Source organism: Mycolicibacterium aichiense (assembly GCF_010726245.1).
In the GTDB taxonomy this organism is placed as follows: Bacteria; Actinomycetota; Actinomycetes; order Mycobacteriales; family Mycobacteriaceae; genus Mycobacterium; species Mycobacterium aichiense.
Genome location: NZ_AP022561.1, coordinates 2508715 through 2566385, shown reverse-complemented (window position 1 = coordinate 2566385; position 57671 = coordinate 2508715). Strand labels below are relative to the sequence as shown.

The window sequence follows — 57671 nt, the reverse complement described above, 5'->3', positions numbered from 1 at the left end:
CGGGCTCTGGCTGACCACGTCGGCAATTCGCTGACCGGCCTCATCGATGTCGGCCGCTGAGATAGGTGGGGTCAGCGGCGTCCTTCGAGAATCCTGGGTCAGTTCAGCGGACACCGATCAATGGTGCCACCACCAGGGCTGAATGCGGGAATTGGGGTGAGCGCGAACCGGCGGGCCAACAACGCCACGAGTTCGGGATGCGCGCCCAGCGGGTCGGTCACTCCGTGCGCACCGCAACCGGCCAGCCTGGTGTGGAAGACGCCCCCCGCGAGCAGGTAGGAGGCGATGAACACCCGGCGCCCGGCCGCTCGGATCCGGGCCACCAGGTCGGCGACCGTCGGTGCGCCGGTGGCGACGAAGCCGAGGTGCACCTCGCCCACCAGACCGCCCAGCAGGGCGGCGGCCCGGACCAGTTCGCGCCGGGCCGCCGGATCGGAGGACCCGGCGGCCGCCATCACGACCGCGTCACCCGGGGTCCAGCCCACCTCGAGCAGCCTGGTGCGCATGATCGCGGCCAGCACCGGATCGGGGCCAAGGGCGGCGGTGATGGTGACGCACGCGTGTCCGCTCTCCGCGACCCGCGCAGGCAGGTCGGTGTTGACGTGGTAGCCCGAGGCCAGGAACGCCGGCACCACGATCGCGGGGCTCGTCGACTCGGCCAGTAGCTCCCGGGGATTGGGGCCGAGGACGTCGACGAACGCGGTACGCACCGGGCCGACATGTTCGGCGACGGCCGCCGCGATCTCGGTGACGGTGGCCAGCCCCTGCGGGCTTCGGGTGCCGTGGGCGACCAGGATCAGCTCGGCTGTCATGTCGCCTCCACATCCACGGCGAGTCGGTAGCCGCGTTTGACGACGGTCTGCACCACCCGCGGGGCGGCCAGTGCCGACCGAAGCCGCGCCATCGCGGTCTCGACCGCGTGGGTGTCGTCGCCACCACCGGGCAGTTCGGCGAGCAGCTCCTCGCGGGACACCACCAGACCCGGTGCCACCAGCAGCCGCCGCAACAACGCCATCCCGGCCGGCGGAAGCACTTTGAGCTCGCCGTCCACCTCGACACTGGCACTGCGAACGCTGATGCGGTGCCCGCCGGCTCTGTATTGCTTTGCCAAGCATGGCAATTCGTCGGTGATGAGGCGGGCCAGCGCGCCGAGGCGATAGCGCTGCGGGGAGCGCGGCTCGATACCGAGCCGGGCCAGTGGGGTCGCCGTCACCGGGCCGACACAGAACACCGCGACGTTGTTGCGCAACGCGGTGATCAGACAGTCCAGTGCGCCAATGGCTTTCGCGCGTTCCAGCAGGGATGCGACGGCGGGCGCGCTGGTGAAGCTCACCGCGTCGACGTCGGAATTGACGATCATGCCGATCAGCTGGTCGATGCGCCGGGTGTCCTCGGGCTGTTCCCAGCGATACACCGGCACCTTCACCACCTGGGCGCCTGCCCGGGTCAGCGCATCGCAGATGTCGGTGTCGGGCTCCCATTCACTTGCCGCACCGTGCAACTGCACCGCAATCCGCAGCTGGTCCACCCCTTCGGAGAGCAACCGCTCCAGCACTTCGACCGACGACTCCGACTCCGGGCTCCACTCCTCACAGAGTCCGGCCTGCCGCACCGCGCCCCGCGCCTTGGGCCCGCGGGCCAGGATGCGCGTCGATCCCAGTGCGGCGAGCAGACCGTCGTGCACATCCCAGCCGTGGCCGGCCTCGACCCAGCCCCGGAAGCCGATCCCGGTGGTAACGACGACCAGATCGGGTGGCTCGGCGATGAGTTGTTCGGTGACCCGGTGCAGTTCGACGTCGTCGACCAGCGGCACGATCCGGATCGTCGGGGCGTGCACGACCGCGGCACCGCGCCGCTCCAGCAGCGTGATGAACTCTTCGGCACGGCGCGCGGCAGTCACCCCCACGGTGAAACCGGCCAGCGGGTCAGCGACTTCTGATCTCGACGAATCCATCGACCACCCTGACGTCGTAGACCGGCAGTGCGTGTGACTCGTCGTCGAGGCAGCGACCGTCGACCAGGGAGAACACCTGTTTGAGTAGCGGTGAGGCGACCGTGGGCTCACCGCGCCGGTCCCCGACCAGGCCGCGCGACATGACCGCGGCACGGCCGAACGGGTCGATGTTGCCGACCGCGGCCAGCGTTCCGTCGGCCAGCAAGAACAACGCCGCCTGCGCGCCGCCGGGCAGCAACACCGCGACCCCGCGTCCGGCCAGCAGCGCGCTGCGCGGGCACGCGGGCGTCCACACGTCGAGGTCGAGCCCCACGCGGGTATCTGCAAGAACTGTCATGGTTTCAGGCCTCCAAGACCTTGATAGAGGGGTCGTGTTTCGCCGCTGTTACGCGCGGCTTTCCGCCGCGTTGACGCTGCCGGGCATGCCGAGCAGCAGCGGCACCTTGCGCGGGCCGCTCTCATCGAACGCGACCGTCGGGTCCGACTCGTCGGGGGCGTTGACGAATGACACGAAGCGCGCCAGTTTCTCCTGATCGTTGAGCACGCCCGCCCACTCGTCGGAGTAGCCATCAACGTGGCGCGCCATCGCGTCGTCGAGATCCGCGGCGATCCCCAACGAGTCCGCGCACACCACGTCCCGGATGTGATCGAGCCCACCGTCGATGGTCTCCTGCCAGACGGCGGTGCGCTGCAAGCGGTCTGCGGTGCGGATGTAGAACATCAGGTATCGGTCGATGTAGCGGACCAGGGAATCGGAATCCAGGTCGCCGGCCAACAGCTGCGCGTGCTTGGGGTTGGCGCCGCCGTTACCGCCGACGTAGAGGTTCCAGCCCTTCTCGGTGGCGATCACCCCGACGTCCTTGCCGCGGGCCTCGGCACATTCGCGTTGGCAGCCCGACACCCCCATCTTGATCTTGTGCGGTGAACGCAAGCCCCGATACCGCAATTCGAGCGCGACGGCCATCGCGACCGAGTCCTGAACACCGTAGCGGCACCAGGACGACCCGACGCAGCTCTTCACCGTGCGCAGCGATTTGCCGTACGCGTGCCCGGATTCCATACCTGCGTCGACCAGCCTCTTCCAGATCTGCGGCAGTTGCTCGACGCGGGCACCGAACAGGTCGATCCGCTGACCGCCGGTGATCTTGGTGTACAGGCCGAAATCCTTTGCCACCTGGGCGATCACCATCAGCTGCTCGGGTGTGACCTCACCGCCGGGCAACCGCGGCACCACCGAATACGTGCCGTTGCGCTGAATGTTGGCCAGGAAATGGTCGTTGGTGTCCTGCAGTGCGGCGGTCTCGCCGTCGAGGATGTGGTCCGACGACGTGGATGCCAGGATCGACGCGACAACCGGCTTGCAGATGTCACAGCCGGTGCCGGTCCCGTACTCGGCGATCAGCGCCGAAAAGGTCCGGATACCGGTCGATGCGATGATCTGGAACAGCTCCGCGCGGGACTGCTGGAAGTGTTCGCACAGCGCCTTCGACATCACGACACCCTGCGACTCCAGGAGCCGCTTGAGCATCGGAATGCAACTGCCACAGGAGGTTCCGGCAGCGGTCGCACACTTGATCGCCGGTACGTCGTGGGCGCCGTCCGCGATCGCGCCGCAGATGCTGTGCTTGGATACCGCGTTGCACGAGCAGATCTGCGCGTCGTCGGGCAGCGCACCCACCCCGACCTCGGCCCCGGTCGGCGAGATCAGTGTCGCCGGGTCGGCCGGAAGCGGCCTGCCGACCAGCGGGCGCAGGGTCGAGTAGGCGCTCGCATCACCGACCAGGATGCCACCCAGCAGGGTCGACACATCGTCGGAGACAACCAGTTTGGCGTAGGTCTGGTTGACGGCGTCGTTGAGCACGACTTCCAGCGCGCCCGGCGTGCTGGCGTGGGCGTCGCCGAAGCTCGCGACGTCGACACCGAGCAGCTTGAGCTTGGTGGACAGATCGGCACCCGGAAATTCGGCGGTACCGCCGACCAGCCGGTCGGCCACCACCTCGGCCATCGTGTAACCGGGCGCGACCAGGCCGTAACAGCGGCCTTCGACCGCCGCCACCTCACCGATCGCGTACACCCGGGGATCGCCGGTGGCGCAACTGATGTCGGTCAGCACTCCGCCGCGCTCGGCGATCGGCAGACCACAGTCCCGGGCCAGCTCGTCACGTGGGCGCACGCCGGCGGAAAAGACCAGCACCGCGGCGTCGAGCTGGTCGCCGTTGGACAGTGCCACCGTGATGCCGTCACCGGTGTCGACGATCTCGGTGGACGCCACATCGGTGTGCACGACGATGCCGAGCTCGGTGATCAGCCGGTTCAGCAGTGCCCCACCGCCCTCGTCGACCTGGATGGGCATCAGCCGCGGGGACCGTTCCAGCACATGCGGAGTCAGCCCCAGCATGCGCAACGCGTTGGCGGCTTCCAGCCCCAGCAGACCGCCGCCGACGACGATGCCGGTCGCCCCTTGCCGGGTCGCCGACACGGCCGTGCGGATCGCGTCGAGGTCTTCCAGGGTCCGGTAGACAAAGCACCGGTCCAGATCGCTGCCGGGGATGGGCGGCACGAAGGGGTACGAGCCGGTGGCCAGCACCACCGCGTCGTAGCCGATGCGCTCCCCCGTCGAGGTGACCACCTCGCGGGCGTCCCGGTCGATCGCGGTGGCCGGTTGCCCGACCCGCAGATCGACCAATCGGTCTCCGGCGTAGTCATTTCCGGACAGCGCCAAGCTGGCGCGATCCCATCCGTCGATGTAGGAGGACAACCCGACCCGATCGTAGGCCGCGGTCGGTTCCTCGCAGAGCACCACCACCCGCCAGCTTCCGTCGCGGTCGCGATCGCGCAGTGCTTCGACGAACCGGTGGCCGACCATGCCGTGACCGATGACCACGACGGTCCGGCTGGGGGCGGTCATGCGGCGGCTGCGGCGCTGCCGACCGCGGGGCTGTCGGTAGTGATGACCTTGGCTCTCTTCGGCGTTCGGACGTAGGCCACCCAGGTGATCGCCGCGCACAGCATGTAGAAGCCGAGGAACACCCAGAAGGCCATGGTGGCGGATTTCGCCGGCGACAGGTAGGACGCCCGCAGTGCGATGTTGACGCCCACCCCGCCGAGACCTCCGATCGCACCTGCGATCCCGATCAGCGCGCCCGACATCCGCAGCGACCAGGCGCTGCGGTCCGCCGTGGTGGAGTCGATGCTCTTCGACTTGGCCTCGAAGATCGACGGGATCATCTTGTAGACCGAGCCGTTTCCCATCCCGGAGAGGATGAACAGCGCGATGAATCCGGCGATGAACGCGGCCATGGTGGCACCTGTCGCCGGTCCCGGGGTCGCGTCGTCGATCTCGCCGGCGGCGACCAGCCAGCCGGCGGCGGCGATCATCGCGAAGAACGTGTAGAGCGTGACCTTGCCACCGCCGAAGCGATCCGACAGCCAGCCACCCAGCGGACGCGACAGGGAGCCGAGCACCGGTCCGATGAAAGCGATCTGGGCCGCGTGCAGCGATGCCTGCGCGGTCATCGCCGGGGTGACGGGGCCGCCGTGCGACAGTCCGGCCAGGAAGTTGATCTGCAGCACCTGACCGAACGCGAAGCCGAAGCCGATGAACGACCCGAAGGTACCGATGTAGAGCAGTGAGATCAGCCACGAATCACGATGTGCCAGAACATCGATGAGCGAACGCGCGTCGCTGCGCTGGTTGGTGAGGTTATTCATGAACAACGATGCGCCGACTGCCGCCATGGCGATCAGGACCAGGTAGGCGGCACAGACCAGATGCGGCGAGCGGTTTCCGACGGTGGCGATGACCAGCAGTCCGACGAGCTGGATGACGGCGACACCGATGTTTCCGCCACCGGCGTTGAGGCCCAGCGCCCAGCCCTTGTATCGCTGCGGATAGAAGGCGTTGATGTTGGTCATCGACGAGGCGAAGTTTCCGCCGCCCAGTCCGGCGAAACCGGCCACGATCAGCAGCGTCGTGTAGGACGTGCCCGGGTGTGCCATGAAGTACAGCGTCAGCGCCGTCGGGACCAGGAGTGCCAGAGCCGAGAAGATCGTCCAGTTGCGACCGCCGAAGTGGGCGGTGGCGAACGTGTACGGGATGCGCAGGACCGCTCCGACCAGGGTGGGCACGGCTACCAGGAAGAACTTGCCTGCGGCATCGATGTGGTAGACGTTCTGCGGCATGAACAACACCATCACCGACCAGATGGACCACACCGAGAATCCGACGTGCTCGGCGAAGATCGACCAAATCAGGTTGCGGCGTGCGATTTTCGAGCCGCCGTCATTCCAGGCCGCGACGTCTTCGGCGTCCCAGTCGTCGATGTCGTGGCGGCTGCGGGTGGAGGAATTCTGCATGCGCTCACGGTAGGAATTCTTTGTTGCGCCTTCACACCTGCGCGGTGATCCCGATGTCACAACTCGCTCACTTTCGGCGCGGGGCCGCGGTGAGGTCAGTACACGTCGCGCAGATAGCGCTTGGTGGCGACTAGTTCGCGCTTGTAGTCGTGGGCGGCTTCGGCATCCAGGCGCCCGTGGGTGGCGATGATCGTGCTCAGCGCGGCGTCCACGCCGGTGGCCATCCCGTCGGCGTCGCCGCACACGTACACATGCGCACCGTCCTGCAGCCAGCCCCACAGCAGCGCCCCGTTGTCAATCATCTTGTTCTGGACATAGATTCGCTTGGGCTGGTCGCGCGAGAACGCGAGGTCGAGCCGGCTCAGCACGCCGTCGGAGACCATCTCGGTGAGGTCGTCGCGGTAGTAGAAGTTCTCGGTGCGGTGCTGATCGCCGAAGAACAACCAGTTGCGCCCGGTGTGCCCCAGTGCGCGGCGCTCCTGTAGAAACCCGCGAAACGGCGCGATGCCGGTGCCGGCACCGATCATCACGATCGGCGCGCACCGGTCCTGCGGCGGGCGGAAATGCGGTGAGCGCTGCAGAAAGATCGGAGTGGCCGCATCACCCGCCCGGTCGGCCAGGTAGGTCGAACACACGCCCCCGCGCCGAGCCCCGTCCGGTCCGGCGTAGCGCACCACCGACACGGTGAGTTGCACCTCGTGCGGGCTGATGAGCGGGCTCGACGAGATCGAGTAGAACCGCGGTGTCAACCGCACCAGCGCGTCCTGCCACTGCTGCGCATCAGCCCGTACGCCGAAGGCGCGGATAGCGTCGATTCCGTTGCGCCCCAACCGCCATGACTCCAGGTCGGCGAGTGCCGACCGCAGATGTTTGACCACGGCCTTGTCGGTGGCGGTGCCGGCGAGGAACGTCACCAGGTTCGGGGTCAGCCGACAGATGTCGTAGCTGGTGGTCAGCGCTTCCCGCAGTGAGCATTCCACACCGTCGACCTCGACGACGTCGTCACCGGACAGGCCGGTGACCGACAGCCATTCCGCCACGTCGTCGTCGTCGTTGATGGGCATCACTCCCAGCGAGTCGCCGACCGAGTAACCGACGTCGTGCTCGGAGATGTCGAAGCCGAACTCCCGCACCTCCTTGGCCGCCGAACGTGGCGTCAGCCGGAGGTTGCGGCTGAGCTTGGCGTGGATGGGATTGGCCCGGGTGAATCGCCTCGGCGTCGAGACCGTCGGGATGGACGGCACCGCAGCCGGATTGACGAGGGCGACGATTCGCCGGATCCAACCATCGACGGTGTCGTCGTCGTGGATCTCGGTGTCGTGGCGGTCGAGAAGCCGGCGGCCACCGAGTTCGGCCAGCCGGGTGTCCAGTGCCCGAGCGTGTCCGCAGAACTGGCCGTACGAGCGGTCGCCGATGCCCAGGACGGCGAATTCCAGCCCGTCCATGGTGGGGGCATCCGGTGCGCCGAGCCGGTCCCAGAAGGCGGCACCGTTGTCCGGTGGGCCGCCGTCACCGAAGGTGCTCGTCACGACGAACACGTTCCTGACGCCGGCCAGCCGGCTCGGGTCGACATCGGCCATTGCCGCCAGTTCGGCGTTGATGCCCTGTGCCGCAAACTCATCCACCAGCCGGGTGGCGAGGTCCTCGGCGTTGCCGGTCTGCGATGCCCACAGCACCACCGGTCCGGTGCCCGCCAGGTGCGTTCGGTCAAGGCGCGCCGGGACCGGGGGCGCACCGACCGGGTGCAGGCGCACCGCGCACACCTTCAGTTCCGGCTGCAACGAGTCCGGATCGACAGCATCGGTGGTCACCGCGTTGACCGTGACCTCGCGGCCGTGTACGTCGTTCCAGTGGAACGGCGCGAAGCAGTTTCCCGGCCGTACCCGGTCGGTGACGACGGCGGGCAGCACCGCGCGTCCGCGCCGCGACGACACCTGCACGGGTTGGCCGTCGAGAATGTCGAGAGCGGCGGCGTCGGCGGGGTGGATCTCGACGAAGGGGCCGTTGTCGAGTCGGGTGAGCGTGTCCACCCGACCGGTCTTGGTCATGGTGTGCCACTGGTGCGGCAGACGGCCGGTGTTGAGCAGCAACGGGAAAGCATCCTCGGGGCACTCGTGCGGTTCCATGTGCGGCCGGGCGTGGAAGACGGCACGGCCGGACGGAGTCGCGAAGGTCAGCACTCCGTCGGCGAGGTAGCGGATCGGGTGCCGGTCATCGGTGTCGCCCGGCGGGCACGGCCATTGCACCGGCGTTTCCCGCAGCCGTTGATAACTCACACCCCGGATGTCGTATCCGGTCCGGGGATTGGCGAAACCGCGGATCTCGTCGAAGATCTGTTCACTGGACTGATAGTCGAAGTGTGCACCGAATCCCATCGCAGCGGCGACCTGGCAGATCAGCTGCCAGTCGGGCCTGGCCTGGCCCACCGGCGAAACACATTGCCGGACAAGGGTGAGGTTGCGTTCGGAGTTGACCATCACGGCGTCGGACTCGGCCCACAACGCCGCGGGCAGAACCACGTCGGCGTAGCGGTTGGTCGCGGTGTCGGCGTAGGCATCCTGGGTGACCACGAGTTCGGCGGCCTGCAGTCCGGCGATCACCGACGCGCGGTTGGGAACGCTGGCCACCGGGTTCGTACAGATGATCCAGCAGGCCTTGATGTCGCCGGCGGCCATCCGCTCGAACATGTCGATGGTTCCGCGGTTCACCTCGGTACGGATCGTCGCGGGTTCGAGGCCCCACATCGCTTCGACGAACGACCGGTCCTCGGCGGAGGCCACTGAGCGCTGACCGGGCAACCCCGGCCCCATGTAGCCCATTTCGCGGCCACCCATCGCGTTGGGCTGACCGGTGAGTGACAGCGGACCGCTGCCGGGCCTGCAGATCGCGCCGGTGGCCAGGTGCAGGTTGCAGATCGCGTTGGTGTTCGAAGTGCCGTGGGTGCTCTGGTTGAGCCCCATGGTCCACAGCGACATCCACTCGCCGGCTTGAGCGATCATCGTTGCCGCACAGCGGATGTCGGACTCGGGCAGGCCGGTGAGCTCGGCCACCGTGGCCGGTGGATAGTCGGCGAGGAATTCGGGCATGCCCGCCCAACCCTCGGTGTGCGTTGCGATGAAATCGTGGTCGATGTCGCCGGATTCCACCAGCAGATGCAGCAGCCCGTTGAGCAGCGCCAGGTCGGTGCCCGGCCGGATCTGGAGGAAGAGGTCGGCCTTGTCGGCCGTGGCGGTGCGCCGTGGGTCGACGACGATCAACTTGGCCCCGGCCCGCAGCCGATCCGCCATTCGGAGAAACAGAATCGGATGGCAATCGGCCATATTCGCGCCGATGACGAAAAACAGCTCCGCACAGTCGATGTCGGTGTAGGAGCCGGGCGGACCGTCGGCTCCGAGCGATTGCTTGTAGCCGGTCGCGGCACTGGCCATGCACAGTCGCGAGTTGGACTCGATGTTGACCGTGCGGATGTAACCTTTGGCGAGTTTGGTGGCGAGGTACTGCGCCTCGAGCGACATCTGGCCGGAGACGTAGAGGGCGACCGAGTCCGGGCCGTGCCGCGCGACGATGTCCGCCAGGCGGGTGCCGACCGTCGCCACTGCCTCGTCGACCGGGGCGGCTTCGAGCTCCTCGCCGCGGGCGCGCCGGATCAGGGCAGTCATCGCGCGACCGTCGGCACTGCCCATCAGCTCGGCATGAGTGGCACCCTTTGTGCACAGGCGACCCGAGTTGGTGGGGTGAAGCCGGTCACCGACAACACTGGCGATGACCGGACCTCCAGGTCCGGGTGTGGTGCGCACCTCGATGCCACACCCGACGCCGCAATACGAGCAGGCGGTGCGGATGTGGTCGGCACACTCTCTCCCGGAATCCACGGCGCAACAGTGCCCGGCGGACATTACGGGAGGCGCCGAGGCGCGTTATCGCGACGATAAAGCGCGCTCACATCGTCGGCGACGCCGGTGTGAGAACTCGCCCGGCAATGTAAGACTTGTCAACATGGCGACCGCCTCCTACCACCACGGAAACCTGCGGCAGGCCCTTCTCGACCACGGCGTCGCGCTGGCCAGGGCGGGTGGGCCGGACGCGGTGGTGTTGCGCGACGTCCAGCGCCTGGCCGGGGTGAGCAACTCGGCTGCCTATCGGCACTACGCCGACCGGCGGGCGTTGCTGGCGGCGGTGAAAGCGACGGTGATGGCTCAGCTCGGTGCGGCGATGGTCGAGGCGATCGACCACGTCGCAGACGACGGTCCCGCCACCGACCGGGCGTTGGCCCGGTTGCGCGCCACCGGCCAGGCTTACGTCGACTTCGCCGTGGCCGAGCCGGGGCTGTTCCGCACCGCGTTCGCCCCGGACGGCACCGAACCCAGCGAAGAGACGGTGCCGCCTGGGTTACATCCGTTCCAGATCCTCCGCGGCTGCGTCGACGACCTGGTGGCCGTTGGCATGCTCGCGCCGACCCGACGCGACGGCTTCGACGAGGCAGCGTGGGCGGCGGTCCACGGTGCTGCGACGTTGTTTCTGGACGGCCCGCTCGGCATGGCGGGAACCGACCGACAGCACCTGATCACCCGACGCCTGCTCGACGCGTTCGGCGACAGCCTGCGGTAGGGCCTTTCGGCCAATGTTGACAGCGTCAACTTCGGCTGGCATGCTCCGAGATGTTATCGCCGTCAACATAAAGGGGCGCTGCCCATGTCCATCGACACTTCGCCCGCCCCGGCTCAGACCGGCGCCCCGCGGCCAGCCCGGCCGGTAGCGATCCTCGTGGTCGTGCTGGTCGCCGCCCTCGCGATCAACGTCGAGACAACGATCGTCAATGTCGCTCTGCCGACGCTGAATTCGGCCCTCGGCGCGTCGACCCGGGCGCTGCAGTGGATTGTCGACGCCTACAACCTCGCCTTCGCGGCACTGGTCCTGGCGGGCGGCACCATTGGCGACCGGTTCGGCAGGCGAGGCACGCTGATCGCGGGCCTGACGTTGTTCGCGGCGAGCAGCGTCGGCGCCGCCCTGTGCACGTCGACGGGACCGTTGATCGGCATGCGGCTGGTCATGGGCGTGGCCTCGGCACTGATCTACCCGACGACGCTGGCCATCATCACCGACACCTTCCGCGATCCCCGGCACCGCGCGGCGGCCATCGGAGTCTGGGGTGCGGTCACCGGGCTCGGCGTGGCCATCGGGCCCATCCTGGGTGGCGCTCTGCTCGAGGTGTTCTGGTGGGGCAGCCTGTTTCTCGCACTGGCGCCGATCGCGGTGGCCGCCGCGGTGGCCGCCCCGATCGTCATCCCGGCCTCGACGCCCGGTGGACAACATCGGCTGGATCGCGGCGGGCTGGTGCTGTCGGTCGTGATGCTCGGCGCGCTGGTCTACACGATCATCGAGGCACCCGACCGCGGGTGGACCAGCGTGCCCACGCTGGCAGGATTCGCCGTCACGCTCGTCGCCGCGGTGAGCTTCGCCTGGTGGGAACGCCGCCAATCCGACCCACTGATCGACGTCAGCCTGTTCACCAACCTGCGATTCAGCGCCGCCAGCGGCGCGGTGACCGTCGCCTTCTTCGCCCTGTTCGGGTTCATCTTCCTGATCACCCAGTTCATGCAGCTGCTGCAGGGCAACAGCCCGCTGGAGACGGGCGTCCGCATCCTGCCCGTCGCCCTGTCCATCGCCGTCGGCTCGATCCTCGGCACCCGGTTGGCGGTCACCAGGATCGGTACCAAAGTCGTTGTCTTCGTCGGGCTTCTACTACTGACCGCGTCGTTCGGGTGGATCGCCGCCAGCGACCTGGCGATTACCTACCCGACGATGGCCGCACAGATGGTGCTCCTCGGCGGCGGGCTGGGATTGACCACCGCGCCGGCCACCGACTCGATCATGGGCGTGGTGCGGCCCGAGCAGGCCGGGGCCGGGTCGGCGGTCAACGACGCCACCCGCCAGGTCGGCGGCACTCTCGGCGTGGCGGTCATCGGCAGCATCTTCTCCACGCTGTACATCCGGCACCTGGCCGACAGCCCGGCGGTGAACGCGGTGCCGCAGGCCGCGCAGGCGACCGCGCGCGAAGGGCTGGCCCAGGGCCTGGCGGTGGCGGGCCAGGCGCCGCCACCGGTCGGCGCCGCCCTGCGCGGGGCCGTGGACACCGCGTTCCTCGCCGGACTGCAGGCCGGGTGTCTGACCGCCGCGGGCGTCTGCCTGGCCGGGGCACTGTTCGTGCTGGCAGTGCTGCCGTCGCACCCGAAAGCCATAGTCTCCGAATCTTAGGTTTCGGGTCACCGAAAATACGGTATAGTCGAGCCATGACGAGCATGGATCTGGTGCAGATCGCGGGTGTTCCGTGGCCGCGCTACAAGCTCGTTGCGCTGGCGCTCGGCATGATCGTCTTCGCCGTGGTCGGCATCGTCACGATGAGCGCCGCCCCGGCCGTGCTGCTGGCCGCCGGCACCTCGACCGCGGTATGGCTGGCATTCGGACTGCGCCGCAGGCGCTAACGCTCCAGAACTCGTTTCAGGGTCGCCAGGTCGGCCGCCACCGCAACCCCGTCGGCCGCGTACTCCTCGTCCGACATCTCCGGCCTGCGCCGCAACGTGAACACCACCTCGCACCACTGCTCGCCGGCAGGCACCACGCGCAACGGATTGAACACCGGCTCACCCGACGGCAGATTCACCACGTGGTCGAGCACGCCGAGATCGTTGGCCGGGGTGAACTCGATCGTGATCTCCCCCATCGGTGACTGCGCGACCCAGGTGTCGCCGACCTTGGTCAGCTCGCTCGTCGCCAGGCCGGCCGCCCACTGCGGCAAATGAGCCGGATCGGATGCGTAGCGATACACCTCGAGCGCCGATCTGTTGATCCAGGCGCTGATGTGCCGGGACTCGTTCGGGATGGCATCGATCATGGTTTCTCCTCGGCGCAGTGAATCCCGCACGTACAGGTGTCGATCGACGGACAGGTGCAGGTCATCGCCCACTCGATGATCCCGCGAGCCCGGGCCAGCGTCGCCAGCTGCGCGTCGATATCGGCCAGCTTCGCCTCGGCCAGTGCGCGGCTGGCCGGCCGCCCAGGGACATCGTCGCGCAACAACACGGCGATCTCGTCGAGGGTGAACCCGGCCGCCTTGCACAACCCGATGACCTCAAGCCTGGTCAGCACGGCGCCGTCGTACCGGCGCTGCCCGCCGGCCCGCGACGGCACGGGCAGCAGCCCGATCTTCTCGTAGTAGCGCAGCGTGGTCGCCGCCACGTCGGAGCGACGGGCGACGTCGCCGATGGTGAGCGCAGTGGTCATGGCACCTTCCCGGACTGCTTGACTTGGAGCCAACTCTAAGTCCTTCACTGGACACCATGGATACTTTGCGCGCCAGCCGCTACGCCCAGCTGCGGACCTTCCGCCGGGACGGCAGCGCCGTCGATACCCCCATCTGGTTCCACCTCGACGGCTCCACCCTGGTGTTCCGCACCAAGGTGGGGCCCAAGACCACGCGGATCGTCAACGACCCCCGGGTGCAGCTGCGGGTGTGCGACTACAAAGGCCGCGTGCCCGGCTCCGCTCCCGCCTTCGACGGGCACGCCAGCCTGCTGTCGGGCGCCGAGGCCGAACGGGCCAACCGGCAGCTGCACGCGCGGTACGGCTGGCAGTACAACCTCATTCCGCTGCTACCGCTGCCCGGGATCACCAACGTCGACGCCGGCCTGCCGTGGCGGGAGAAGTGGCGGCGGGTCCGCACCCGGACCGTGTGGCCGGGCAGCGCGATCGTGCGGGTGGAGCTGCCCGGCCCGCCTCGCTGAGCGACAACGGTCGCGGGCCATTAGGGTGGGCTGATCAACGGCACACGGGTCCAGCGAAGGTGGTGCGCGTAAGTGCTCAAACGCGACGTGGGTGCCGAGCTCGAGGTAGCGGTCACTGCGCCAACGACTTTGGAGTTCCAGATCGCGGTTGTACCGCTTCCCGGCATACAGCTCACCGAGACGCTGGAATACCGATTCAATGGAAAACTGGTCAGCCCTGACGAGATCATCGGCGACCACGGCACCCGCATTCACCGCTTCGATGCCGGCGAGGGGACGGTGACCGCCTCGTACCGGGCCACCGTCGAGGGCCGCGCCGAACCGCCACCCGTGCGCGACATCGATCTCTCGACCTATCTACGGCCCAGCCGGTACGCCGAGGCCGACAAGTTCTTCGGCTATGCCGCCACCGAATTCGGCCAATACGCGAACTCTGCCGCGCTGCTGGAGAAGGTGTCGTCGTGGGTGGGCGCACGCCTGAGTTACGTTCCGGGGTCCAGTGATCCGATCGACGGCGCGGCGGACACCCTGCTCGCGGGTGCCGGTGTCTGCCGTGACTACGCGCATCTGGTGATCGCGGTACTGCGCGCGGTGAACGTCCCGGCGCGACTGGTCGCGGTGTACGCGCCGGGCTGCGACCCGATGGACTTCCACGCCGTCGCCGAGGCGTTCGTCGACGGCGCCTGGCAGGTCGTCGACGCGACATGCCTGGCACCACGTCAATCGATGGTGCGGATCTCCACCGGCCGCGACGCCGCCGACACCGCGTTTCTGGACAACCACAACGGCGCGATCACACTCAACAACATGGACGTCACCGCAGTCGTCGACGGCACGTTGCCGATCGACTCGGTGCACGAGTTGGTGGCGCTGAGCTGACCGGCCGGGCTAGCCGCCGAGGCAGCCGGGCCCGAGCAATGCCTTGAGGTCACCCATCAGCGCCGAGGACGGCGTGACCCGCAGCGACTGGTCGAGTTCCAGCGTCGTGATCCGGTCACCGCTGATCAGCCTCAGGTGCACCTGTGCGGTACCCGGATGGCGAGCCAGCACCTGCTTGAGGGCGCTCACCTTGTCCATCGTGCACTGCCGGGTCGGCAGGCTCACCGCAAGGGGCCGGTTCGCCTGTGCGCCCGAGAAGTCCGGTACCACAAGCTCGTTGGCGATCAGGGAGATTCGGTCGTCCTGGATGCGTACCTTGCCGCCGACGAGCACCACCGCGTCGTCGGCGATCTCGGCACCGAACAGCGAGTAGGTCTGCGGGAAGAACATCACCTCGATACCGCCGGTGAGATCCTCCAACTGTGCTGAGGCCCAGGGCATTCCGTTCTTGTTGACCCGACGGTTGACGCCGGCCAAGATGCCGCCGACCCGAACCTGGGTGTCGTTGGCGACATCACCGCCGAGGATCGCCGGGATCTGAGTATCGACCTGCGCGTTGAGCAGGTGTGCCACCCCGTTGAGCGGATGGCCGGATACGTACAGTCCCAGCATCTCCCGCTCGAGAGCCAGCTTGTGCTTGTCATCCCACTCTTCGTCGGGAACCCGGATGGTGAACGCCGAGTCCCCCATACCGCCGTCATCTGAGCCACCACCGAAGAGATCGAATTGCCCGATCGCCTCGGCTTTCTTGGTGCCCAGCACGGAGTCGACGGCATCGGTGTGGATGAGGAACAAACCCTTGCGGGGATGTTTGAGCGAGTCGAAAGCGCCTGCCTTGATCAGGGATTCGGTGACCTTCTTGTTGCAGGGCGCAATATCGATCTTGTTCAGATAGTCGGAGAAGTCGGTGAACTTCCCCTTCTCGGCGCGGGTGGCGATCAGCGAGCTGACCACGTTGGAGCCAACGTTGCGGATCGCGCCGAGCCCGAACCGGATGTCGTCGTCCACCGACGCGAAGTTCTGCACCGACTCGTTGACGTCGGGCGGCAGCACGGTGATGCCCAGCCGGCGGCAGTCGGCGAGGTAGACCGCAGCCTTGTCCTTGTCGTCACCGACCGAGGTGAGCAGCCCGGCCATGTACTCGGCCGGGTAGTTCGCCTTGAGGTAGGCCGTCCAGTAGGACACCAGCCCGTAGCCGGCGGCGTGCGACTTGTTGAACGCGTACCCGGCGAACGGCAGGATGGTGTCCCACAGCGCCTTGACGGCCTTCTCGGAGAAACCGTTGGCCGTCATCCCCTCCTTGAAGCCCTGATACTCGGCCTCGAGGACCTCGAGCTTCTTCTTGCCCATGGCTTTTCGCAGCGCATCGGCCTTACCCATCGAGTAGGAGGCGACCTTCTGTGCGATGAACATGATCTGCTCTTGGTAGACGATCAGACCGTACGTCTCGGACAGGATCTCCTTGAGCGGCTCCTCGAGCTCAGGGTGGATCGGCTTGATCGCCTGCCGGTTGTTCTTGCGATCGGCGTAGTCGTTGTGCGCGTTCATGCCCATCGGGCCGGGCCGATACAGGGCCAGCACGGCGACGATGTCGTTGAACTCGGTGGGCTGCATGCGCCGCAGCAGGTCCCGCATCGGGCCGCCGTCGAGCTGGAACACGCCCAGGGTGTCGCCCTTGCCCAGCAACTCGTAGGCCTTGGGGTCGTCGAACGGCAGCGAGTCCAGATCCAGGTCGATACCGCGGTTGGCTTTGATGTTCTCGATGCAGTCGCCGATGATCGTCAGGTTCCTCAGACCGAGGAAGTCCATCTTCAGCAGGCCGATGGCCTCGCACGACGGATAATCCCAGCCGGTGATGATCGCGCCGTCCTGCGGCCGCTTCCACAGCGGAATCGCGTCGATCAGCGGCTGCGAGCTCATGATCACCGCGCATGCGTGCACCCCGGCGTTGCGGACCAGGCCCTCCAGTCCGCGGGCGGTCTCGTAGATGGTGCGCACGTCGGGATCGGTGTCGATCAGCGCACGGACTTCGGCGGCCTCTTTGTACCGCTCGTGGGTCGGGTCGGTGATACCCGACACCGAGATGTCCTTGGCCATGATCGGCGGCGGCAGCGCCTTGGTGATCCGGTCGGCGATCGCAAAACCCGGCTGGCCGTAGTGGACGCGGGCCGAATCCTTCAGTGCGGCCTTGGTTTTGATGGTTCCGAAGGTGATGACCTGGGCGACCCGGTCACTGCCCCATTTCTCGGCGGCGTAGCGCACCATCTCACCGCGGCGGCGGTCGTCGAAGTCGATATCGATATCGGGTGCCGACGGGCGTTCCGGGTTGAGAAACCGCTCGAACAGCAGGCCGTGCGGGATCGGGTCGATATTGGTGATGCCCAGCGCGTAGGCAACCAGTGACCCGGCCGCCGAACCACGGCCCGGGCCGACCCGGATGTCGATCGACTTCGCGTAGTTGATCAGGTCGGCCACGATCAGGAAGTACGACGGGAAGCCCTTGCCGCAGATGACGTCGATCTCGTAGCTGGCCCGCTCGGTGTACTCCGGTGGCACCGCATCCGGGAAACGCCGCCGCAGACCGGCTTCGACCTCGTGACGCAGCCAGCTGCCCTGGTCGTGGCCGTCCGGGACCGGGAAGATCGGCATGCGGTCGGTGGGTGCCCACACGTCGGCGTAGGACTGGACCCGCTCGGCGATCAGCAGGGTCGAATCGCAGGCCTCGGGCACCTCGGCATCCCACAGCGCGCGCATCTCGGCGGCCGACTTCAGGAAGTAACCGTCACCGTCGAACTTGAAGCGGTTGGGGTCCGACAGCGTCTTACCGGTCTGGATGCACAACAGTGCTTCGTGGTTGTGCGACGCATCCCGGGTGACGTAGTGGCAGTCGTTGGTGGCCAGCGCGGGGATACCGAGCTTGCGGCCAACCTCCAGCAGACCGTCCCGAACACGCCGCTCGATCGACAGCCCGTGGTCCATCAGCTCCAGGAAATAGTTCTCCCGCCCGAAGATCTCCTGCCATTTGGCGGCCGCCGCCAGTGCCTCGTCCACATGCCCCAGCCGCAGCCGCGTCTGCACCTCACCGGACGGGCAGCCGGTGGTGGCGATGATGCCCTCGGCATGCTCGGCGATGATCTCGGCGTCCATCCGGGACCACTTGCCGAGCTGGCCCTCGAAGGAGGCCCGGGTGGACAGCTTGAACAGGTTGCGCAGGCCGGTGGCGTTCTCGGCGACCATCGTCATATGGGTGTAGGAGCCGCTACCCGAAACGTCGTCACTCTTCTGACCCGGGTCACCCCACAGAATGCGGTTCTTGTCGAACCGCGAGCCGGGGGCGATGTAGGCCTCGATACCGATGATCGGCTTGATGCCGACCTTGGTGGCCGCGTTGTAGAACTCGCTGGCCCCGAACATGTTTCCGTGGTCGGTCATGCCGATGGCGGGCATTTCGAGGCGCTGCGCCTCGGCGAGCATGGGCGAGATCTTCGCGGCACCGTCGAGCATCGAGTACTCGGTGTGGTTGTGCAGATGTACGAAGGAGTCGTTCTTACCCATAGGCCCGTCAGTCTAGGGCCGCCGACCGACAGGCTTCGGCGTGTCGCGTACGTGTCTAGGGTGATCTTCATGTTCGCGTCCAAGCCCCCGCTGCGCAGTGTGGGCAGCGACCCCGACTACCGGTTCACCTTGGCCAACGAGCGGACCTTTCTGGCCTGGTTACGGACCGGTCTGGCGCTGCTGGCCGGGGCGGTGGCGCTGGCCAGCCTGGTGCACGATTTCGGGCCGCGCCCGTTCCGGATCGTGATCACGGTGCTGCTGCTGGTGCTGTCGCTGGTGGTCACCACCGGCGCGTATGTCCGGTGGGATCGCGCCGAGCGGGCCATGCGGGAGAAGCGGCCGCTGCCGACCGACCCGCTGCCCCGGATCATCGTCTCCGGGGCGGCGATCATCATCGCGGCCGCCGCGGTGCTGATCTTCCTCGCTGAGTTCGGCCGGTGAGCGAGAACGCGGACGTCACTGCGGTGGCCGAGCGCACAGCTCTGGCGTGGCAGCGTACGACCATCGGAGTACTGGCGATCGGTGCCCTGTTGGTGCGGTGGAGTGTGGTCGAACGGTTTCCGCTATGGCCGGCCATCGTGCTCACCACGGCGGCCGCGCTGGCCAGCCTGGTTCTGGTCCGGCGGCGCTACCAACGGGTCCGCGCCACGGTGTCGGCCGGGCAGACGCCGCTCTCGCGCTACTTCGTCCCCGGGGCCACCGTGGTCATGCTGCTGCTCGTCGCCGGTGTGGGCGCGGCAATGCTCGTGGAGTACAGCCGCCTCTAGGCTTCGTCTTTGAGCATGCGGGCGATCTCGCGCGCCTGCTCCTCGGTCACGTCACCGGAGAGCTGCAGCACCTCGCCGTCGATCCGCTCGGTGATCTTCGGCGCCCACACCACCAGGTTGGACCGTACGAAAGCCACCTGCTGATCGATATGGGACGCGGTGAAATCGGCGAACGCCCGCGCCGACTCCGGAGTCATCGTGACCTGCACCATCTGCTTGGCGGTCAGCGGGTTCAGGAACGAGTCGACGTCGGTGAGCTGAACCGTCAGCGCCTGCGGCCCCAGCTCGTACACCGCGGACTTGACGATGTCGCAGATCCGCAGCGGCGCCTCGGGCGGCGTCGGAGGCGGTGGGTCGCAGTCCCCGGGCCGGATCACAAACGGCCCGCCGGTCACCGGCCGCAGTGACAGCGGCTTGATGGTCAGCGGAGGTGGAGTGGTGGTCGTGGTCGTCATCGACGCGGCGTCCTGCCGCTTGGTCAGGACGCCGGGGGTGAGCAACACCCCGAGGACCGGAACGACGATCGCGGCCGCGGCCAGCGCCGCCACCACGGCGATCATGATCCGCCGGTTGCGGGGGGACTTGTCGGTCATGCGCTCCTCGATCTGAATGTCATTGGTTCACATGGGAACCGGTGCGCCGAAGCCGGGGATGATCCCGATCGGGATCACCGCCAGCAGAACCGCGCCGACAGCGAACACGATCAGCGTGCGCCGAGTCGGTGGCTCATCGATTTCGGGCTGGTCGCGGGTGTACAGCAAAAAGACGACCCCGAGGTCGAAGGCGATGATCACCCACCACCGGACCCAGTCCACCCCGGTCGCGAACACCGGCAGGATCATCACGATCCCGACCAGCATGGCCAGCGGCCTACCCCGCAGGATCGCGGTGTACCGCCGGATCGGAACGCCCGCAACATGACTGATCGCCAGCATGCCGACGATCAGCGTGACCACTCCGTAGACGGTCGAACCCGCCAGTGCGACCACGCCGATGCTGCCGACGAATCGCAGGCCCTCGCTGAAGGTCATGTCGAACAACGGCAGGAAGGCCCGACAGAACCAGTCGTGGTAGTCGACGTAGTAGTGGAATCCGCTCAGCAGCTGGCCGATGGTCGGTTTGCCGGCCAGCGGATGGTTCATCGGCCCGTGCTGCACCAGCTGACACAGCTGCGGGGACACCTTCTGCCTGCCGAATGCGGCCAGCGCCAGCGCCACCAATATGGACGGCCCGAGCGCCGCCACCGCACTGGCCCAGAATGCCTTGGCGTGCAGATGCCGCGCCAGCACCGTGAGCGCCGACAGCACGCCTAGCCCGAACAGGAACGGCGTCGCCTCGTGGATCAGCGTCAACACCGCAAGCGTCAAACCGTAGACAGCACTGGCGATTACGGTCGCACGAGCGGTCGCGATCCTGGTCAGCGCGACCGCGAAGAAGGCCAGCGCCGCGCCACCCAGCAGATCGGTACGTGCGGAGAACAGCGCGAACGCCAACCCGAACGGCAGCACCGGGATCAGCAGGGCGATCAGCCGGCGTCGCTGTGACCGGCCGGACCTGACGGCGACAGCCCAGGCCACCGCCGCGAGGCCGGCGACGAAGGCCGCCGTCGGAATCCAGCGCAGCACAGCCAGACCACCGAAGTAGTGCGCGGGGCCGAACAGCCCCAGCAGCTCGCCGGCGAGACCGCGCCGGATGAAACCCACCGAGTAGTCGATCGCGAAGTAGGAATACCAATAGCCGTCGGGGACCACCGTGATCGCCAGCGTCAAAAGGACCGCGGCCCACAGCACCAGCAGCGCCGTGAACGTGATGAAGAAGCCGCGCCTGCTCCCGGTGTCGACCGCGGTGCTCGGCATCGGATGAGTATAGGGTCGATCCACGTGAGCCAAGACGCGACGGTCGCCTATCTGGGCTTCCACGACAAGGACAATCTCGGCGACGACGCGATCTACGACGCGGTGAAATCCCAGCTCCCCGGGGTCACATTCGCCGACATTCCGCGGTTGGCGCACGAATTCGTCTTTCCCCTCGGCGCGGCCCTGCACCGGGCGCGCACGCCCAGCACGCTGGTGATGGGCGGTGGAACGTTGGTCGGGGTCCGCTACTTCCGGCTGCTGGCCAGGGCGGGCCTCGCGGTGACCAAGAACAACGGCAAGTACGCGATCGGCGTCGGGGTGCAAGACCCTGGCTATGCCGGGCGGGGCAGCGGATCGGGCAACGACGAACTGACCAAGTGGAAACCGATCCTGGCCGGGTTCGACTCGGTGTCGGTGCGCGGGCCGCGCAGTGTCGAACTGCTCGCCGACATCGGGCTGACCGCCCAGGTGACCGGAGATCCGGCGCTGATCCTGCCGCGGCCCGCGGTGCCGGTCGAGGACGGCCTGATCGGGGTCAACCTCGGCTACGGCGACGACCTGTGGGGGCATGACCCGGCCGGCGTCGCCAACCACGTCGCGACCGCGGTACGCGAACTCGCGGGCCGCGGTCATCGATTCGTCGGCATCCTGATGAACCCGAGCGATCGCAAGTGGCTGGAGGTGGCCTTCGAGGGCCTCCAGGCCGACATCGTGCGGCCACCGGACGCCGCCGCGGCCGCACGGGAATTCGCCCGCTGTTCGGCCGCCATCGTCTGCCGCCTGCACGCCGGAATCCTCGCCGCGCTGTCCGACACCCCGGTGGTTTCCCTTGAGTACCAACCGAAGTGCCGCGACTTCGCGATGTCGATCGACGACGAGCGGTCACTGATCCGCACCGATCAGGTCACCGGCACCGCCGTCGTCGACCGGGTTCTGGAGTCGCTGGCCGACTCACGCGCCATCCGGGCCAACAAACGCGCCGCTGTCGACCGGCTACGTACCCAGCTGGACTCCGAGTATGGAGCGTTGCGCCGTCAGCTCGGCGTCGCGGGCGCCTGACGGGCCCGCCGCAGCGCGTCACCGCTGAACACCAGTAGCGCCAGCCAGATCAGCGCGAAACCGGCCCACCGGGCCGGCGGCATCGGCTCGTGCGCCACCAGCACGCCCCACGTCATCTGCATGGCCGGATTCAGGTACATCAGCAGCCCGAGGGTGACCAGCGGCAGGCGTTGGGCGGCGGCGGCGAAGAACAGCAGCGGGATCGCGGTGATCGGCCCGGACAGGACCATCAGCGCGAGGTGTCCCGGCCCGTTGCCGGCGAACTGGCCGTGGCCGCTGAGCTGCAGCACGACGATGTACGCGATGGCGAAGGGGGCCGCGATCGCGGCCTCCACGCCCACGCTGACCCGCGGATCGGTGGGGACCACCTTCTTGACCACACCGTAGAGACCGAAGGTCGAGGCCAGCCCGAGCGCGATGATCGGCGGGCCGCCGACCTCGATGCCGAGCAGGATCACCGCGGCCAGCGCGATCAGCACCGCGACCACCTGGGCCCGGTTGAGCCGTTCCCGGAAGATCAGCACCCCGAGCAGCACGCTGATCAGCGGATTGATGAAGTAACCGAGCGCGGCGTCGACGACATGGCCGTTGCTGACCGCGAAGATGAAGATGACCCAGTTGGCCGACACCAGCGCCGAGGCGCAGAGCAGCAGGAGCCAGGTGCGTCCGGTAATCGACCGCAGGTCGGACAACTTGCGCATGGCGACCACGACACCGGCCATCAGCACCAGCGTCCAGACCACGCGGTGCGCCAGAACCTCCAGTGCCCCAGCCGGTTTCAGCAGCGGAAAGAAAGCCGGGAACAGACCCCAGGACCCGTAGGCGCCGATGCCGTAGAGCAGACCGCTGGTCTTGGTGTCCGGTTTGGGGGCCGTCACGATTCGCCGCGCAGCACATCCAATGCGTGCTGCAGATCGGCCGGGTACGGGGCGGTGACCTCGAAGTGCCTGCCGTCGGCGGGATGGGCGAACGACAGGGACCGCGCGTGCAGCCACTGCCGTTCCAGGCCGAGCCGCTTGGCCAGGACCGGATCGGCGCCGTAGGTCAGATCGCCGGCGCAGGGGTGGTGCAGCGCGGCGAAGTGCACCCTGATCTGGTGCGTGCGACCTGTTTCCAGGTGGATGTCGAGAAGGCTTGCGGCCCGGAACATTTCGACGGTGTCGTAATGGGTGATGCTGTGCCGCCCGGTCTCGGTGACGGCGAACTTCCAGTCGTGGCCGCGGTGCCTGCCGATCGGCGCGTCGATGGTTCCGCTGGACGGGTCCGGATGTCCCTGCACCACAGCGTGATAGCGCTTGTCGACGGTGCGCTGCTTGAACGCCCGCTTGAGCAGCGTGTAGGCGCGCTCGGACAGCGCGACCACCATGACGCCCGAGGTGCCGACGTCGAGCCGGTGCACGATGCCCTGCCGCTCGTGGATGCCCGAGGTGCTGATCCGGAATCCGGCCGCGGCCAGACCGCCCAGCACGGTGGGTCCGTGCCAGCCGACGGTGGCGTGGGCGGCCACCCCCGGCGGCTTGTCGACGGCGACGATGTCGGCGTCGGAGTACAGGATCGTCATGCCCTCGATCTCTTCGGGCGTGTTCTCCGGCGGCGGCGCTTCCTCGGGGATCTGCACGTGCAGCCACGCGCCGGCCTCGAGACGGTCGGACTTGCCCGCGCGTGCGCCGTCGAGCTCGACGCCGCCGTCCTCGGCGATCGCGGCGGCGGCGGTCCGGGACAGCCCCAGCAGGCGCGCCAGGCCGGCGTCGACGCGCATGCCGGCCAGACCCTCGGGGACCGGCATCGACCGTTCGGTCATCAGGCCGTCTCGGCCTTGTCGTCGCTGGCGGCGGGCGGCTCGGCCGTGCGGCGGCCGGCCGTGTCGAAGTCGTAGCCGAACAGCGAGAGTCCGACCAGCAGGATCGCTCCGCCGACCACCGCCGGGTCGGCCACGTTGAACACCGGCCACCAGCCGATGGACAGGAAGTCGACGACGTGCCCGCGCAGCGGGCCGGGCGAGCGGAAGAACCGGTCGACGAGGTTGCCCAGCGCGCCGCCCAGGATCATTCCGAGGCCCAGCGCCCACCACGGCGACACCAGCCGCCGGCCCATCCAGAAGATCCCGATCACCACACCGGTGGCGACCAGCGTCAACACCCAGGTGTAGCCGGTCGCCATCGAGAAGGCGGCGCCGGAGTTGCGCACCAGCGTCCAGGTCACGGTGTCGCCGATGATCGACACCGGCTGGCCGGGGGTCAACCACCGCACGGCCAGCACCTTGGTGATCACGTCGAGGGCCAGCACCACGCCCGCCACCGACAGCAGCAGCCGCAGCCTGCGTGGTGGCTTGGCGCTGTCCGGAGATTCGTCGGTCACACCCCCATCATTCCCTAGTCTGTTGGGCATGCCTCGACTCGTCGTCGTTACCACCGGCGGGACGATCGCCACCAGCGCAGACGCCGACGGCGTGCTGCGGCCGGTGCACGGCGGCGCCGAGTTGGTCGCCGGGCACGATGCGCAGGTGATCGACCTGTTCACCCTGGACAGCTCGCAGCTCACGCCGGCCGAGTGGGTTCGGATCGCAGATACCGTCACCGAAGCCGCCACCGGTGCCGACGGCGTCGTCGTCACGCACGGCACCGATTCGATGGAAGAGACCGCCCTGTGGCTGGAGCTGACGTACGGCGGTGCGGCGCCGGTGGTCGTCACCGGCGCGGCCCGGTCGGCCGACGCCCCGGACGCCGACGGACCGGCCAACCTGCGCGATGCCCTCGCGGTGGCGGCCAGCCCGCAGGCCCGCGGCCGTGGCGTGCTGATCTGCTTCGCCGGGTGGGTGCGCCCGGCGCTGGGCACCACGAAGGTGGGCGGCCCCGACCTGTTCGGCGGCACCGCACCGGTGGGCCGGGTCGGCGAGGGATCAGTCGAGTGGACCGGCGGAACGGGGCGCGCCTACCTGGGTCCGATCGCCGAGGCGGTGCGCGTCGACATCGTGGCGGCCTATCCCGGCGCCGACGGCACCGCGGTCGACGCGTTCGTCGACGCCGGCGCGGCGGGCCTGGTGGTCGAGGCAATGGGCGCAGGCAACGCCGGGACCCCGGTCATCGAGGCGGTGCGCCGGGCCTGCGCCCGCGGGGTGGCCGTGGCGGTGACCACCCGGGTGCCCGGCGGCCCGACGGCGGCGGCCTACGGGCCGGGCCACGATCTGGTGCGCGCCGGGGCGGTGCTGGTGCCGCGGTTGCGCAGCAGCCAGGCCAGGGTGCTGATGACGGCGGCGTTGAGCGCGGGGCTATCCGTGGCTGACATCGTCGCCCGCCTGGGCTGATGCCCGGCTTTCCAGACTGCCGACGTACTCGGGCCAGTCCAGGCTGTCGACCGGGTTGGCTTTGACCAGGTCCGGCTGGTCGATGGGGAACGTCCGCATCACTCCGGGCCCGCTGCCGCGGGTTTCGAAGCGCACGCTGACCACGCCGTGCCCGGCGCCCTGCACCCAGCCGTGGCCGAGCTCGGGATGACGGACGTCGTCACCGATACGCCAGCCGCCGGCTTCGGGCACCGGCACCGGCATCGGCGCCCGGGTGTCCGGCGCCTCGGCGACCTCGGTCTCCAGCTGCTCGAGATCGGGGAACAGCGACTCCTGGCGGACATCGGACAGCCCGGAAAAGCCAACGCCCAGAAGGCGAATGGGGCCGACCTCGCGGGGATCGAGGAGCAGCCGGTATGCGGTGGCGGTCAGGGTGCCGAGGTTGCCGGTGGCGTACGGCAGTGTCGCCGAGCGGGTCAAGGTGCTCATGTCGGACCGCTTGAGCTTGACGGTGACCGTGCGGGCGGCGCGACCGTCGCGCTGCAGCCGCTGATGGGCGTGCTCGGCGATCGGGCCGATCGCATCACGCAACTGCTCCATGGTGGTGAGGTCGGCGGGGAACGTCGACTCGGCACTGATCTGCTTGGCCTCGGCGCGTTCGGCCACCGGGCGGTCGTCGATACCGCGGGCCAGGCGGTGCAATGCGGGACCGACGGTGGCACCGAGGATGCTGGCCGCCTCGGCGTCGGTCAGCGCGGCCAATTGGCCGATGGTGTCGATGCCGAGCCGATGCAGCTTGTCCTCGGCGACCGGTCCGATCCCCCACAGCCTGCGTACCGGCAAGCCGTCGAGCAGGGTGCGCTCCTCGTCGCGGCGGACCACCCGAAACCCGTCGGGCTTGGCCAGGTCCGAGGCGATCTTCGCGATCTGCTTGCCCGATCCGGCCCCGACGGAGGCCACCAGGCCGGTCTCTTCGCGGACCCGGCGGCGCAGCAGTGCGGCGAACTCCTCGACCTGCTCGGCACCGGCACCGGCCAGTTCGATCGGCTCACCGAACGCCTCGTCGAACGACAGCTGCTCGAGTACGGGCACCATCGCGCGCACCGTGTCGAGTACCCGCCGGCTGGCCACCCCGTAGACGAGTCCGCGGGGCGGCAGCACCACCGCGGCCGCGCCGACCATGCGCCGCGCCTGGTGCATCGGCATCGCCGAACGGGCGCCGAACACCCGCGCCTCGTAGCTGGCACCGGCCACCACACCGCGGCCGCCGAGCCCGCCGACCAGGACGGGGCGGCCGCGCAGGGTCGGGCGGGTCAGCTGTTCGACGGACGCGAAGAACGCGTCCATGTCGAAATGCAAGACCCAGCGCTCCACGCGTCGATGCTATTGGCTGGGTCCGTCAGGCCTTGGCGATCGCGACCCGCACCCCGTCACCGATCTCCACGCCCTCGTCCGGCTCGCCGAAGTCGAAGCTCGTCGCCAGGATCTCGCCGGCGATCAGATCGGTATGCGCTGCAGCCCAATCCGCCCGTTCGGCCGGCACCGACATGACCACTCGGATGCGGTCGCTGACGTCCAAGCCGCTGGACTTGCGCAGATCCTGCAGTTCGCGAATGCGGTCCTTGGCCCAGCCCTCGGCCTCCAGCTCGGGGGTGACGGCGCCGTCCAGCACCACCAGGCCGGCACCGTCGGGCAACGCCGCGGTCCACTCCGGATCGGCCGCCACCAGCTTGGCGGTGAACTCTTCGGGTAGCAGCACGGCCGGCCCCGCGGTGAGCGTGCCGTCGGCGTTGAGGACGTAATCACCGGCCTTGACGGCTTTGATCGCGGCCTGGACGTCCTTGCCGATACGCGGGCCTGCGGCGCGGGCGTTGACCGCGAGCTCGAAGCGTCCGTAGGCGGGCACGTCGTCGGTGAGCTCGACAGCCTTGACGTTCAGCTCGTCGGCGATCAGGTCCGCGAAAGGTTCGAGACTCTGCGGGTTATCCACTGCGACAGTCAGTTTCGGCAGCGGCAGGCGGACCCGCAGCTTCTTGGCCTTACGCAACGAGGATGCCGTCGAGCAGACGTCGCGCACCTGGTCCATGGCGGCCACCAAGGCCGGGTCGGCCGGAACCACGCCCGGCTGCGGCCAGTCGGTCAGGTGCACCGAGCGCTCACCGGTCAGACCGCGCCAGATCACCTCGGTGGCCATCGGCAGCAGCGGGGCCGCCAGGCGGGTGGTCACCTCGAGCACGGTGTGCAGGGTGTCGATGGCGTCGACATCTTCTTCCCAGAAGCGCGAACGCGACCGGCGCACATACCAGTTCGTCAACGCCTCGGTGAACTGGCGCAGCTGCTCGCACGCACCGGAGATGTCGCAGACGTCCATCGAGTCGGTCAGCTGGTCGCGCAGCTCGGCCAGCTTGGCCAGGATGTAGCGGTCCAGCACGTGGGTCGAATCCGTGCGCCAGGTACCGACTTTGGGCGCATACAGCGTCAGGAAGCTGTAGGCGTTCCACAGCGGGAGCAGCACCTGGCGGACGCCTTCGCGGATACCCTGCTCGGTGACGATCAGGTTGCCGCCCCGCAGGATCGGCGATGCCATCAGGAACCAGCGCATCGCGTCCGAGCCGTCGCGGTCGAACACCTCGTTGACGTCGGGATAGTTGCGCAGCGACTTACTCATCTTGGCGCCGTCGTTGCCGAGCACGATCCCATGGGACACACAGGTTTTGAAGGCCGGCCGGTCGAACAGTGCGGTAGCCAGCACGTGCAGGGTGTAGAACCAGCCGCGAGTCTGTCCGATGTACTCCACGATGAAGTCACCGGGGAAGTGGCTCGCGTACCAATCCTCGTTTTCGAACGGGTAGTGCACCTGCGCGTAGGGCATCGACCCGGAGTCGAACCACACGTCGAAGACGTCTTCGATTCGGCGCATCGTCGAGTTGCCGGACGGGTCGTCGGGATTGGGCCGCGTCAACTCGTCGATGTAGGGCCGGTGCAGATTGTCCGGACGCACACCGAAGTCGCGCTCGAGCTCGTCGAGGCTGCCGTAGACGTCGATCCGCGGGTACGCCGGGTCATCGGAGACCCACACCGGAATCGGCGTGCCCCAGTACCGGTTTCGCGAGATCGACCAGTCCCGCGCGCCAGAGAGCCACTTGCCGAACTGGCCATCCTTGACGTGATCGGGATACCAGGTGATCTGCTGGTTGAGTTCGACCATCCGGTCCCGGAACTCGGTGACCTTGACGAACCACGACGACACCGCGCGGTAGATCAGCGGGTTGCGGCAGCGCCAGCAGTGCGGATACGAGTGGTCATAGGTTTCCTGGCGGATCAGCACCGGGGCATTGACCGCGGCGGATCCCGCGCCGTTCTTCAGGTCCCGGATGATCTGCGGGTTGGCGTCGAACACGTGCTGGCCCTGATAGTCGGGCACGCTGGCGTCGAAGCGGCCCTTGGAGTCCACCGGCGTCACCGGCACGATGCCGACCGTGTCGGTGGTGGCCTTGTCGTCCTCGCCGTAGGCCGGGGCCATGTGCACCACGCCGGTGCCGTCCTCGGTGGTGACGAAGTCGCCGCGAAGCACCTGAAAAGCATTGGCGGAGTTCAGGAAATACGGGAACGGCGGCAGGTAGTGCAACCCGAGCAGCTGCTCACCGGTGACGGTGGCGAGCACCTCGGGCTCCTCCCCCAGCTCACGGGCATAGGCGGCCAGCCGGGCCTGCGCGAGTACCAGCCGCCTGCCGTCCACCTGCACCACCACGTAGGCCACCTCCGGGTTGACCGCGACGGCCTGGTTGGACGGCAGCGTCCAGGGGGTGGTGGTCCAGATCAGCAGGTAGGCGCCATCAAGGTCGGAACCGGCCTGGTTGATCCGGAACCCGACGGTGATCGCCGGGTCCTGTCTGCTCTGGTAAACGTCGTCGTCCATGCGCAGCTCGTGCGACGACAGCGGCGTCTCGTCGTTCCAGCAGTAGGGCAGCACGCGCACGCCCTCGTAGGCCAGGCCCTTGTCCCACAGCTGCTTGAACGCCCAGATGACCGACTCCATGAACGACAGGTCCAGGGTCTTGTAGTCGTTGTCGAAGTCGACCCAGCGGGCCTGACGGGTCACGTAGTCGCGCCACTCGTTGGTGTACTTCAGCACCGAGGCACGGCAGGCGTCGTTGAACTTCTCGATGCCCATCTCTTCGATCTGGGCTTTGTCGGTGATGCCGAGCTGACGCTGCACCTCGAGTTCGGCGGGCAGCCCGTGGGTGTCCCAGCCGAAGCGGCGCTCCACCTTGTAGCCGCGCATCGTGCGATAGCGCGGCACGATGTCTTTGACGTACCCGGTCAGCAGGTGGCCGTAGTGCGGCAGTCCGTTGGCGAACGGCGGACCGTCATAGAAGACGTATTCTTCGGCGCCGTCGCGCTGGGCGATGCTGGCCCGGAAGGTGTCGTCGGATGCCCAGTACTCGAGGACATCGAGTTCGAGGGCCGGGAAGCTGGGTGAACCACCAGCCGGCTTCGGGTAGCCATTCTCGGTCACGGGCGCGTTCGTCTCCTGTGCCAGGTGTCTGGACACGGGGACGACGACGCGCGGAGTGCGCGAGCGCCGCGGTACCACCCCGCTTACGCACGTAGACGTGCGTCGCTCTTGACAGGCTGTGACGGGCCCACCCGTTCGGTTCTACTCGGCCGTTTCCGCGTCGCGGCGCGGACCTTTCTTCCGAAGGCTCCCCGGTGATGGCCGGATCGGTGCCGTTGGAGGAATTCTAGCTGTCAGACGGTGTCGTATACCGGGGTGGCCTCGGACGTCACACTGATCAGCCCGAGACGGAACTGGTTGGCCAGCTCCTCGACCGTGCAGGCGTCCAGCCGGCGCGAGTCGTACCACCAGTCCATCTGCACCTCGCCGGCGCAGCGGTAGGCCAGCACGCCCAGCGCCGGACCGTCAGCGAGTTGCAGCGGCCCGAGCGACGGCTCCGGCGGCAGCCCAAGGAAGGAGAACGCGACATCGGCCGGCGCGGTGCTGAGCCGGGCTGGCGTCAGCGCGTCGCGGACCTCGGCCAACAGGTCGTCAGCTGCCATGCCTCGTTCATCGGCACAGCACAGCCGAATCGGCTGCACCGTGGTCAAGCCACTGACCGTCACGAAACCGACACCGATGGTCCGGGCGATCGCCCGGCCCAGAGCGGCCAGCAGAACTTCCTCGACACCGACCCGCGCAGCCTCGACGGCTCCGTCGAGTTCGGCGGTCAGTTCGTGGGACAGGGGCGCCGACAATCGAACCAAATCTTCTGGTCGAGGCCGGCCGGGAATCTCATCATCGACTACCCGCACATTGCTAGACGGGTAGGTCACAGGAGCAACCATGGGATCACCGTAGCGGTCGTGTCCCATAAATGGGAGACCTATCCCAGAAGTGTGACGACAGTGTCAATAAAGTTAACAATTTGTCGTATGTTGTCCGCGGTACCCAATACCGGGAGTTCGGGTTATTGTGAGGCGTGCCCAGGACGGATGAGAACGGACGCCAGCTCAAAACCCTCCTCGACTACCTCCTCGACGGGGATATCGAAGCCCGCGACATCTACGACGCGCTGGGCACCTCCAGCAGCACTTATTACCGGCGGGTGAAGGAGCACGACTACCCGAACGCCGAGGAGCTGCGACTGGTCGCCACTCGATTCGGACTGAGTTATCCCGATTTGCAAGTGCGATTCGGACTCATGAGTCGCGAAGAACTCGAGCAATATATAGAAGCTAATTCGTTTACGTTGGCGACAATTAATACTGTCACCGCGACGCGCAATCCCGTCAAATTCTCAGAATTGAAACCTCGACTCGACGCGCCTCCGCTGTAGTATTTGCTGAAGTTATTCGGGGGCGTAAGGCGACGAAGGCATGGGTCTTGGGGCACTAATCACGATCACGCTTGCGTGCCTGGCGTGGAGCCTGTGGATCAGGCGACTCACCTGGTCCTGCCGCTGGGAAGTCGCGGCCACCCTGAACATCGCGCTGCAGGGTGCGGCGGTGTTCCTGATGTCGCCGTTCGCCTCCGAAACCATCGGTCGGGCGCTGCACTCGCTGACCGGAGTGTGGAACCTCGAGGATTACATCGGCCACGACTGCTACGTGGTGGCCGCCTCCGCGATCGTCTACAACGCGCTGGGCCGACTGCAGGACGACAATGCGACGCAGGCGGCATTCAAGCAATATGTCGAGCGACCGGCGACGCTCTGCATTCCTTTGCTTTTGGCAACCTTTTCGATGGGCAACGGCTCGAAAATATATCGGTCGGACTTCTTCACGGTGCCCACCGACTTCTGGCTGTCGGCCTACTGGCTGCTGCTGTGCGGAATGCTGATCTATCTGCTCGGGTACAGCGCGCGGGCGCTGCTCGTCCTGCGCCAGGACCCGCGGTCGCGCCGCATCGCCAACATCTATCTGGTGTCCTCGGCCAGCGGCATCCTGGCCTGCACGATCCGCATCGTCACCGCCTACGTCCCCGCGCTCCAGGAGATCGAGGGCGGCACACTGGTCTGGTTCTTCGCCTGCTTCTGCGGCGCAGGCTTCGCCTTGACGGCGGCGCATTCGTGGCGGATCAAGACCCGGTGGTTCACCCACACACCCAGCTGATGGCCCGCCCCCACCCGGCGGGCCCGATAATGGTGATCGATGAAAATCGCGGTGACTATCCACGGCACCCGTGGTGATGTCGAACCCTGCGCGGCGGTAGGTCTGGAGCTCCAGCGCCGCGGCCACGACGTACACCTGGCGGTGCCCCCGAACCTCGTCACGTTCACCCGTTCCGCGGGCCTGCCTGCCACGGCCTACGGACCCGACTCCCAACAGCAGCTGCAGGGCGACGTCTTCGAGCGGCCCGATGCCCTGACCGCCGCCGGGCCTGCGGACTGGGTGCGGCTGGGTAACCCGCTCAACGCGCTGCGCAAGGCCAGGGCCGCGGCCACCCGCGGCTGGGACGAGATGGCGGACACTCTGCTCGCCATGACCGAGGGCGCCGATCTGATCGTCAGCGGGACGGCCTATCAGGAGATCGCCGCCAACGTCGCGGAGTTTCGCGGTCTTCCGCTGGCCGAGGTGCACTACTTCCCCGTTCGGGCCAATACGCAGGTCCTGCCCGTGCGGCTACCTGCGCCGATCACCCGGGCCGCGTACGCGGCAGGCGAATGGATGCACTGGCAGCTGCTGAGACCGGCCGAGACCAAGCAGCGCCGCACCCTGGGCCTGTCCGCGACCAGGACACGACCGGTCGGCCGCATCGTGGCCGCGGGCAGCCTGGAAATGCAGGCCTATGACCCGGTGTTCTTTCCCGGGCTGGCCGGCGAGTGGGGTGAGCGGCGACCGCTCATCGGATCCCTGACGCTGCAAATGCCCACCGAGGTCGACGACGAGGTCAGCTCCTGGATCGCCGCGGGCACGCCACCCGTGTACTTCGGCTTCGGCAGCATGCCGCTGGACTCCCCCGCCGACGCGGTACGGCTCATCAGCGACGTGTGCGGCGAACTCGGCGAGCGCGCGCTGATCTGCGCCGGGTTCTCCGACTTCGACACCAACGGCACGGCACCGCACGTCAAGATCGTGCCGTCGGTGAACCATGCCGCGGTGTTCCCGGCCTGCCGCGCCGTGGTGCATCACGGCGGCGCCGGCACCACGGCGGCCGGCATTCGCGCCGGAGTCCCCACCCTGGTGCTGTGGGTTGCGGCCGAACAACCGCTCTGGGGCAAACAGGTCGCACGGCTCGGCATCGGCGCGACCCGGCGGTTCGCCGCGACCACGCGCGGTTCGCTACTAACGGACCTGCGAGCCGTGCTGTCTCCGGAAATGGCACACCTTGCTCGTTTGCTCGCCACGCGAATGAGCACGCCGTCGGAGAGCGTCGCGACGGCAGCCGACCTTCTGGAGAAGGCCGCCCGCAACCGCCACGCGAGGTGACGTCCACTCTGCCCGCCGCTTCCCGGCAAGGTAGAATTCGGCGTTGTGTGGACAACCGTGGTGCTGCTCGGCCTCGCGGTGAGCATCGAGCCCGCACGCATCGCACTGATCGCACTGCTGCTGACCCGGCCCCGGCCCGCTCGGCACCTGGCGGTCTTCCTCTGCACCGGCCTGGCCATGAGCCTCAGCGTGGGCTTCACGGTGTTGTTCATCTTCCATCACAGCTTCCTGGGCAAGGCCGATCTCAATCCGGCGCTCATCCAGATCGGCATCGGCGTCGTTGCCGTGCTCCTCGGCGCCCTGCTCATGTCCAAGATTCCGTTGCGCCAGTTCTCCCGCAAGGAGATGGCCGAGGTGCCTGCCGGAGGCGCCAATGAGAGCGTCCTGGAGGTCGAGCAGGAACTTGCGCCGGGCCGGTTCAAGCGGCTGACCACCAAGGTGCGCGCCTTCATGCAGGGTGAATCGTCCTGGTTCTCCGGGTCCATCGGCGCCGCCCTGGCGATGCCGAGCGTCGACTACATGGCCTTGCTGGCGCTGATCATCGCGTCGAAGACGCCGCCGGCCGAACAGGCCGCTGCCCTGGTCACGTTCCTGTTGCTGGCCAGTTGGGCGGCCGTCATCCCGCTGCTCAGCTTCATGGTGGCACCGGCCAAGACCCGGGTGTGGGTGCAGCGCTTCAACGATTGGATCCGCACGCGCACCCGCAGACATGCGGGCATCTTCGTCGCGGTGGTCGGTGTGGTCCTGATCGGGGTCGGCCTGCACGGCCTGTGACCCCGCGGCTCACTCGATGACGGCGTTGAGCCCGAATTCGGTCAGCGTCTCATCCACCAGGCCCCGCAGTCGCCGCTTGGTGTTCTCGGCGCCGATCTCGTAGGCCTCGATCGAGATCACGACCTTGCCGTTGATCCGCGCGGATACCACGACAAGCTGGCCGTGCGACCGTTCGATCTCGCGCCGCGTCACGTTCTGGTCGAGGGCCCTCAGGACGACCTTCTCCGCCGTTGTGCCGTCGACCTGAGCGATCTGCGGAGGCAGATCCCCGAGGTTCGAGCAGGACACCGGCAGGTCCTCGGAATAGGAGAACAACAGCTCGGCCACTCCCTTGACGGCGACCTGAGGCAGCCATGGCATCAACGGGAAGAGCTGCATCGCCGGGTCGGTCTGTTCCTTGGCCATCTGCCGTGACTCCCGCACGACGGCGCGCGACTCGGTCAGGTCGACGGTCACCTTCTCCGGGTCGACGGTGGCGTTGGCGAAGGCCATGGCCAGTGCACGGTCGTCCTCGAGGCTCTCCCGCAGGTTGATCGCGATGACCAGCGTCACCGCGCCGTCGGACTTGCGGCGCCGGCCCAACCGCTCGGCGACCTTGGCGGTGACGCCGACGAGCAGCGAATAGCTATTGCCGCCAAGGCTTTCCGCACGGGCATCCCACTCGGCCATGTCGACGAAGGCGGCCACCGAGGGCACGTGGACGATCTCGTCCAGGCCGGATCGATCGACGCGCTTTTTGCGGGAACCGATCACGTCCCGTCGCTTGCTCCACAGCAGCTTCGCGCCGACGGCCAGCGCACGACGCGTCTCGGGCAGGTCTCGCAGTGCCTGGCGTGCGTCGGCGGCCAGCGCCTGGCGCCGCGGCCGCGAGCCAGGGCGGCCATATCCGCCGTCGCGGACATTGCCGGTGACCGCCTCGAAGATCGCCAGCCCCGCGGCGGTGCCGTCGCCGATCACATGCGACGGTTGGACCACCAGGTACCAGGTGGGGCCGTGTTCGGGGTCGATCGGGAGCGTCGCGAGCTCGTCGGCCCAGTCCATGAGTTCGTCACGCGGGCGCGGCGTCTCGTTGAACTTGATCTCCGACGGCGCCTCGCGGGGCTGGACCCACCGCGGCCTGCCGAACGGCAGCGGCGAGCGCTCGATGCGCCGGCCGCCGAGCGAGTCGGCGATATTGCGGTGGAAGCGTCGCAGCCCTTCGAGGTCGACCGGATGTTCGTACACCCACACGGCTTGCATGAGCTGCCCGCGACCGGTGGCACGCATCAGCTCGAAGGCCGTCTGATCGAAGAACTCGAGAAGATGTTCTTGCGACTCAGCACTCACTGCGTAACCTCACTCGACGATGCCGGACAGGTCGAACTCTGCCAGGGTCTGGGCGATCACCTCACGCAGGCGGTGACGTGAGTTGTCGGCGCCCGGTTGGTAACTCATCACGGGAACGATGACCATACCGCCGACGCGAGCCGACGCCACCGTCATCAGGCCGCGCCGCCGTTCGAGGACGTCGAGGGTGAGGTTGCGGTCGACGCCACCGAAGTAGAAGCGCTCGCTCGGTGTTCCGTCGAGCTGCAGCAGATCGTCGGGGACGTCACCCATGTTCGAACACGACACCGGCACGTCGGCGGAGAAGTTGAAGGCCATGTCGGCCATCCGACCCATCGCCCGCTTGGGCAGGAACGGAATCAGCGGGAGCAGCTCGACCATCTCGTCGGGCTTCTCGCGCGCGGTGATCAAACCCTTCTTGATCGCCGAACGAGCGCCGGAGAGATCCTTGGCGACCGGGCCCGGGTCGAACGTCACGTTGGCGATCGTCACGACGTTGCCGCCGGTGTCGCCGGGGCTGTCCCGCTCGCTGACCGGGATCATCAGCGTCGCAGCACCGTCGCTCGAACGGGTTCGGCCGAGGTTCTGCGCCAGCTTGCCGGCGAACCCGGCAACCAGCGAAAAATGGTTCCCGCCAAGGTCTTTCGCCCGCTGATCCCACAGTTCTTTGTCGATGACCGCCGTCGTGAACGCAATCATGACCGACTGACCGCCACCGTGGGTGGGCGCCGACACCGGCTCGCTGGGCCGCACCAGCTCGTCCTTGCGGCGGGTTGCGACCTTGACCGCCTTGACCAGCGTCCGCCCGATCTCCGGCAGATCCGACCCGAGCTGACGCAGATCCTGCAGCACCGCGCGTGAGCGGGTGCGGGAATTCCGGAGCGGATACCCGAGATCCTTGCCGGCGCCGTGCACCGCGGCGATGACCGACGCCACCACCCCGCCGCCGTCGACGACGGTGTGCGACACCACCAGGCTCACGGCGCTCGTCCCGTCGTCGAACGACTGGACGCCTATCCGCCAGGCCGGCGAGTACTCGGGGTCGAGCGGCAACTCCACCTGCTCATGCGCCCAGTCCCACAGTTCTTCCCGGGGCCGCGACCGCTCGGCGATCTCCAGCGGCACCTGCGGACCGGCGACCGACACCCAGCGATGCCGACCGAACGGCAGCGGTGAGGTCTCGACCAACCTGCCGACGAGTCCGTGGCCGAAGTTCTGATGGAATCGCCGAACGCCGTCGAGGTCTAAAGGGTGCTCGTAGATCCAGATGAGCTGCATGACGGCCTCTTGGCCGGCGCCACGCAGCGCCAACAACAACGCCTGATCGGCGTAGGGCACGACGTTGTCAGGTTTGGGCTTCCCCACCGCGTCAGACCGTCGCGATGGGCACGCGAGACGACGAGACCAGCTCGGAACGGCCGTCGGCCACCCGGAGATAGATGCACTTCATCAGCTCGACGAACTCGGCGACCGACTCGCGGGCGATCGGGTTGTCCGGGTAGGCAACGGTGATGATCGTGCCGGTAGCACGACGGTTGACCCACATGCCGACCTGGTTGGCCGCACCCAGATCGGTGTAGATGTGACCGCCCCGCGCATACCACTGGGACATGATCACCGGGTTCAGCGGCGGCAGACCCACGTCGAGGTAGGACAGCATCGGGACGCCGGGTCCGGCCGGCCGGATGCGGGGGGTCTCCTCGGTGTCGGCGAGCTCGTAGACCCGCTCGATCGGCACATTGGCCAGCGGCATGCCCGAGTCGAAGGACTCCTGTGCCGCGCGGGCGACCTCGGCGAAGTTACGGGCGGCGACCGGCACCGACAGCGGAACGACGCCGGTGAACCAGCCCGTGGTCATGAACTCCGCGGGCGTGCTGCGGGTGGTGGTCGGGGTGATGACGTAGTAGTCGTCGTCGCCGGTCAGCTGCCGGTGGGCAAGCGCGGCGGCGGCGAACACGCCGCCGATGAAGCGCACGCCGGCCGACGTGCAGGCAGACTCGAAGCGATCTGTCTCGTGCTCGTCCATCAGCTGCACGGTGAGCAGGTCACCGCTGCAGTGCACCGACGGATCCCCCAACGGCAGCGGGAACGTCGGCATGGTGCCGCCGTTGCTCTCCAGGAAGTCCAGCCAGCCGCGGACATCAGGCGAATCCATGGTCAGCTGCTCGGTGTAGTCATGCTGCCGCGCGCAGTAGTCCTGGTAGCTGCCTGCCTCGGGCAGGCGCAGCGGCGCGCCGCCGCCGGCCAGGGCCTCGTAGTTCATGTGCATCTCCACGAACAGCGCCATCATCAGCATCGCGTCGGCGTGCAGGTGATCGACGCTCACATAGAACGTGAAGTGATCGTCACGCTGGATCACCCCGAACCGGAAGCAGTCCCACTCCAGCGGGCTCGGGGTGTCGAGCACGTGCTTCTTCCACTGCGCGGAGTTCATCTCGCCGTGCTTGGTGGCCACGAACTGGATGTCGTTCGGGTTCTCCACCGTGTGGCGGACCAGCCGGTCGGAGCCGTTGTCGTCGGCGACGAACTCGAACCAGCTGTGGAAGGTGTCATGCCGGCGCAGGTAGGCGTTTATGACGAACGTCATCGCGCGCACGTCGCACTTGCCCGGCATGTTCCACGCCGGGATCAGCAGCCGCGCCATCTCCAGGCCGTTGGCCGTGTGATTGCGGTAGCTGCGAATGTGCTGACCCTGCTGGTAGCTCGCAGGCACATCGCTGACCGGTGCGTCCTGAACCTTCTTCAGGCACGCCGGTGACGGGCTCCACGACACGACCTTGCCTGGCGCGTCCACCCAGTCATGGATTGCGGTAAGTGCAACCACCCTAAATACCCCTTCGACCCAGTTAGCGGGATGCAGCTGACGTGATGACGCCGGCCAGTGTTTCGCACAGGCTCTCGGCCAGCGACCGGACAGTCGTTATGTCCATCGATCGGACGCGTATTCCCGTTTCAGTTTCGATACGCGTTCTCAGTTCTAGGTTGCCCAGTGAGTCCAGACCGTATTCGGAAATCGGCCGGTCCGGATCAATCGAGCGACGCAAAATCAGGCTGAGCTGCTCGGATACCAGACGACGCACCCGAGTCGGCCATTCCTCGACCGGCAGCTCGTGCAACTCCGCCCGGAACGTGCTGGTGTCGGCAGGACGGTCGCCGCTGGCCTTGAACGCCTCGGCGAACGGGCTGCGGGCAGCCAGATCGGTCAGCCACGGCGTCCCGATCATCGGCGCGTAGCCGCTGTAGGCGCGGTCGTGGCGCAGCAGCGCCTCGAAGGCGCGGGCACCCTCGTCCGGGCTGATCATCGTGGTGTCGCCGGAGGCGGCCAGATGCTTGCCCGCACCGATCTCGTCCCACGCCGCCCACGCGATCGCCGTGGCGGGCAGACCCTGTGAACGACGCCAGTGGGTGAAGCCGTCGAGCCAGCTGTTGGCCGCCGCGTAGGCGCCCTGTCCCGGCGAGCCCATCAGGGCGGCCGCCGAGGAGAACGAGCAGAACCAGTCCAGCGGCTGCGCGGTGGTGGCCCTGTGCAGGTGCCAGGCGCCGTAGACCTTCGGGGCCCAGTCCCGGTCGATCAGCTCGTCGCTGATGTTGGGCAGGATGGCGTCCTCGACGACGGCGGCCGCGTGCAGCACGCCACGCACGGCCATACCGGTCGCGGTGGCGACGGTCACCAGGCGATCGACCGTCTCCGAGAGCGCGATGTCGCCGCTGACGACCTCGACCTGCGTTCCGGCGGACCGCATGCGCTCGATCTCGACCAGCGCCTCCGGCTTCGGCTCCGACCGCGAGTTCAGCACGATCCGGCCGCAGCCGGCGTCAGCCATCTTGGAGGCGAGGAACAAGCCGAGCCCGCCGAGGCCGCCGGTGATGATGTACGAGCCGTCGCGGCGGAACACCTTGGCCTGCTCCGGTGGCACCACGACGCTGCTATGACCCACCTTGGGCACCGACAGCAGCAGCTTGCCGGTGTGCTCGGCGGCACCCATCACCCGGATGGCGGTGGCCGCGTCGGCCAGCGGGTAGTGCGTGGTCTCCGGCTGTGGCAGCACACCGTCGGCGGTCATCCGGTAGACGGTGTTCAGCAGCTCGCGGATCTGCGCGGGATGCGTGGTGGCCATCAGCGCCAGATCGACGCCGTAGAAGGACAGGTTCTTGCGGAACGGGAACAGCCCGAGGCGGGTGTCGCCGTAGATGTCCTTCTTGCCGATCTCGACGAACCGTCCACCGAAGGCCAGCAGGTCGACGCCGGCCCGCTGGGAGGCGCCGGTCAGCGAGTTCAGCACGATGTCCACGCCGTAGCCGTCGGTGTCCCGGCGGATCTCCTCGCCGAAGGCGGCGCTGCGCGAGTCGTACACGTGGCTGATGCCCATCCCGCGCAGGATGTCGCGGCGCTCCTCGGTGCCCGCGGTGGCGAAGATCTCCGCACCGAAGTGGCGGGCGATCGCGATCGCGGCCTGGCCCACACCGCCGGTCGCGGAGTGGATCAGCACCTTGTCCCCGGCCTTGATCTTGGCCAGGTCGACCAGGCTGTACCAGGCGGTCGCCGACGCGGTGGACACCGCTGCGGCCTGATCGTCGCGCAGACCCGCCGGCAGCGTGACGGCCACGTCGGCGTCGCAGGTCACGAACGTGCCCCAGCAGCCGTTGGGCGACATGCCGCCGACGTGGTCGCCGACCCGGTGCGAGGTGACGTCAGGACCGACCGCGGTGACCACACCGGCGAAGTCGATGCCAAGCTGCGGGTGCAGTCCCTCGAAGCTCGGGTAGCGGCCGAAGGCCAACAGCACGTCGGCGAAGTTCAGGCTGGATGCGGTGACCGCGACCTCGATCTGACCCGGCCCGGGCGGGATCCGGTCGAATGCCGCCAGCTCCAGGGTCTGCATGTCACCGGGGACGCGGATCTCCAGGCGCATGCCGTCACGGGAGTGGTCGACGACGGTGGTGTAGCGCTCGTCCGGCCGCAGCGGGCTCGGGAACAGGTGCGCGGTGTACCACTCGCCGGCGCGGAAGGCGGTCTCGTCCTCCTCCGAACCGGTCAGCAGTGCGCGGGCCACCAGCTTGGCGTCCACGTCGTCGTCGACGTCGATCTGGCTGGGCCGCAGCTGCGGGTACTCGGCGCCGATCACGCGCAGCAGACCCCGCAGGCCGGCCTGCTCGAGATTGGGGCGGTCGTCGGCCAGCACCGTCTGGGCGTTGCGGGTGACGACGTACAACCGCGGCGGCTCGCCTGCAGTGTCCGCGAGCTCGCGGGCGATCCGGACCAGGTGGCGAACCTGCTCTCCCCCGCGCAGCGGCATCTGCTCTTCCGGACAGCCGGCAATGCGTGCCGGCGACACCACGACGACGTTGTCGAACCCGCCCTCGGAGAAGTACGACGCCAGCCGCTCGGCGTTGCCGGCATGGTCGGTCTGCTGCGGCCAGGACATCGTGGTGACGTCGGCATCGTTGAGCTTGAGTGCATCGGTGAGCGCCGAGGCCAGCAGGTCGACGGTGTCAGAGGTGCTGACCAGCAGCCAGGTCGCGGAGTTGTTCTGGGTGACCTCGGCGAGCTGATGCTGGCGCCACTCGATGCCGAGCAGCCGCTCGTTGAGCACCCGGTCGCCTTCGTTGCTCTCGGACATGCCGCTGCCCATACGCAGACCCTCGACGGTGAACAGCACCGTGCCGTAGTCGTCGAGCAGGTCGATGTCGGCTTGGACCGTGGAGCCGTCCAGCGAGGTGACCCGGGTCAGGCAGTAGCGGGCGTTGCGCACCGGGCCGTGCACACGCAAGCGGTCGACGCCGAGCGGCAGCAGCAGTGCGCCGGTACCCGAGGCCTGCACACCCGGGTGGGCCGCGACCGACTGGAAGCAGGCGTCGAGCAGCGCGGGGTGAACGCCGTAGGAGGTCTGCTGGTTGCGGATCGACGTCGGCAGACCGATCTCGGCCAGCACGGTGTCGGCGTTCTCGTCGGCGGCGTTGACAGCCTGCAGCGCGGTGAAGGCCGGACCGAACTGGACACCGCGGCCGTCGAACCACTGCCGCACACCGTCGCCGTCGGCGCGGGTGGGATGAGCGGTCTGCAGCGCATCCATGTCGTAGGGCTGCGGCTGCTCACCGGCCTCACGCGCGGTCAGCACCGCACTGGCGCGCTGCTCACGTTCGCCGTCGATATCGGTCTCGACCATGAACTGCAGGACGCCGGGTGCTTCCGCCGAGGCGGTGGCGCTGACCGGGGTCAGATCCTTGAGCAGCAGCATCGCGTCGAACGTGACGTCGCGGACCTCGGCGTCGTCGCCGAAGATGGTGCGAGCGGCAGCCAGTGCCATCTCGCAGTAGGCCGCGCCGGGCAGCGCGGCGACGTTGTTGATCTGGTGATCGACCAGCCACGGGTGCGCACCGGTGCCGACCTCGGCCGCCCACGCGTGGCGCTCGGGCTCCTCAAGCAGCCGGACGTGCGACCCCAGCAGCGGGTGGGCTGCGACCAGGTGGGTGCCGCGGGTCTGGTTCTCCGCGCCGTCCGGGATCAGCACCAGGTTGCGGTGCGCCCAGGTGGGCAGCGGGGCATCGACCAGGCGGCCGACCGGGTACAGCACCGAGAAGTCGACCTTGGCGCCCGCGGAGTACAGGTCACCGAGGAATTCGCCCATACCGTGCGGCACGTCCTGGCCGCGGCGCATCCCGGCCAGCGCGGCGACGGAGATGTCCAGCGTGGCGGCAGTCTGGTCGATCGCGCGGATCAGCAGCGGATGCGGGGACAGCTCACCGAACACCCGGAAGCCGTCTTCCAGCGCGGTCTGCACGGCGGCCGAGAACCGGACCGTGTGGCGCAGGTTGTCGACCCAGTAGTCGGCGTCGCAGTACGGCTGTTCACGCGGGTCGAACGAGGTGGCCGAGTAGTAGGGCACCTCGGGGGCCATCGGGCTGATGTCGTCGAGCATCTCGGACAGCTCGTCGAGGATCGGGTCGACCTGCGGCGAGTGCGACGCCACATCGACGTTGACCTCGCGGGCCATGATCTCGCGTGCTTCCCAGCCCGCGACGATCCGGCGCACGATCTCGGTGTCGCCACCGATCACCGTCGACTTGGGCGACGCCACGACGGCGACCACCACGTCCTCGATGCCCTGCTGCTCGAGCTCTTCACGGACCTGCTGCGCGGGCATCTCGACCGACGCCATCGCTCCCCCGCCGGCCAGCCGCAGGCACAGCAGCGAACGACGGCAGATGACCTTGACGCCGTCCTCCAGGGACAGCGCACCGGAGACGACGGCGGCGGCGACCTCACCCAACGAGTGGCCGATGACCGCGCCGGGCTGAACTCCGTAGGAGCGCATCGTGGCGGCCATCGCAACCTGGACGGCGAAGATCGTGGGCTGGACGCGATGGATGCCCTCGACGGTTTCCGGAGCGGTCATCGCCTCGGTGACCGAGAAGTCGGACTCGGCGGCGATCAGCGGCTCGATCTCGGCGATCTTCGCGGCGAAGACCGGCTGGGTGGCCAGCAGACCGGTACCCATCGAAGCCCACTGCGAGCCCTGGCCGGAGAAGATCCACACCGGGCCGCGGTCGTCGTGACCCACGGCCGGCTGGAACGGGTCGTCGCCCTCGGCGACCTGGCGCAGGCCTGCGATCAGTTCGGCGCGGTCGTCGGCGATGACCGAGGTGCGCAGCGGACGGTGTCCGCGACGTCGGGACAGCGTGTAGCCCAGGTCCCGCAGCGACAGGTCCTCACCGGCGGTCTCGACCCAGTCGGCCAGGCGCGCGGCGGTGTTGCGCAGCTCCTCGACCGAGCTGGAGCACACCGGGAAAACCAGCAGCTCCTTCGCGCCGTCGGGCTTGGCGGACTCGACGACCACGGGGGCCTCGGGGGCTTGCTCGAGGATCGCGTGCACGTTGGTGCCCGACATGCCGTAGGACGAGACGCCGGCGCGGCGCGGTCCGTTGTCCTTGGGCCACGGGATGTTCTCGGTCGGGACGAACATGCCCGTCTCGACCTTGGCGTTCTTCTCGGACAGCTGGGTGAAGTGCACGTTGCGGGGCACAACGCCGTGATGCACGGCCAGGACGGCTTTCATCAGGCCGAGGACGCCCGCCGCGGACTCGGCATGGCCGAAGTTGCTCTTGACCGAGGTCAGCGCGCAGGGTCCGGCGGTGCCGTAGACGGTGGAGACGCTGTTGAACTCGATGGTGTCCCCGACCGGGGTGCCGGTGCCGTGCGCCTCGACCATGCCCACGGTGGTGGGGTCGACGCCGGCCGCGTCCAGCGCGGCCTGGAAGACGGAGACCTGGGCGTCGCGCGAGGGGGTCAGGATGTTCTCGGTGCGGCCATCCTGATTGGAGGCGGTGCTCTTGATGACGGCGAGCACCCGATCGCCGTCACGCTGCGCGTCGTCGAGACGCTTGAGGACGACGATGCCGCAGCCCTCGGAGCGGACGAAACCGTCGGCGGCGACGTCGAAGGAGTGGCAGCGTCCGGTCGGCGACAGCATGCCCTGCCCCGACGACGAGGCGTAGAGGCGCTGGTCCAGCATCAGCATGACGCCGCCGGCCAATGCCATGTCGCTCTCGCCCTCGTGCAGGCTGCGGCAGGCCTGATGCACCGCGACCAGACTCGATGAGCAGGCGGTGTCGGTGGTCAGCGCAGGGCCGTGCAGACCGAGCGCGTGTGAGATCCGGCCCGAGGCCATGCTGAACGGGTTGCCGGTGAAGGCATAGGCCTGGTCGAAGGCGCCGGCGTCGCTGGTGACCATGGCGTAGTCGTCGTGGGACATTCCGATGAAGACACCGGTCGACGTGCCCGACAGCGAGGACGGGGTGAATCCCGCCTGCTCGACGGCCTCCCAGCTGGTCTCCAGCAGCACCCGGTGCTGCGGGTCCATCGCGGTGGCCTCGCGCTCGTTGATGCCGAAGAAGTCGGGATCGAAACCGGTGACGTCATCGATGAAGGCGCCCCACTTCGACACCGAACGGCCGGGCACGCCGGGCTCCGGGTCATAGAGGTCGTCAGCATCCCACCGGTCGGCCGGAACTTCAGTGACCAGATCGGCACCGTCGAGCAACGCTTCCCACAGCTTGTGAGGAGAGTCGATACCACCGGGCAACCGGCACGCCATGCCGACTACGGCGATGGGGGTGACAGATGTCTGACGCACGTCCGCTCACACCTCTCTTGGCACTTGCCAAAGCAACCCAACCCGACCTTGTAGCTCCGCGCGCCACGTCAAAGTTGCCAATGTCCTCGGTAGCCTAGCTGTTTTTCGTTAAGTGCGCGACAAATGTTTCGAGTTTTTGATTAGGGTTTGGACAAAGTGACCTTTGGCCCTTAGGGGTTGGCTGGCCCGGCGCATATCTGATTGCTGCCGTTTACCGCACAGGGCCTGACAAGACCGCTGCAGCGCTTTATCGAGAGATTCTAAAAATCTTCTCTACCTGCAGTTTTGCAAACTTTCCGCCATCTGGGCAAACCGCTGAACACTGCCGACAACAGTGTTCTGGGGGGCAAGTGCGAAGTTGCAGGGTGTTTACTATCGCAATTCGGCCACAATTCGGCATCGGCGGCGTTATAGCAAATTTGGGATATCACGTCTGCGGAAAAGCTCCGATGGCGGTTCCGAATTGCTTGCCGGCCACCATTCGATAATGCCCCAAGTCGTACCGGACCGCGCGCCGCACCTGCGTGTTAGCGTGCCATCCCTGAGAGTTTCCGCTACCCCGCCTCAGCATCAGAAAACCCCCTGGCCTGCTGCTATCGTTCAGCCACACAGGAGATGGCTACTAACCTGAGAGTAGGCTGAGATTTCGATATCAGAAACCAGGGAAACGTGATTCAGGCCACATTTACTTGCGGGTAAAGCTATCGATTCCCGGTTCACTGATATTTCACAGCGTGAGGCAGCAAACGGTTCTGGATAAATGACCGGCTATTCGCAGATATTTGGCGAACTTTTCCCGGAAAGGGATTCATAGCGCGGTTCACGTGGCACCCCGTGACATTTATCACCCGTTTAAGGGCGTCTTGTGAAGTCCCTGTGAAAGTTAGCTGGCGCCCCGGCGAGGGACGTTTGGCGAGGCCGGCGCCGGCGTCGCGGAACGCTCCGACCAGGCAACTTCCCGAACATCGGGGTTCCCCAGCAAGGGCTCAGAACGGTGATGTGACGCGGACCTAACCCGCCACGACTCCCGATACGGGCCGCGGGAACCGGGCCCCGAACTCGGCGACCGGCGCGAAGCCGTGCTTGCGAGCCGAGGCGGCGCCGCGTCGGATCAGCGCCGCGGTGGTGACGAAGCCGGCCTGGTCTGCCAGCACGAACGGGGTCAGCAGCCGGTTGTGCACGAAGCTGAACGACAGCCCTGCCTCCGGAATCGCCCAGCCGAGCGACCCGCCGAGGCCGACATGGCCGAAGCCGGGCAGCACCCCCGGAATGGGTAGCGCGTGATAGCCGAGGTGGAATGCCAGCGGCAGGATCAAATTGCGGTCCGGGGTCAGATTGCGCCGACCGGTCAGGCCTGCCACCAATTCGGCGGACAGGTAGCGCTTGCCGTCGATCTCGCCGCCATTGGCGATGGCGCCGTACATGCGGGCCAGGCCGCGTGCCGTGGCGACGCCGTTGGCCGCGGGCAACTCGCTGTCCAGCAACGGCATGGCGCCCTGGACCGTCGATCGCATGCCGGGGAAGTACATGGAGCCGAAGATGGCCGACAGCTCGAAGGCCGCGATCCTGGGCGCGAGGCTGTTGAAGAACGGGTTCGGGATGTTCATCTGCGGCCCGATGATCGAGGCCGCTTTCGTCGGCGCGTCCGCCGGCGGCCGGCCCAGGTGAATCCCGTCGGTGTCGAGCGGCGCGGCCACCTCGGTGCGGATCAGCTCCCGCATCCCGATCCCGGTGACCGCACGTGCCAGCCCCGACAGCAGCCAGCCGTAGGTGAGCGCGTGGTATGCGGGTTTGCCGAAGTTGCGGCCGACCGGAGCCGCTGCGATGCGCTCCTCCATCACCACGTGGTCGAGCAGGTCGCGCCTGCGCACCCCCCGCAGATGTGCCAGACCGGCTCGGTGCTGCATCATGTCGCGCACGGTGATGGCGGCCTTGCCGTTGGCGCCGAACTCCGGCCAGTACTCGGACACCGGTGCGTCGTAGTCGATCAGGCCGCGGTCCACGAGCCGATGGATGACGGTCGAGGCCACGCCCTTGGTCGCCGAGAACACCATCGCGCCGGTATCGGCAGACCAGCGCTGCCGTCCGCGCCGATCCGACCAGCCGGTCCAGACGTCGACCACCGGCTGCCCGTCGAGGTAGACCGCCAGCGCGCCGCCCCCGAACCGGGGATGCGGGAACATCGCCGAGAAATTGCGCAACGCACAGGCGAAGTGCGGATCCGCGGCGCCCTGCAGCCCGTGGGGCAGCGCGTCGTATCCGAGAGTCGCCTGAGTCACAGCTGAGAATTTAATCGGTCTAAGCACACCTGTAACAAATTGTTGCCATTTCGTTAGCTTGACGCGCGGGGCGTCAGTTTGACTGATCCGCGGCGTCGAGGATTCGCTGCGCGGCCAGCGCGGCGGTCAGCTCACCGTCGCGCACCTGCCGTTCGATCTCGCCGCGTTGCGCCCGGACAGCCGGATGGTTCAGCACCCGGTCCAAGACCGCATCGCGCACCATCGACCACGTCCAGTCCACCTGCTGCGCGCGCCTGCGGGCGTCGAACTCGCCCGCCTTCGTCAACACGTCGCGGTGCCGGCACACCGTGTCCCACATCTCCCGCAGACCGGTACCCTCCACCGCGCTCATCGTCAAAACCGGTGGGCGCCAGAGTGTTTCACGAGGATAGATCAACCGTATCGCGGCGGTCAGCTCTCGTGCCGCCGCCTTGGCCTCGGTCGCGTGTTTCCCGTCGGCCTTGTTGACCACGACGATGTCGGCGAGTTCCAGCACACCTTTCTTGATGCCCTGCAGCTGATCGCCGGTGCGGGCCAGGGTGAGGAAGACAAAGGTGTCGACCATGTTGGCGACGGCCACCTCGGACTGCCCGACGCCGACCGTCTCCACCAGGATCACGTCGAACCCGGCGGCCTCGGCGAGCACCATCGTCTCCCGCGTCGCCTTTGCCACACCGCCCAACGTTCCCGAGGTCGGCGACGGCCGGATGTAAGCGTCGGGGTGCACGGCGAGCCTGGCCATGCGCGTCTTGTCGCCCAGAATCGAGCCGCCGGTGCGAGTGGACGACGGGTCGACGGCCAGCACCGCGACCCGGTGCCCCAGCTCGATGAGGTACATCCCCAGCGCCTCGATGGTGGTCGACTTGCCCACCCCGGGGACGCCGGTGATCCCGACGTGAAGAGCCTTTCCCGCGTCGGGCATCAGCTCGAGGAGCAGCTGCTGGGCCTGGTCGCGGTGATCGGCGCGGGTCGACTCGACCAGCGTGATGGCCCGAGACAGCGCCGCGCGATCGCCGCCGCGGATCGCCTCGGCCAGTCCGGGGATGTCGGGCATCAGGACAGGCTGTAGCCGAGCCGATCGGCGAGCTTGTGGAGTAGATCGACCGCGGCGTCGGCGATCACCGTGCCCGGCGGGAAGATCGCCGTGGCGCCAGCGGCATAGAGCTCGTCGAAGTCGCCGGGCGGGATGACACCACCGACGACCACCATGATGTCGGGTCGCCCCACCTCGGCCAGTGCATCGCGCAGCGCAGGCACCAACGTCAGGTGGCCGGCGGCCAGCGACGACACCCCGACCACGTGCACGTCGTTGTCGGCGGCCTGGCGCGCGACTTCCTCCGGGGTGGAGAACAGCGAGCCGACGTCGACATCGAAGCCGATGTCGGCGAACGCCGTGGCGATGACCTTCTGGCCGCGGTCGTGGCCGTCCTGGCCCATCTTGGCGACCAGGATGCGCGGCCGCCGGCCGTCGGCCTCGGCGAACTTCTCCACCAATTCGGTTGCGGTGCTCACGTTCTGGGCCTTCCCGACCTCGTCGCGGTACACCCCGGCGATGGTGCGGATCTCGGCCTGATGCCGGCCGTACACCTTCTCCAGGGCGTCGGAGATCTCGCCGAGGGTGGCCTTGGCGCGGGCGGCGTTGATCGCCAGGACCATCAGGTTGTTGCCCAAGCCGTCGTCACCGGCAGGTCCGGAGGCGGCCGCGGCGCGGGACAGGTCGTCCAGCGCGGATTGCGTCGCGTGCTCATCCCGCTCACTGCGCAACTGCGCCAGCTTGGCGATCTGCTCGGCGCGCACCCGGCTGTTCTCGACCTTGAGGACCTCGATGTCCTGGTCCTCGTCGACCTGGTACTTGTTCACCCCGATCAGCGGCTGGGCACCGGAGTCGATGCGCGCCTGGGTCCGCGCGGCGGCCTCCTCGATGCGCAACTTCGGGATGCCCTCGTTGATCGCCTGCGCCATGCCGCCGTGCTCGGCCACCTCGGCGATGTGCGCGCGGGCCTTCTCGGCCAGCTGGTGGGTCAACCACTCCACGTAGTAGGAGCCGGCCCACGGGTCGATGGGCCTGGTGGTGCCCGACTCCTGCTGCAGCAGCAGCTGGGTGTTGCGCGCGATCCGCGCCGAGAAGTCGGTGGGCAGCGCCAGCGCCTCGTCGAGGGCGTTGGTGTGCAGCGACTGGGTGTGACCCTGGGTCGCCGCCATCGCCTCGATGCAGGTCCGCGCAACGTTGTTGAACACGTCCTGGGCGGTCAGCGACCAACCAGAGGTCTGCGAATGCGTGCGCAGCGACAGCGATTTGGGGTTCTTGGCGCCGAACTCGGCGACCAGCTCACTCCACAGCAGCCGACCCGCCCGCAGCTTGGCGACCTCCATGAAGAAGTTCATCCCGATGCCCCAGAAAAACGACAGGCGCGGCGCGAACTTGTCGACGTCCAGCCCGGCGTCGCGGCCGGCCTTGAGGTACTCCACACCGTCGGCCAGGGTGTAGGCCAGCTCGAGATCGGCTGTGGCCCCGGCTTCTTGGATGTGATAGCCCGAGATCGAGATGGAGTTGAACTTCGGCATCTTGGCGCTGGTGTAGGCGAAGATGTCGGAGATGATCCGCATCGACGGCTTCGGCGGATAGATGTAGGTGTTGCGGACCATGAACTCTTTGAGGATGTCGTTCTGAATGGTCCCGGCCAGCTTCTCCGGCGACACCCCCTGTTCTTCGGCGGCCACCACATAGAGCGCCAGGATCGGCAGCACCGCGCCGTTCATGGTCATCGACACGCTCACCGCGGACAGGTCGATGCCGTCGAACAACTGGCGCATGTCGAGGATCGAGTCGATCGCCACCCCGGCCATCCCGACGTCACCGGCGACACGGGGATGGTCGGAGTCGTAGCCGCGGTGAGTGGCCAGGTCGAAGGCCACCGACAGACCTTTCTGACCGGCGGCCAGGTTGCGCCGGTAGAAGGCATTCGATTCTGCGGCAGTGGAGAATCCGGCGTACTGCCGGATGGTCCAGGGCTGGTTGACGTACATGGTCGGGTATGGCCCGCGGATGAACGGCGGTTCCCCGGGGAAGCTGTCCAACGGGTATCCCGCCGCGACGACGGCGTCGCGGTCGGCTCCGACGTAGACCGGCTTGACGGCGATGCCTTCCGGGGTCTGCCACTCCAGCTGCTCGGCGGTGTAGCCGTGCGCCGACGCGGCGGCGGCCACATGGTCGTCGACGGCGGCCTCGGTTGGCGCCGGTGCGGGCCGGTCACCGTGCAGCGGCACGTCGGCGAAGCTGGGTACTGTGCCCGTGGTTGACGTGGTCATATCAGGCCCCCAATCGGGTGAGCAGGGACGAAAGAGCTTCGACCGCATCGATTTTCGCGGTCAGATAGCCGTCGGGTTTGGACGCCGCATCCGCGACGGCCTTCTCCGGGCCGGCCAGGTAGATCTGAGTCAGGCCCGCGCCCCGCGCGGCCGCCACCACATCCGAGACGTCGGTTCCGTAGCGCGCGTCGGTGCCACAGAGCACCGCGACCGTGGCACCACTGTCGGCGACGGCAGCGGCAACGGTCGCGGCGTCGACGGTGCCGGGGTTGACGGTCTCGATCCCGCCGGAGGCCAGCAGGTTGGCGGCGAACGTCGCGCGGATGTTGTTCTCGGCCAGCGGGCCCAGCGGCAACAACAACACCTGCGGACGCGCGCCGGTGCGCTCGAGGAAGGCGTCGGAGCGGTCCCGCAACTCCTCGAACCCGGCGGCGTAGCGCCGCACGGTGTCTGACGAGTTGTAGTGCGGCAGCGGCGGTTCGGCGAGGTTCGGGAATTCGTTGACCCCGGTGACCGAGGTGCGGCGGTGGGCGATGTCGTCGGCTCGGCGTGCCCGCACCTGCTCGATCTGCTCGGCGACGTGATCGACGGCCGCGCCGAATCCGCCCCGGGACTCGATGTCCTGGAAGTGCGACCAGGCTTGGGCGGCAAGATTTTCGGTGAGGTCCTCGACGTACCAGGAACCGCCTGCCGGATCGAGCACCCGCCCGACATGCGACTCCTCCAGCAGCAGCAGCTGGGTGTTGCGGGCAATGCGGCGGGCGAAACCGGCGCTGATCCCGGGGAAACCGCTGGGGATCGCGACGTCGAACGGCAGCACCGTCACGGTGTCCGCTCCCCCGACCCCGGCGCCGAAGGCCGCCAGCGTGGTGCGGAGCATGTTCACCCACGGGTCGCGCTGAGTCATCATCGGCAGCGAGGTGACCGCATGGACGGTGGCGGCCCCACTGTCGGGGTGGCCGAGCACATCGGCGATCCGGGCCCAGAGTTGGCGGGCCGCACGGAATTTCGCGATCGTGAGGAACTGGTCGTCGTCGGCGACCAGCCGGAAGCTGATCTGGCGCAGCGCATCGGAGACCTCGACGCCGGCGTCGGCCAGGGCCCGCACGTACTCAACTGCGGCCCCCAGCGCGCCCGCGAGTTCCCATGCGGCGTTCGCGCCGCGGTTGTGGAACGCCGGTCCGTCGACGGTGATCGCGCGCACGCCCGTGCTACCTGCCAGGTTCGCGGCGACGCTGGTGACCTCATCGAGGCCCGGTCCGCTTGCACCGCTGAGCGTCGCGGTGAGCGGGTCGGCACCAAGGTCGATCGACATCGTGGCGCGCTGGGCGCCGTCAGCGCCGGCGATCAGGGTCAGCACCGCCTCGGCGGCGGCGGCGAACTGCGCCCCGGCGTCCAGGATCACCGGCGCCAGCTCGAGGAACACCCCCTCCAGGAGCCGGTCCAGGTCGGCGGGCGCGACGCCGGTGTCGCCGACGCGCAGCACCAGCGCACTGACCCCGTCACCGAGCGCACCCAGCACCGCGGCGTTGCCGTCGGCAACCTGGCCGGAGGCTCCAAATATCTCGGCGACTTTCCAGCCCGCGATGACGTCACGATGGGCGTCGCCGCCGCGGACGAACGGCCAGGTGCCGGGCAGCGGCGATTCGGGCAGCGCGTCGAGTGCGGTGTAGAGAGGCCGGATCGAGAAGCCCTCGTAAGTGGCTGAGTCCAGCAGCCTTTCGGGCTCGGCGGGCAGATCCGCCGGGTCTTTGCGGCTGCTCTTGGCCAGCACGCCGGCTACCCCGGTGCGCCAGCGGGCGCGGCCTTCCTCAACCTCTACTGACACCGGCAACTCCTGTTGTCGCAGCATGGGGCAGCCCGTCGCGGGACCAGCCATCAGACCATCAGGCTAAATGATCACTCGAGCCGTGACGTGGCCGACTATGGCTACCCGCCGGTAACCGGCGTCGCACCGCGGGGCGTTCGCGCGGAAGGGCCGTAACCTTGGTGAACGTGACATCGAAGGTCCGCAGCACGTGGCGCAGTGTGCGCTCAGCGATGATCTCCACGGCGCGCCAGATTTCCCGGACGCGCCTCATCGCCACTGCCGTCGCCGCTGTGATCCTCATCGCAGTCGTGTTGCTGGTGCCGTTGCCGACCGCCGTGCAGCTGCGGGACTGGGCAACGTCTCTCGGAATCTGGTTTCCGTTGGCTTTTTTCGCGGCCCACATCGTCGTGACCGTCTTCCCGTTCCCGCGCACCGCGTTCACGCTGGCCGCGGGCCTGCTGTTCGGTCCCGCGTTGGGGGTGGGGATCGCGGTGGTGGCCAGTGCGCTCAGCGCGCTGCTCGCACTGCTGCTGGTGCGCGCGCTGGGCTGGCAGTTCAGCAAGCTGGTCAGCCATCCGGCTCTCGCGACCGTCGACGCCCGGCTGCGCGCTCGCGGCTGGCAGGCGATCTTCTCTTTGCGGATGATCCCCGCCGTACCGTTCTCGGTGCTCAACTACGCCGCCGGCGCATCGGCCGTGCGGGTGATGCCGTACCTGTGGGCGACGCTGGCCGGTCTGATCCCCGGCACCACCGCCGTGGTCTTCCTCGGCGATGCCCTCACCGGAAACGTCAGCCCGCTGCTGGTATTGGTGTCGGTGTGCACCGCGGCCGTCGGTATCGCGGGCCTGGTCTACGAGGTCCGGACCCATCGGAGGGCGCACGTCGAATAGTGCGCGGTGACTGCTGCCGAGTGCTAGGTGTGCGCCACCGCAGTTGACCGACCGCGAAGTATTTGTTCGATTCGATCCAACAGTTCGTTCCGGTCAGCATTGGCGCCGTCGTGCCACGCCACGACAGCGCCGTACAGGTTGATCGGCTCGACGGTCAGTTGCAGGCCCAGCATCACCGTCTTGGGCGCATCGGTAGGCGAATCCTCGGGGCGGTAGGCGATCTCGACCTGCAAAGCCTTGGCTCCGCTGACCGAGTTCGCGATCCACTTGGGCGTGATGGCCTCGACCTGATCCCGCGTGAGCTCGCCGGGACGGATTTTGGGGTCGGCAACCCTGATGGTCAACGTCGACGGCGTAAAGCGGAGCGAGCATCTGTTCCACATGCGGAAAGTGGCGTACATCATGAGAAGCGTCGCGAGGAGAAGGAGTATGCCGGCGAACCGTAGCCAAACTGGGTTGCCAGGCACATACCCCGCATAGATGCCGGCGATTCCCATCAACGGAAGCGCGAAGTTCAACAGATAGGCGCTTGCCTCATACCAAGGAACGTACCGGCAGACGATGTCGTCGGGCGTTCGAGTGACACCCGCACGCATTATGCGGCGCTTGCCCACGACACCGAAACTCGCTCCGCAAAAGCACATGACAGCCCAGTACCAGGCCAACCCCTTCAGAAATGCCAGCACGGCCACGAGTACGAATGCGATGCCAAGGGAGAACCGAAGCACGCCTGGCCAGCGCCGATTCTTCTCACTACCGGCTGCCATGGTTTGCCTCCGCTTCCATTGCCTGCACATCGGTACGGACAGTCAACTGAATGGGTTCACGGACAACCGGCGAATCCCTTAGCACGCTCGTGGTGAGCTGCACGATCAACGTTTCCGGTTCCATCGCCGCGATTCGAGACCGGCAGATGCTGTCGAGGGGTCCGAATTGGTGAGCGAATTCCATCGCTAGTGTGCCTGCGACACCAGACCCCTCCTCCGCCGCCGTGAGCTGTCGGCTTCGTTCGCGACATCCCGGTACCGACTGCAATTGCTGGTCAGCCAACATCGCGAACACCTCGCCGCAATCAAGCACGGCCTCGACGCGATGCATGGTAAGCACTGCATTGGCGCAAAACTCATTGGCAAGCGGGTCGCTGCGACATACCCATAGAGCTACTCCTGGAGCAGAGTCATAGGGGTCCCAGCCCGGAGGCAGCGTCACTTGAACCTCGCAACCCGGAGATTGATCGACTGGGACCACCGAGATGGCTCGCTCAACAACGAACTCATCGAATCGCATTGTCGCCACCAGAAATCGCGCTCCATGAAGCGGCAAACACCCTGCTGATCACTCCCACAGCGCCTCGACCGCCTTGGACGCGCCCAGCGCGAAGAACCCGCCGACGACAGCGCCGGCCACCAGGCCCACCGCTGTCCCTGCTCCAGGGATGACCGACCCGATCGCCGCACCGGCAGCCGCGTCGGCGGCAAGAGTGCCGGCGGCCCCACCGAAGACAAGCGCGGCACCGGTGCCTGCCGCCTCGCGGGTGACCGCCTCGGGTACGGAGTTGCCGTCGTGGATATCCGACATCACGGCGGGTACCGCGGTGACCGCACCCACGACTCCCCCAACGCGCGAGATTCCCCGCAGTTCGACGCCACCGATCTTCATGTCCTCGAGCCACTTCAGCAGCCCTGGGTCGGCCTTGCCAGGACCGGTGCCGGGGGATTCGTTGATCAAGTTCAGCGCCGTCTGACGTACTCCGTCGGCCGTTCCGCCCGCGATGGCACCGGCGCCTCCGATCAGCAGGTCCGTCTTTGACGGGACCCAATGGTTGCCGTTCTCTCCAGCCGGCTCGGCACCCTGCGAGGAGGTAGGTAGCAACATGTCGCTGAGCGAGCGCGGCGGACTACTCAGGCTGGCCTCCGGGGAATTACTCGGGATCGCGGTCTTTCCTGCTGCCATGTTGATGGCATTCGCCAGCGCCATGTCGACCAGGTTGGCCTCGGCCACGATCTTGTCCAGGCGGGGTTGCAGCTGCGCCTCTTTCAGTTCAACCTCGACCGGGTTGCGAACCTTCGGACCCGGCAGCACCGTGTCGGAGATCGGGTCGATCTCCATGTCCAGAGACTCAGCATCGGCTTTCAGGCTCGCCAGCTCGGACTTGATGCGCTCGATGTTGTCCGCGGCGCTACGCGCCGCATCGGCCACCACCGACGCCTCGTTGCCATGGGCGTCAAGATCTTTGCGGGTTTCACCGATCGCGCCGCTCGCCGCCTCAGCGGCGTGGCCACCCCAAGTCTGAAACGCCGGCAAGCTCGCCAGACCGTGCGCGGCGTCGAAACTGGCCTGCGCCCGACTGCTCGCGGCGTGGAACACCTCACGCACGTCGTCGGCGTTCCAGCGCTCGATGTCGGCAACGGTCAGCGCCACCGGCGGCTAACCCCCGGCCTGCCGAGTGCGTGCGTTCGCGGCCTCCCCCGGTGCCGCCAACGTCTCGCTGTGTCGCTGTTCCATCTCCACAAATCCCTCAGCACTGGCGTGCAGCCCCTGAGCGTGATCGCTCAGCCTGTCGCACAGCGCCGCCGTAGTCGACAGCCATTGGTCGGAGAGGGCACTCATGGCGACTGCCGAAGCGCCGTGCCAGCCAGTCAACGCGGCATCAATACGGGCTGCAGCCGCCGCATGCTTGGTGGCGACGTCCTCGCCGTGTCCGACCACCGCGGCAGCCGAGGCCGCAACCTCACCGATGTTCACCTGAAGCGACATCACATCTCCCATCAGACGTGGGCACTTCTGAATATCAGCAAACGACGTTGGGGTGCCAGTCACCCAGGTGTGACCCGGCCAGAGTCACAGCAAACTGACAGCGGCGGGCTTCGAGCTACTGCGGTTCGGAGCCGTGCCGTGGCGCATACTGCGGGTCAGCCGGCGGCGCCTGCTGCTCGGACAGCGGCGGATACGACACCGGCGGTGCGCCGATCTGCGTCGGCGGCGGAATCGGCGCGGCGCCCACCGGGGGCACGGTCGCGCGAGCTTCGGCCTCGGCCTTCGCCACCGCCTGGGCGATCGCCGGGTCGGTCTGCGTGTCGAACCAGTCGGCGACCTCGGCTGCGTCCTCCTCGTCAGACTTGACCGGATGGTCGTCAACCGGCGACGGCGTGTACCGGAACACCCCGTCCTCTCCGGGTGCGCCGAGCATCTTGGTGAAACCCTGCAGCGCCGAGCCGAAGTCGCTGGGCACCAGCCACACCTTGTTGGCCTCGCCCTTGGCCATCTGCGGCAGCGTCTGCAGATATTGGTAGGCCAGCATCTCCGGGGTGGGGCGGCCTGCCTTGATCGCGGCGAACGTTTTCTCGATCGCCTTGGCCTGGCCCTGCGCCTGTAGGTACGACGCCGCCCGCTCACCCTGGGCCCGCAGGATCCGGGACTGCCGCTCAGCCTCGGCGGCCAGGATCGCGGCCTGCTTGGCGCCTTCGGCCGCCAGGATCTGAGCCTGCTTCTGACCCTCGGCCTGCTTGATCGACGCCTCCCGGCTGCCTTCCGCGGTGAGGATCATGGCGCGCTTCTCGCGATCGGCGCGCATCTGCTTCTCCATCGAGTCCTGGATGGACGGCGGCGGGTCGATGCTGCGCAGTTCGACCCGCGCCACCCGAAGGCCCCAGCGTCCGGTGGCTTCGTCGAGCACCCCGCGGAGCTGCCCGTTGATCTGGTCACGTGATGTCAGCGTCTGCTCGAGGGTCATGCCGCCGACGACGTTGCGCAGCGTCGTGGTGGTCAGCTGCTCGACGCCGACGATGTAGTTGCTGATCTGGTACACCGCCGCCTGCGGGTTGGTGACCTGGAAGTACACGACGGTGTCGATGTTGACGGTCAGGTTGTCCTCGGTGATCACCGGTTGCGGCGGGAAGGACACCACCCGCTCGCGCAGATCGACACGGGCGCGAACCTTGTCGATGAACGGGATCAGCAACGTGAGCTGCCCTGAGACCGTCTTGCTGTAGCGCCCCAGCCGCTCGATGACGGCCGCCTCGGCCTGCGGGATCAGGGCGACCGACTTGGCGACGACGATGATGGCGAACACCACCAGCACCGCGAGCAGAACCAGACCGGCTATGGCACCGTCCATGACGAGTTCTCCTTACTCGTTGCGCCAGACGACCGCGGTGGCACCGTCGATGTGCATGACAGTGACGTGGTCGCCCGGCTCGTAGACATCGTTGTCGTTGAACGGCCGCGCCGTCCAGATTTCGCCGTCGAGTTTCACCTGACCTTCATGGCGGGAAACCCGGTCGAGCACCAGCGCGCTCTTGCCTTCCAGCGCCTTGACCGGTTCGGGCAGGCCCTTCCCGGCAGTGAACTTTCGTCGTAGCGCCGGACGAACCAGGGCCAGAAGTACGACCGAGACCACCAGGAAAACCGCGCCGTCCGCCCAGACCGGCCAGTCGAGCAGCCAGCTGGAGCCGGCGGCGGCCAGTGCACCGCCGGAGAGCATCAGCAGGAACATGTCGCCGGTCAGTGCTTCGGCACCGGCAAGGCCCAGCGCGAACACGAGCCAGATCAGCGCCGCGGGCATAGTGCCAGGGTACGCGGATGCCGATCCCGCGGTTGCGGAAAGCCGGTTCGGTGCCGAACCACTACACTGCGAGCATCATGTGGTGCCCTAGTGTTTCGCTCTCCGTCTGGGCCAATGCCTGGCTCGCCGGCAAGGCCGCACCCGACGACGTCCTTGACGCGCTATC

General features: G+C 67.7%; 47 protein-coding genes (2 of these 47 only partly in view). 15 read left to right on the top strand and 32 right to left on the bottom strand.

Going from position 1 to position 57671, the window contains the following annotated elements:
- From ilvA to G6N32_RS12340, 7 genes are all read right to left on the bottom strand, one after another.
- On the bottom strand, window positions 1-114 hold the 5' portion of the coding sequence (ilvA, locus tag G6N32_RS12370) for a threonine ammonia-lyase IlvA (protein WP_115319852.1). 1179 nt of this gene lie to the left of the window's left edge; 114 of the gene's 1293 nt are visible here — the first part of the coding sequence; its start codon is at window positions 112-114; the stop codon falls past the left edge of the window.
- Entirely contained in the window at window positions 99-812 is a 714-nt protein-coding gene (locus G6N32_RS12365; protein ID WP_115319851.1) for a sirohydrochlorin chelatase, read from the bottom strand. The genes ilvA and G6N32_RS12365 overlap by 16 nt, the downstream gene beginning before the upstream one ends.
- On the bottom strand, window positions 809-1954 hold the full coding sequence (locus G6N32_RS12360) for a uroporphyrinogen-III synthase (RefSeq protein ID WP_115319850.1): 1146 nt from the start codon (window positions 1952-1954) through the stop codon (window positions 809-811). The genes G6N32_RS12365 and G6N32_RS12360 overlap by 4 nt, the downstream gene beginning before the upstream one ends.
- Window positions 1926-2291: a nitrite reductase small subunit NirD gene (gene nirD / locus G6N32_RS12355; RefSeq protein WP_115319849.1), complete on the bottom strand. Its 366-nt coding sequence runs from the start codon at window positions 2289-2291 to the stop codon at window positions 1926-1928. Before nirD ends, G6N32_RS12360 begins: the two co-directional genes overlap by 29 nt.
- Window positions 2292-2339: 48 nt before the next feature.
- The gene (nirB, locus tag G6N32_RS12350; RefSeq protein ID WP_115319848.1) at window positions 2340-4862 is read right to left on the bottom strand and encodes a nitrite reductase large subunit NirB; all 2523 of its coding nucleotides are present in this window, start codon (window positions 4860-4862) and stop codon (window positions 2340-2342) included.
- Window positions 4859-6310 carry an MFS transporter gene (locus G6N32_RS12345; protein WP_115319847.1) on the bottom strand — a complete coding sequence of 484 codons (1452 nt, stop codon included), beginning with the start codon at window positions 6308-6310 and terminating at the stop codon, window positions 4859-4861. The genes nirB and G6N32_RS12345 overlap by 4 nt, the downstream gene beginning before the upstream one ends.
- 95 nt (window positions 6311-6405) lie before the next feature.
- Complete coding sequence (locus tag G6N32_RS12340) at window positions 6406-10182, bottom strand: bifunctional nitrate reductase/sulfite reductase flavoprotein subunit alpha (RefSeq protein ID WP_232077617.1); 3777 nt, start codon at window positions 10180-10182, stop codon at window positions 6406-6408.
- 124 nt (window positions 10183-10306) lie between these two features.
- Between G6N32_RS12340 and G6N32_RS12335 the strand changes: the two genes are divergently transcribed.
- The 3 genes from G6N32_RS12335 to G6N32_RS12325 all read left to right on the top strand — a co-directional run bounded on the left by G6N32_RS12335 (window position 10307) and on the right by G6N32_RS12325 (window position 12792).
- Window positions 10307-10918 carry a TetR/AcrR family transcriptional regulator gene (locus tag G6N32_RS12335; RefSeq protein ID WP_115319845.1) on the top strand — a complete coding sequence of 204 codons (612 nt, stop codon included), beginning with the start codon at window positions 10307-10309 and terminating at the stop codon, window positions 10916-10918.
- A gap of 84 nt (window positions 10919-11002) precedes the next feature.
- Complete coding sequence (locus tag G6N32_RS12330) at window positions 11003-12565, top strand: MFS transporter (protein WP_115319844.1); 1563 nt, start codon at window positions 11003-11005, stop codon at window positions 12563-12565.
- 35 nt (window positions 12566-12600) lie between these two features.
- The gene (locus G6N32_RS12325) at window positions 12601-12792 is read left to right on the top strand and encodes a hypothetical protein (protein ID WP_115319843.1); all 192 of its coding nucleotides are present in this window, start codon (window positions 12601-12603) and stop codon (window positions 12790-12792) included.
- Here G6N32_RS12325 and G6N32_RS12320 read toward each other — a convergent pair.
- Window positions 12789-13202 (bottom strand): SRPBCC family protein, encoded by a 414-nt coding sequence (locus G6N32_RS12320; RefSeq protein ID WP_115319842.1) that lies wholly within the window; start codon window positions 13200-13202, stop codon window positions 12789-12791. The genes G6N32_RS12325 and G6N32_RS12320 overlap by 4 nt on opposite strands.
- Window positions 13199-13591 (bottom strand): MerR family transcriptional regulator, encoded by a 393-nt coding sequence (locus G6N32_RS12315; protein ID WP_115319841.1) that lies wholly within the window; start codon window positions 13589-13591, stop codon window positions 13199-13201. The genes G6N32_RS12320 and G6N32_RS12315 overlap by 4 nt, the downstream gene beginning before the upstream one ends.
- A 56-nt stretch (window positions 13592-13647) precedes the next feature.
- Between G6N32_RS12315 and G6N32_RS12310 the strand changes: the two genes are divergently transcribed.
- Both G6N32_RS12310 and G6N32_RS12305 read left to right on the top strand, forming a co-directional pair.
- The gene (locus tag G6N32_RS12310) at window positions 13648-14091 is read left to right on the top strand and encodes a PPOX class F420-dependent oxidoreductase (protein WP_115319840.1); all 444 of its coding nucleotides are present in this window, start codon (window positions 13648-13650) and stop codon (window positions 14089-14091) included.
- A gap of 72 nt (window positions 14092-14163) precedes the next feature.
- Entirely contained in the window at window positions 14164-14970 is an 807-nt protein-coding gene (locus tag G6N32_RS12305; protein WP_115319839.1) for a transglutaminase-like domain-containing protein, read from the top strand.
- A 9-nt stretch (window positions 14971-14979) separates the two neighbouring features.
- Here the strand turns inward: G6N32_RS12305 and dnaE are convergent, their stop codons facing one another.
- Complete coding sequence (dnaE, locus tag G6N32_RS12300) at window positions 14980-18525, bottom strand: DNA polymerase III subunit alpha (RefSeq protein WP_115319838.1); 3546 nt, start codon at window positions 18523-18525, stop codon at window positions 14980-14982.
- A 69-nt stretch (window positions 18526-18594) separates the two neighbouring features.
- Here dnaE and G6N32_RS12295 point away from each other — a divergent pair, with 69 nt between their 5' ends.
- Together G6N32_RS12295 and G6N32_RS12290 are read left to right on the top strand one after the other, a co-directional pair.
- Window positions 18595-18966: a DUF202 domain-containing protein gene (locus G6N32_RS12295; RefSeq protein ID WP_115321116.1), complete on the top strand. Its 372-nt coding sequence runs from the start codon at window positions 18595-18597 to the stop codon at window positions 18964-18966.
- Window positions 18963-19292: a DUF202 domain-containing protein gene (locus G6N32_RS12290; protein WP_115319837.1), complete on the top strand. Its 330-nt coding sequence runs from the start codon at window positions 18963-18965 to the stop codon at window positions 19290-19292. Before G6N32_RS12295 ends, G6N32_RS12290 begins: the two co-directional genes overlap by 4 nt.
- On the opposite strand, the gene G6N32_RS12285 is transcribed toward G6N32_RS12290, so the two are convergent.
- Together G6N32_RS12285 and G6N32_RS12280 are read right to left on the bottom strand one after the other, a co-directional pair.
- Window positions 19289-19885: a SecDF P1 head subdomain-containing protein gene (locus G6N32_RS12285; protein WP_115319836.1), complete on the bottom strand. Its 597-nt coding sequence runs from the start codon at window positions 19883-19885 to the stop codon at window positions 19289-19291. The two genes, G6N32_RS12290 and G6N32_RS12285, sit on opposite strands and share 4 nt — an antisense overlap.
- A 27-nt stretch (window positions 19886-19912) precedes the next feature.
- Complete coding sequence (locus tag G6N32_RS12280; protein ID WP_115319835.1) at window positions 19913-21148, bottom strand: Rv1490 family membrane protein; 1236 nt, start codon at window positions 21146-21148, stop codon at window positions 19913-19915.
- A gap of 24 nt (window positions 21149-21172) precedes the next feature.
- Between G6N32_RS12280 and G6N32_RS12275 the strand changes: the two genes are divergently transcribed.
- Window positions 21173-22207, top strand: coding sequence for a polysaccharide pyruvyl transferase family protein (locus G6N32_RS12275; RefSeq protein ID WP_115319834.1), 1035 nt, complete (start codon window positions 21173-21175; stop codon window positions 22205-22207).
- Here the strand turns inward: G6N32_RS12275 and rarD are convergent.
- Genes rarD through lspA form a run of 3 tightly spaced genes read right to left on the bottom strand, consistent with a single transcriptional unit; the run spans window position 22183 to window position 24595 of the window.
- Window positions 22183-23085 (bottom strand): EamA family transporter RarD, encoded by a 903-nt coding sequence (gene rarD, locus G6N32_RS12270; RefSeq protein ID WP_115319833.1) that lies wholly within the window; start codon window positions 23083-23085, stop codon window positions 22183-22185. The two genes, G6N32_RS12275 and rarD, sit on opposite strands and share 25 nt — an antisense overlap.
- Window positions 23082-24008 carry an RluA family pseudouridine synthase gene (locus tag G6N32_RS12265; RefSeq protein WP_115319832.1) on the bottom strand — a complete coding sequence of 309 codons (927 nt, stop codon included), beginning with the start codon at window positions 24006-24008 and terminating at the stop codon, window positions 23082-23084. The genes rarD and G6N32_RS12265 overlap by 4 nt, the downstream gene beginning before the upstream one ends.
- Window positions 24008-24595 carry a signal peptidase II gene (gene lspA, locus G6N32_RS12260; protein ID WP_115319831.1) on the bottom strand — a complete coding sequence of 196 codons (588 nt, stop codon included), beginning with the start codon at window positions 24593-24595 and terminating at the stop codon, window positions 24008-24010. The genes G6N32_RS12265 and lspA overlap by 1 nt, the downstream gene beginning before the upstream one ends.
- Here lspA and G6N32_RS12255 point away from each other — a divergent pair.
- Window positions 24594-25511 carry an asparaginase gene (locus G6N32_RS12255; protein ID WP_115319830.1) on the top strand — a complete coding sequence of 306 codons (918 nt, stop codon included), beginning with the start codon at window positions 24594-24596 and terminating at the stop codon, window positions 25509-25511. The two genes, lspA and G6N32_RS12255, sit on opposite strands and share 2 nt — an antisense overlap.
- Here the strand turns inward: G6N32_RS12255 and G6N32_RS12250 are convergent.
- The 3 genes from G6N32_RS12250 to G6N32_RS12240 form a co-directional block, all read right to left on the bottom strand.
- A complete protein-coding gene (locus tag G6N32_RS12250) occupies window positions 25476-26837 on the bottom strand; it encodes a DNA polymerase IV (RefSeq protein ID WP_232077769.1) in 1362 nt (453 codons plus the stop codon). The two genes, G6N32_RS12255 and G6N32_RS12250, sit on opposite strands and share 36 nt — an antisense overlap.
- Window positions 26838-26889: 52 nt before the next feature.
- Complete coding sequence (gene ileS / locus G6N32_RS12245; RefSeq protein ID WP_115321115.1) at window positions 26890-30009, bottom strand: isoleucine--tRNA ligase; 3120 nt, start codon at window positions 30007-30009, stop codon at window positions 26890-26892.
- A 233-nt stretch (window positions 30010-30242) separates the two neighbouring features.
- Window positions 30243-30746: a hypothetical protein gene (locus G6N32_RS12240; RefSeq protein ID WP_147292022.1), complete on the bottom strand. Its 504-nt coding sequence runs from the start codon at window positions 30744-30746 to the stop codon at window positions 30243-30245.
- Window positions 30747-30970: 224 nt separating this feature from the next.
- Here G6N32_RS12240 and G6N32_RS12235 point away from each other — a divergent pair, with 224 nt between their 5' ends.
- From G6N32_RS12235 to G6N32_RS12220, 4 genes are read left to right on the top strand one after another with little or no spacing between them, the layout of a single operon-like run.
- Window positions 30971-31327 (top strand): XRE family transcriptional regulator, encoded by a 357-nt coding sequence (locus G6N32_RS12235; protein ID WP_115319827.1) that lies wholly within the window; start codon window positions 30971-30973, stop codon window positions 31325-31327.
- Between the two features lie 40 nt (window positions 31328-31367).
- Complete coding sequence (locus G6N32_RS12230) at window positions 31368-32102, top strand: hypothetical protein (RefSeq protein WP_115319826.1); 735 nt, start codon at window positions 31368-31370, stop codon at window positions 32100-32102.
- 39 nt (window positions 32103-32141) lie between these two features.
- Window positions 32142-33419: a glycosyltransferase gene (locus tag G6N32_RS12225; RefSeq protein ID WP_115319825.1), complete on the top strand. Its 1278-nt coding sequence runs from the start codon at window positions 32142-32144 to the stop codon at window positions 33417-33419.
- 45 nt (window positions 33420-33464) lie between these two features.
- Complete coding sequence (locus G6N32_RS12220; protein ID WP_174901044.1) at window positions 33465-34193, top strand: GAP family protein; 729 nt, start codon at window positions 33465-33467, stop codon at window positions 34191-34193.
- Between the two features lie 9 nt (window positions 34194-34202).
- Here the strand turns inward: G6N32_RS12220 and G6N32_RS12215 are convergent, their stop codons facing one another.
- The 8 genes from G6N32_RS12215 to mutA form a co-directional block, all read right to left on the bottom strand.
- Complete coding sequence (locus G6N32_RS12215; RefSeq protein WP_163789244.1) at window positions 34203-35519, bottom strand: hypothetical protein; 1317 nt, start codon at window positions 35517-35519, stop codon at window positions 34203-34205.
- Between the two features lie 9 nt (window positions 35520-35528).
- The gene (locus tag G6N32_RS12210) at window positions 35529-36884 is read right to left on the bottom strand and encodes a hypothetical protein (RefSeq protein WP_115319822.1); all 1356 of its coding nucleotides are present in this window, start codon (window positions 36882-36884) and stop codon (window positions 35529-35531) included.
- Window positions 36885-36888: 4 nt separating this feature from the next.
- Window positions 36889-38343, bottom strand: coding sequence for a condensation domain-containing protein (locus G6N32_RS12205; RefSeq protein WP_115319821.1), 1455 nt, complete (start codon window positions 38341-38343; stop codon window positions 36889-36891).
- A gap of 22 nt (window positions 38344-38365) precedes the next feature.
- Window positions 38366-44653 (bottom strand): sulfolipid-1 biosynthesis phthioceranic/hydroxyphthioceranic acid synthase, encoded by a 6288-nt coding sequence (gene pks2 / locus G6N32_RS12200; protein WP_115319820.1) that lies wholly within the window; start codon window positions 44651-44653, stop codon window positions 38366-38368.
- Window positions 44654-45663: 1010 nt separating this feature from the next.
- The gene (gene lipL / locus G6N32_RS12195) at window positions 45664-46932 is read right to left on the bottom strand and encodes an esterase/beta-lactamase LipL (protein ID WP_197935832.1); all 1269 of its coding nucleotides are present in this window, start codon (window positions 46930-46932) and stop codon (window positions 45664-45666) included.
- Between the two features lie 73 nt (window positions 46933-47005).
- Window positions 47006-47986, bottom strand: a complete 981-nt coding sequence (gene meaB / locus G6N32_RS12190) for a methylmalonyl Co-A mutase-associated GTPase MeaB (protein WP_115319818.1) — start codon at window positions 47984-47986, stop codon at window positions 47006-47008.
- A complete protein-coding gene (gene scpA / locus G6N32_RS12185; RefSeq protein ID WP_115319817.1) occupies window positions 47986-50241 on the bottom strand; it encodes a methylmalonyl-CoA mutase in 2256 nt (751 codons plus the stop codon). Before scpA ends, meaB begins: the two co-directional genes overlap by 1 nt.
- Before the next feature lies 1 nt (window position 50242).
- A complete protein-coding gene (gene mutA, locus G6N32_RS12180; RefSeq protein WP_115319816.1) occupies window positions 50243-52093 on the bottom strand; it encodes a methylmalonyl-CoA mutase small subunit in 1851 nt (616 codons plus the stop codon).
- 188 nt (window positions 52094-52281) lie between these two features.
- Here mutA and G6N32_RS12175 point away from each other — a divergent pair, with 188 nt between their 5' ends.
- On the top strand, window positions 52282-52941 hold the full coding sequence (locus G6N32_RS12175; RefSeq protein ID WP_115319815.1) for a TVP38/TMEM64 family protein: 660 nt from the start codon (window positions 52282-52284) through the stop codon (window positions 52939-52941).
- 23 nt (window positions 52942-52964) lie between these two features.
- Here the strand turns inward: G6N32_RS12175 and G6N32_RS12170 are convergent, their stop codons facing one another.
- The 6 genes from G6N32_RS12170 to G6N32_RS12140 all read right to left on the bottom strand — a co-directional run bounded on the left by G6N32_RS12170 (window position 52965) and on the right by G6N32_RS12140 (window position 57505).
- Window positions 52965-53633 carry a hypothetical protein gene (locus G6N32_RS12170; RefSeq protein WP_232077616.1) on the bottom strand — a complete coding sequence of 223 codons (669 nt, stop codon included), beginning with the start codon at window positions 53631-53633 and terminating at the stop codon, window positions 52965-52967.
- 61 nt (window positions 53634-53694) lie between these two features.
- Window positions 53695-54039, bottom strand: a complete 345-nt coding sequence (locus G6N32_RS12165) for a hypothetical protein (protein WP_232077615.1) — start codon at window positions 54037-54039, stop codon at window positions 53695-53697.
- Window positions 54040-54276: 237 nt separating this feature from the next.
- Window positions 54277-55362, bottom strand: a complete 1086-nt coding sequence (locus G6N32_RS28820; RefSeq protein WP_232077614.1) for an Rv0964c family protein — start codon at window positions 55360-55362, stop codon at window positions 54277-54279.
- Between the two features lie 6 nt (window positions 55363-55368).
- Window positions 55369-55698: a WXG100 family type VII secretion target gene (locus G6N32_RS12150; protein ID WP_163789242.1), complete on the bottom strand. Its 330-nt coding sequence runs from the start codon at window positions 55696-55698 to the stop codon at window positions 55369-55371.
- Between the two features lie 115 nt (window positions 55699-55813).
- Entirely contained in the window at window positions 55814-57058 is a 1245-nt protein-coding gene (locus G6N32_RS12145; protein ID WP_115319811.1) for an SPFH domain-containing protein, read from the bottom strand.
- A gap of 12 nt (window positions 57059-57070) precedes the next feature.
- Window positions 57071-57505, bottom strand: a complete 435-nt coding sequence (locus tag G6N32_RS12140; protein WP_115319810.1) for an NfeD family protein — start codon at window positions 57503-57505, stop codon at window positions 57071-57073.
- 77 nt (window positions 57506-57582) lie between these two features.
- Between G6N32_RS12140 and G6N32_RS12135 the strand changes: the two genes are divergently transcribed.
- Window positions 57583-57671, top strand: partial view of an Rv1486c family protein gene (locus G6N32_RS12135; RefSeq protein WP_115321114.1) — the start only. The gene runs 772 nt beyond the window's last position; the window shows 89 of its 861 coding nt (coding positions 1-89); the start codon lies at window positions 57583-57585; its stop codon lies beyond the right edge, outside the window.

Excerpts from the sequence above, each read along its gene's own strand:
- G6N32_RS12320 (WP_115319842.1), bottom strand. The coding sequence starts at position 13,202 with ATGATCGATGCCATCCCGAACGAGTCCCGGCACATCAGCGCCTGGATC.
- lspA (WP_115319831.1), bottom strand. The coding sequence starts at position 24,595 with ATGCCCAACAGACTAGGGAATGATGGGGGTGTGACCGACGAATCTCCG.
- G6N32_RS12335 (WP_115319845.1), top strand. The coding sequence starts at position 10,307 with ATGGCGACCGCCTCCTACCACCACGGAAACCTGCGGCAGGCCCTTCTC.
- scpA (WP_115319817.1), bottom strand. The coding sequence starts at position 50,241 with ATGACCACGTCAACCACGGGCACAGTACCCAGCTTCGCCGACGTGCCG.
- meaB (WP_115319818.1), bottom strand. The coding sequence starts at position 47,986 with ATGCCCGACATCCCCGGACTGGCCGAGGCGATCCGCGGCGGCGATCGC.
- G6N32_RS12250 (WP_232077769.1), bottom strand. The coding sequence starts at position 26,837 with ATGGACGCGTTCTTCGCGTCCGTCGAACAGCTGACCCGCCCGACCCTG.
- G6N32_RS12175 (WP_115319815.1), top strand. The coding sequence starts at position 52,282 with ATGATCTCCACGGCGCGCCAGATTTCCCGGACGCGCCTCATCGCCACT.
- G6N32_RS12285 (WP_115319836.1), bottom strand. The coding sequence starts at position 19,885 with ATGACCGACAAGTCCCCCCGCAACCGGCGGATCATGATCGCCGTGGTG.
- G6N32_RS12230 (WP_115319826.1), top strand. The coding sequence starts at position 31,368 with ATGGGTCTTGGGGCACTAATCACGATCACGCTTGCGTGCCTGGCGTGG.
- G6N32_RS12365 (WP_115319851.1), bottom strand. The coding sequence starts at position 812 with ATGACAGCCGAGCTGATCCTGGTCGCCCACGGCACCCGAAGCCCGCAG.
- G6N32_RS12345 (WP_115319847.1), bottom strand. The coding sequence starts at position 6,310 with ATGCAGAATTCCTCCACCCGCAGCCGCCACGACATCGACGACTGGGAC.
- G6N32_RS12295 (WP_115321116.1), top strand. The coding sequence starts at position 18,595 with ATGTTCGCGTCCAAGCCCCCGCTGCGCAGTGTGGGCAGCGACCCCGAC.
- G6N32_RS12165 (WP_232077615.1), bottom strand. The coding sequence starts at position 54,039 with ATGCATCGCGTCGAGGCCGTGCTTGATTGCGGCGAGGTGTTCGCGATG.
- G6N32_RS12265 (WP_115319832.1), bottom strand. The coding sequence starts at position 24,008 with ATGACCGAACGGTCGATGCCGGTCCCCGAGGGTCTGGCCGGCATGCGC.
- G6N32_RS12140 (WP_115319810.1), bottom strand. The coding sequence starts at position 57,505 with ATGCCCGCGGCGCTGATCTGGCTCGTGTTCGCGCTGGGCCTTGCCGGT.
- G6N32_RS12280 (WP_115319835.1), bottom strand. The coding sequence starts at position 21,148 with ATGCCGAGCACCGCGGTCGACACCGGGAGCAGGCGCGGCTTCTTCATC.
- nirB (WP_115319848.1), bottom strand. The coding sequence starts at position 4,862 with ATGACCGCCCCCAGCCGGACCGTCGTGGTCATCGGTCACGGCATGGTC.
- G6N32_RS12145 (WP_115319811.1), bottom strand. The coding sequence starts at position 57,058 with ATGGACGGTGCCATAGCCGGTCTGGTTCTGCTCGCGGTGCTGGTGGTG.
- mutA (WP_115319816.1), bottom strand. The coding sequence starts at position 52,093 with ATGCTGCGACAACAGGAGTTGCCGGTGTCAGTAGAGGTTGAGGAAGGC.
- dnaE (WP_115319838.1), bottom strand. The coding sequence starts at position 18,525 with ATGGGTAAGAACGACTCCTTCGTACATCTGCACAACCACACCGAGTAC.
- G6N32_RS12225 (WP_115319825.1), top strand. The coding sequence starts at position 32,142 with ATGAAAATCGCGGTGACTATCCACGGCACCCGTGGTGATGTCGAACCC.
- nirD (WP_115319849.1), bottom strand. The coding sequence starts at position 2,291 with ATGACAGTTCTTGCAGATACCCGCGTGGGGCTCGACCTCGACGTGTGG.
- G6N32_RS12330 (WP_115319844.1), top strand. The coding sequence starts at position 11,003 with ATGTCCATCGACACTTCGCCCGCCCCGGCTCAGACCGGCGCCCCGCGG.
- G6N32_RS12255 (WP_115319830.1), top strand. The coding sequence starts at position 24,594 with ATGCCTCGACTCGTCGTCGTTACCACCGGCGGGACGATCGCCACCAGC.
- G6N32_RS12150 (WP_163789242.1), bottom strand. The coding sequence starts at position 55,698 with ATGTCGCTTCAGGTGAACATCGGTGAGGTTGCGGCCTCGGCTGCCGCG.
- G6N32_RS12315 (WP_115319841.1), bottom strand. The coding sequence starts at position 13,591 with ATGACCACTGCGCTCACCATCGGCGACGTCGCCCGTCGCTCCGACGTG.
- G6N32_RS12325 (WP_115319843.1), top strand. The coding sequence starts at position 12,601 with ATGACGAGCATGGATCTGGTGCAGATCGCGGGTGTTCCGTGGCCGCGC.
- G6N32_RS12310 (WP_115319840.1), top strand. The coding sequence starts at position 13,648 with ATGGATACTTTGCGCGCCAGCCGCTACGCCCAGCTGCGGACCTTCCGC.
- G6N32_RS12360 (WP_115319850.1), bottom strand. The coding sequence starts at position 1,954 with ATGGATTCGTCGAGATCAGAAGTCGCTGACCCGCTGGCCGGTTTCACC.